The organism is Pseudomonas sp. PSE14, from assembly GCF_029203285.1.
Classification (GTDB): domain Bacteria; phylum Pseudomonadota; class Gammaproteobacteria; order Pseudomonadales; family Pseudomonadaceae; genus Pseudomonas.
Genome location: NZ_CP115669.1, coordinates 4,475,761 through 4,532,269, shown reverse-complemented (window position 1 = coordinate 4,532,269; position 56,509 = coordinate 4,475,761). Strand labels below are relative to the sequence as shown.

Genomic DNA, 56,509 nt, shown 5'->3' with positions numbered 1-56,509 from the left:
ACGACAGCCGTCACCTCGGCCCGTTCAAGGATGGCGAGAGCGTCTATTTCGGCCTGATCAACCGCGGCAAGCGCAGCGTCGAGCTGGACTTCAAGGCACCGGAAGACCTGCAGCGTTTCTACCAACTGGTGGCCGACGCGGATGTGGTGGTGGAGAACTTCCGCCCCGGCGTCACCCAGCGCCTGGGCATCGACTTCGACAGCCTGCGTCGGCACAACCCGAAGCTGATCTACGCGAGCATTTCCGGCTTCGGCCAGAACGGCCCGCTGTCGCGCCGCCCGGCCTACGACATCGTCGCCCAGGCGATGTCCGGGCTGATGAGCGTCAGCGGCTTCCCCGAGACCGGCCCGACCCGCAGCGGCGAGGCGCTCGGCGACCTGTGTGCCGGCGTCTATGCGGCCTGGGCAATCAGCAGCGCGCTGTTCGCCCGCGAGCATCAGGGCAGCAGCGCGCAGTACATCGACGTGGCGATGTTCGATGTGCTGGTCAGCCTGCAGATGACCGGCCTGTCCAATCTGTTCGCCCACGGCAAGGCTCCGGGCCTGGTGGGTAACCGCCACCCGGTATCGACGCCCTTCGACACCTACCGCGCCGCCGACGGCCTGGTGGTGATCGCGGTGGCCAGCGACAAGCTGTTCCGACGCTTCTGCGAAAGCATCGGCCGCGCCGAACTGGCGGACGATCCGCGCTTCGCCGACGACCCTTCGCGTACCCGCAACGAGCAGGCGCTGCGTGCCGAGATCGAAGCCTGGACCACTCAACGCAGTGTCGAGCAGGCCTGCGACCTGCTGCTGGATGCCGGCGTACCGGCCTCCCCGGTGTGGAACCTCGCCGAGGCCACCGGCAGCGAGCAGGCGCAGGTGCGCCAACTGCTGGTGCAGCCGGCCGACGACCAGCCGCCGCTGGTGCCACAACCCGTCTACTTCAACGGGCGCAAGCCCCATGCCGCAACGCGCGCCCCCCAATTGGGCGAAGCCAACGCCGCGTTCGGCCTCACGAAAAAAGCAGGGGCTGTGCAATGAACTTCGACATCGACGCCACCGAACTGACCATCGTCGACTCCGCCGAGCGGGTCTGCCGCGACGTGCTGGCCGCCAACGCCCAGCGCTATGACGAAGAGGAAAGCTTCTGCGCCGAAAGCCTGCAGGCCCTCGGCGAGCTGGGCTTCATGGGCATCAACCTGCCGGAAACCTATGGCGGCTTCGGTATCGGCAGCCTGGCCATGAGCCGGGTGGTCGAGGCGGTTTCAGCTGCCTGCGCCTCCACGGCCTCGGCGCTGACCGCGCACTTCCTCGCCACCGACTCGATCCTCATCGGCGGCAGCGAGGCGCAGCGCCAGGAATGGTTGCCGCGCTGTGCTTCCGGCGAACTGCTCGGGGCCTTCGGCCTCACCGAACCGGCGGCGGGCTCCAACCCGGCGGACATGCGCACCCGCGCCGTGCGCGAGGAGGGCGGCTGGCGCATCCGTGGCAGCAAGCATTACATCACCAACGCCCGCGAAGCCGACTTCATCGTGCTCTATGCCAAGACCGACCCGGACGCCGGCGCCCGTGGTATCAGCGCCTTCATGATTCCGAAGGGCACCACGGGCCTCACCTTCGCCAACCCGGAAAAGACCATGGGGCTGCGCGGCAGCACCATCTACGAGCTGGCGCTGGACTGCTGGCTTCCCGCCGAAGCCTTGCTGGGCCAGGAAAACCAGGGCTTCCGCACGGCAATGGAAGTGCTGGACCGCGGTCGCGTGGAAGTCGCCGCCATGTCCCTGGGGATTGCCCGCGCGGCCATGGAATATGCGCTGAAGTGGGTGGACGAGCGGCAGATCGGCCCCAAGCCGCTGTCGGCCTACCAGGGCACCCAGTGGCGCATCGCCGACATGCACGCGCAGTTCCAGGCAGCGCGCCTGCTGACCATGCAGGCGGCCGCGCGACGTGACAGCGGCGAGCGCTTCAGCCTCGAATCGGCGACCGCCAAGCTGTTCGCCGCCGAAGCCTGCGGCTTCATCACCGACGCCGCGCTGCAGCTGCACGGCGGCTACGGCTACATCCGCGACCTGCCGCTGGAGCGCTTCGTGCGCGATGCGCGGATCCTGCGGATCTTCGAGGGAACCTCCGAGGTGCAGAAGATCATCATCTCCCGCGCCGTGCTGGATGCCGCCCGCCATTGACGGCAGGTACGGGGCGGCCGTCCTGGCCGCCCCGGCGAATCAGGAAACGCTGTGCATAACAACAGCGCGGCCGGGTGCATCTCCGGCCGCGAGGAGAACGCTTCATGGCTGGTAAGTCCCTGATCGAAACCCGTTCCATCGATTACATCCCCGAATCCGAGCGGCATGGCCGGCTGTTCAGTCAGTTTACCCTGTGGTTCGGCTGCAACCTGCAGATCACCGCGATCGTCACCGGCGCCCTGGCTGTGGTGCTGGGCGGCGATGTGTTCTGGTCGCTGATCGGCCTGCTCATAGGCCAGCTCTTCGGCGGCGTGGTCATGGCCCTGCATGGTGCCCAGGGGCCCAAGCTGGGCCTGCCGCAGATGATCTCCAGTCGCGTGCAGTTCGGCGTGTTCGGCGCGGTCATCCCACTGGTGCTGGTGTGCGTGATGTACGTCGGCTTCAATGCCACCGGGACCGTACTGGCGGGGCAGGCCGTCGGCCAGCTGGCGCATGTCAGCGATACCGTCGGCATCCTGGTCTTCGCGGCGGTGATCGTGGTGGTGACGGTATGCGGCTACCGCGTGATCCATTGGCTGGGCAAGGCCGCCAGCGTGCTCGGCATCGTCGCCTTCGCCTACCTGTTCGTGCGGCTGCTGTCGGTCAACGACATCGGCGTGCTGCTGGAAAACCGCCACTTCGCCTGGAACACCTTCCTGTTGGCCGTCTCCCTGGCGGCGTCCTGGCAGATCGCCTTCGGCCCTTATGTCGCCGACTACTCGCGCTACCTTCCCAGCCAGACCTCGTCGCCCAAGACCTTCCTCGCCGTGGGGCTGGGCTCGGTGATCGGCTCGCAGACCTCGATGGTGCTTGGTGTATTCGCCGCGGCGCTGGCCGGCAAGGCCTTCTCCGGCCAACCGGTGGCCTACGTGGTCGGCCTGGGCGCCAGCGGGATGGCCGCCGCACTGTTCTTCAGCGTCGCCTTCGGCAAGGTCACCATCGCCACGCTCAACGCCTACGGCAGCTTCATGTGCATCGCCACCATCATCAGTGGCTTCCGTGGCCACCTGGAGGTGACGCGGCTGCAGCGCCTGCTGTTCGTGCTGCTGATCGTCGGCCTGTCCACCGGGCTGGCGCTGGCGGGGCAACACTCTTTCCTTGCCGCGTTCAAGTCGTTCCTGCTGTTCCTGCTGGCGTTCTTCACCCCCTGGAGTGCGATCAACCTGGTGGACTACTACTGCATCACCCGCGAGCGCTACGACATCCCGGCGCTGTCCGACCCGGACGGGCGCTATGGCCGCTGGAACTGGACCGGCATCGGCGTCTACTGCTTCGGCGTGCTGGTGCAGATGCCCTTCATCGACAGCGGCTTCTACTCCGGCCCGATGGTGGAGACGCTGGGCGGCGTGGACATTTCCTGGCTGGTCGGCCTGGTGTTGCCGGCGCTGGCCTACTACCTGCTGGCGCGCAACAGCCAGGGACATGTGCCGGCTCGGCTGATCTCGCCGGAAGCGGGCGACCCGGCAAGCTGAGCCGGCAAGGGAAACATGCCGATGTGAAATCCCTTTGCAGGTTTTGCCCCGCTCATTCGTCCTGTTAGTCAGGAGCGTGCGCTTCGCTGCGGCGAGGCGCCACGCAGACGATAAGAACGGAGGCCCGAATGCCTGTTTCCCCTCGCTACGAACCCGTGCGTGCCGTCCCGATGGGCGCGCGCCCATGACCGTCGTCGCAGAGTTCTCTGCCCACCGTAGCCAGCGCCGCTCCCGCCAGTTGCTGGAGCTGGCCGGGCTGCGTTGCAGCCTGCCGCGCCTGAAGCTGCTCGACGCGCTGTCGGTGCTGGGCAGCAGCACCGCCGCCGAGCTGCATGCGCACCTGCAGGGCTCCGGTCCGTCGATCGGCTTCGATTCTGTCAGCCAGAGCCTGCGCCGCTTGCACCAGAGCGGCATGCTGGTACGCGATATGCGCAAGCGCTACAGCCTTGCCCCCGCCTTCGATGGCGCACTGCCGGCCAGGGCGGCGGCTGAGGCGCGCTAGCGGGCGACGATTGCCTGCATCGTCCGGCGAACCCGGTCTACAGTTGTAGTACAAGAACTGAAGACCACAGGGAGTTTCGCCATGAGCCAGTTGTTCGAGCCCTTGACCCTACGCCAGCTGACCCTGTCCAACCGCATCGCCGTTTCCCCCATGTGCCAGTACTCCGCCCAGGACGGACTGGCCAACGATTGGCACCTGGTCCACCTGGGGAGCCGCGCCGTGGGGGGCGCCGGGCTGGTAATCGTCGAAGCCACGGCCGTCGCCCCGGAAGGGCGGATCAGCGCTGAAGACCTGGGCATTTGGAACGACGAGCAGATCGAGCCGTTGCGCCGCATTACCCGCTTCCTGGAATCCCAGGGCGCGGTGGCCGGCGTGCAACTGGCCCACGCCGGGCGCAAGGCCAGCACCTGGGCGCCGTGGCTGGGCAAGCACGGCTCGGTGCCGATCAGCGAGGGCGGCTGGACTCCGGTGGCGCCGTCCGCCATCGCCTTCGACCCGCAGCACACCGCGCCCATCGCCCTGAGCGAAGAGCAGATGGAAACCATCAAGCAGCAGTTCGTGCGCGGCGCCGAGCGCGCCCTGGCCGCCGGCTTCAAGATCGTCGAGGTGCACGCCGCCCACGGCTACCTGTTGCATCAGTTCCTCTCGCCGCTCTCCAACCAGCGCCGCGACCAGTACGGCACCTGTTTCGAGAACCGTATCCGTTTCCTCCTGGAGGTCACCGAGGCCGTGCGCGCGGTATGGCCGCAGGAATTGCCGCTGTTCGTCCGCCTGTCGGCCACCGACTGGGTGGAGGACGGCTGGAACCCCGACGAGACGGTGGAGCTGGCGCGCCGCCTGAAGGACCTGGGCGTGGACCTGATCGACGTGTCCTCCGGCGGCACGGCGGTGAACGCCGAGATTCCGGTAGGGCCGGGCTACCAGACGCAGTTCTCCGAGCGCGTGCGCAAGGAGGCCGGGGTCGCCAGCGGCACCGTTGGCATGATCACTGAGCCGGTCCAGGCCGAACACATCCTGCGTACCGGCCAGGCCGACCTGATCCTGCTGGCCCGCGAGCTGCTGCGCGATCCTTACTGGCCCTTGCACGCCGCCGACGAGCTGGGCGGCCAGCCGGTCCCGTGGCCGCCGCAGTATCTACGTGCCGCCCAGCGGGGTACGCCGCAGCGCAAGGCGTTCGGGCAGGTCTGATGCCTCACCGGGTCACGCGGGGGCGGCCCCGCGTGACCTGGTCATGCAAAAAAATGAAATGTGATGTATGTCACAACTTGTTATTCCGGTGCTAGGCTTGCACTGCTCGCGCAAGGACCGCGCAATCACCCACCGGAGCACGCATGGACGCACCTGCCAAGCCCGTCGCCATCCCGCAATCCGAGATCGCCTTGTTGGCGAACATCCTTGCGCTCGCCACCCGCAACATGACCAACCTCAGCACCCTGATCACCCAGCTGTCGGTGGAGCTCGGCCACAGTCCGGACCCGCACCTGCAGCGCGTGGGGCAGCGGGTGCTGGCGGATGTGGACGTGTTGTCGAAATCGCTGGATACCCAGTGGGAGCTGATCGGTGCCCTGGCGCGCTATTGCCCACTGCTGGCGCGTACGCCGCTGGTGAAGCCGACACTGGTGACGGAAATCCACATCACCGAGTTGCCGGACAGGGCGTAGGGCGTACAACCGTTCGCGGTTGTACGCCGGTACACCGAACGTATCGGCGGCTCCGGAGCCAGGTTCGGAGTGCCCGGGGACCGCTGTCAGTCGGCGTATAACGTCGAACGTTATACGCCCTACGTGTCCCGGCGCCCGAAGGACGCCCCTGCCGACGGTCACTCCCCCGCCTGGGCCAGCTCGAATCTCATCATCAGGGCCCAGGGCGCATCGCTGTCGCCCACGCGGATGGGTTGCAGCAGCTCCACGCAGCGGCCCTTCACCTGTTCCCAGGGCTTGCCCTGGGCGATGGCGGTGCGCGCTTCGGCGGGCAGTTCGCCGGCCTTGTCGCCCAGGCGGCGGGCGTCGGGATGGGCGACGTAGACGCCAGCATTCGAGATCAGCGTGTAGTGGCCGTTGCCCATGGGCGTGAGCTTGCCGAGGCTTTCCTGCAACTGGTGCAGGGTGTAGTCGGCGCCGAGGATGCCGAGGAAGCGGCCGTTGGCGAACATGGGCGACATGAACGAGGTCATCAGCACGGTGCTGCCGCCGACGCTGTATTCGTAGGGCTCCATGAATACGTCGCGGCCCTTGTCGCGGGGGATCTGGTACCAGTCGCCGCTGCCATCGGCCTTGTCGTAGCCGACCAGGCATTCGCGCTGGGCCACGCCGCTGCCGCGGTGCCAGTAGGCCATGAGGCGACCGCTGGGGTCGTGCCCCGGTGCGTTGGCGAACTCGGCGTCGCGGCCGTCGAAGGCGTTGGGTTCGCAGCCGCAGGCGAAGGCCAGCAGGTCGGGGTTGCGGGTCAGGTATTCGTGCATCACCGCGTCGATCTGCTCGCGTTGCGGGCCGAGGTTGCGGGTCTTCATGCCGATCAGGAAGTTCTTCAGGCCGTAGAGCGCGGTGGCCATCACGGCAAAGCGCGCTTCCAGGCGCTGGGTCTCGCTGGCCAGCACCACGCGGGCAGTGTCCAGCAGGCTTGAATGTTCAGCCTGTTCGACGTCGGCCAGGGCCTTGGCGCTTTCGCTCTTGATCGAGGCGACGACGTTGCCGATGTCGGCGGTGGCGTTGGCCGACTGGGTGGCCAGGCGGCGCACCTCGTCGGCGACCACCGCGAAGCCGCGCCCGCTTTCCCCGGCGCGGGCGGCTTCGATGGCGGCGTTGAGCGCCACCAGGTTGGTGTTCTTGGCGATCTGCTTGATGACTTCGGAGACCTTGCTGATCTCGGTCCAACGTACGTTGAGGTCAGCGATCAGTTGCTTGACCTGTTCGATGGTGGAGCGGGTGCTGGAGTTGTCCTCGGCCTTGGCGGGCCGTTTTTCGAGTGTGGTTGGCATGGCTTGCGACTGCTGTGACGGGTGAGGGCAGATGGGAAGGTGGGGGCTGCTTTCTTCTAATGTCGGCCGCGCCCGGAGGCGCGGCTGTGCGAGGGGCTGGTGGTCGCTACGCAGGGCGAACAGCGCGCAGCGTTATCCGCCCTGCTTTTCTGTGGCGGCCTTACCAGCCGAGCTGCTTGTGCAGGCCCAGGGCGTCGTAGTAGTCGCCCTGGTAGACGATCTTGCCGTTCTTCACTTTCACGTAGCTCACGCCGTCGAACGACAGCGGCTTGTTGGTGGCCGGGGTCTGGGCATCCCAGGCACCGGTGTTGGTGCCGCTGAAGGTCCACTGGAAGGCGATGCCGTCCTTGTCGACGATCGGCTTGCCATTCATCTTCCATTTCAGGTCCGGCACGGCCCCCACGAACACCTTGATCACATTGTCGCGCGCGGCTTCGCGGCCCTTCTGCGGGGTGCCGACGGTGACGTCGAAGTACTCCGCGTCCTTGGCCAGGTAGCCGGCGGCCTTCTCGGCATCGTGGGCGTTCCACGCGGCCATGTAGGCGTCGACGATCTGCTTGGGTGACTCTGCTGCCTGTACAAGACCGGCAAAGGTGAACAGCGACAGCAGGTAAAACGCTCTGACGAGGTGACGCATGCTTGCCTCCGTTGCGGGCGTGCCCGCGGGTTGTCGGCCGGGCGGCCGATGAGTGCGGCGCCACGCATGGCGTGGCGCCGGGTTCTACTGATGGTAGTCAGGATCAGTGCTTGATCATCACGTGACGGATCGCGGTGTAGTCCTCCAGACCGTACATCGACATGTCCTTGCCGTAGCCCGACAGCTTCATGCCGCCGTGGGGCATCTCGGTGGTCAGCATGAAGTGCGTGTTGACCCAGGTGCAGCCGTACTGCAGGCGCGCGGACAGGCGATGGGCGCGACCGATGTCACTGGTCCACACCGAGGAGGCCAGGCCGTAGTCGGAGTCGTTGGCCCAGGCCAGTGCCTGTGCTTCGTCCTCGAACTCGGTGACCGAGACCACCGGGCCGAAGATTTCGCGGCGGACCACTTCGTCGTCCTGGCGGGCGCCGGCCAGTACGGTCGGCTCGAAGAAGAAGCCCGCACGGTCGGCACGCTTGCCGCCGGTGACCACTTCGATGTGCGGCACTTGCCTGGCGCGCTCGACGAAGCCGATCACGCGCTCCAGGTGCTGTTCGGTGATGACCGGGCCCAGCTCGGTGTTCGGGTCGTCCTGCTCGCCGTACTGGATGCTGGACACGGCTTCGCCGAGCTTCTGCACGAACTTGGCGTAGATGCCCTTCTGCGCGTAGATGCGGCAGGCGGCGGTGCAGTCTTGCCCTGCGTTGTAGAAGCCGAAGGTGCGGATGCCTTCCACCGCAGCGTCGATGTCGGCGTCGTCGAAGATGATCACCGGGGCCTTACCGCCCAGCTCCATGTGCATGCGCTTCACGGTGTCGGCGGTGCCGGCGATGATGCGGCTGCCGGTGGCGACCGAGCCGGTCAGGGACACCATGCGCACTTTCGGGTGGGTGGTCAGCGGCTCGCCGACGCTCGGGCCACGGCCGAAGACCAGGTTGACCACGCCGGCGGGGAAGATGCTGGCCATCAGTTCGGCCAGGCGCAGGGCGGTCAGCGGGGTCTGCTCGGACGGCTTGAGCACCACGGTATTGCCGGCGGCCAGGGCCGGGCCGAGTTTCCACGCGACCATCATCAGCGGGTAGTTCCATGGTGCGATGGAGGCGACCACGCCCACCGGGTCACGGCGGATCATCGAGGTGTGGCCCGGCAGGTATTCACCGGCGGCGGAGCCTTGCATCACGCGGCAGGCTCCGGCGAAGAAGCGGAACACGTCGGCCACGGCCGGCAGTTCGTCGTTCAGCGCGGCGGAGTAGGGCTTGCCGCAGTTGTTGGACTCCAGGCGGGCCAGTTCCTCGGCGTTGGCGTCGATGGCGTCGGCCAGTGCCAGCAGGAGCAGGGAGCGGTCCTTCGGCGCGGTCTGCGACCAGCTGTCGAAGGCGGCATCGGCGGCCAGCACGGCGGCGTCGACCTGGGCTGGGGTGGCCTCGGCGATCTCCACCAGGGTGGTGCCCAGGGACGGGTTCAGGACGGCGAGCTTCTCGCCTTCGCCAGCGACCAGTTGGCCGTTGATCAGCAGGTTGGTTTGCATGGTTGAGTCCTCTTGTTCAGGAGCGTGGTGCAAATTCGGTTGGGGTGTTTCTTTTTAGGGGCCTGCCGGTTTTGGGGCGGCGGGCCTGAGGGGTTCTGTTAGTTGGGAGCGGGGGCTTTCCCTCTCCCTAACCCTCTCCCTGAAGGGAGAGGGGACCGTTCGGTGCAGGATGAAACCAGGGTGTCAGCCGGCACGGATAACTCCCTCTCCCTTCAGGGAGAGGGCGGGGGAGAGGGCGCATGGCACCCATGTCATTTCCCGCTCCCCGCCACGCCTTCGCCACCCTTGGTCAGGTAGTAGGCGCCGAGGATCGGCAGCATGGTCACGATCATCACCAGCATCGCCACCACGTTGGTCACCGGCACGTCACGCGGGCGGCCCAGCTGGTTGAGCAGCCAGATCGGCAGGGTGCGCTCATGGCCGGCGGTGAAGGTGGTGACGATGATCTCGTCGAAGGACAGCGCGAACGCCAGCATGCCGCCCGCCAGCAGCGCCGAGCCGAGGTTGGGCAGGATCACGTAGCGGAACGTCTGCCAGCCGTCGGCGCCCAGGTCCATCGAGGCTTCGATGAGGCTGTGGGAGGTGCGGCGGAAGCGTGCGATGACGTTGTTGTAGACGATCACCACGCAGAAGGTGGCGTGGCCGATGACGATGGTCAGGAAGCCCGGCTCGATGCCGAGGGTCTTGAACGCCGACAGCAGCGCGATGCCGGTGATGATGCCGGGCAGGGCGATCGGCAGGATCAGCATCAGCGAGATGCCTTCCTTGCCGAAGAAGTCGCGGCGATACAGCGCGGCGGCCGCGAGCGTGCCCAGGAGCATGGCGATCAGCGTGGCGACGCTGGCGATCTTCACCGACAGCTCGATGGCTTCGAGCACGTCCTGGCGCGCGAAGGCGACGCTGAACCAGTGCAGGGTGAAGCCCTTGGGCGGGAAGCTGAAGGCCGCGTCCTCGGTGTTGAAGGCATACATGAAGATGATCAGGATCGGGAAGTGCAGGAACACCAGCCCGCCCCAGGCGGCCGCTTTGAGCCCCCAGGATGCTTTCTCAGAGTGCATCGAAGGCCCCCAGACGTTTGACGATGGACAGGTACACGGCGATCAGCACGATCGGCACCAGGGTGAAGGCGGCGGCCATCGGCATGTTGCCGATCGCGCCCTGCTGGGCGTAGACCATGCTGCCGATGAAGTAGCCCGGCGGGCCCACCAGTTGCGGCACGATGAAGTCGCCCAGGGTCAGGCTGAAGGTGAAGATCGAGCCGGCGGCGATACCGGGGATCGACAGCGGCAGGATGACCTGGAAGAAGGTCTGCCGCGGGTGCGCGCCGAGATCCGCCGAGGCTTGCAGCAGGGACGGCGGCAGGCGCTCCAGGGAGGCCTGGATCGGCAGGATCATGAACGGCAGCCAGATGTACACGAACACCAGGAAGCGGCCGAAGCTGGAGGTGGACAGGGTGTTGCCACCGATCCCCGGAATGCCCAGCAGCAGGTTTAGTACAGGCTCCAGGCCCAGGTGCTGGACGAACCACATCGCCACGCCGCCCTTGGCCAGCAGCAGGGTCCAGGCGTAGGCCTTGACGATGTAGCTGGCCCACATCGGCATCATCACGGCGATGTAGAAGAACGCCTTGGTCTTGCCGGTGGTGTAGCGCGCCATGTAGTAGGCGATGGGGAAGGCCACCGCGCCGCTGGCGATGGACACCGCGACCGCCATCAGCACCGTGCGCTGGATGATGTCGAAGTTGGAACCGCTGAACAGCGAGCCGAAGTTGGCCCAGGTCAGGTCCGGCGTCACCGTCATGGTGAAGTCGTCGAAGGTGTAGAAACCCTGCCACAGCAGCGTCAGCAGCGAGCCCAGGTAGATCGCGCCGAACCACAGCAGCGGCGGGATCAGCAGCAGCGAGAGGTACAGCGTCGGCTTGCGGTAGAGCAGGTTGGACAGGCGGCGCAGCGGACCATTGCTGGCCGCCGGCAGCGCTGCATTCATCGTCAGTTCCATCTCACGCGCCCTCGTTCAGCACCACCATCGCCTCGCGCGCCCAGCGAGCGGTCACGCGCTGGCCCGGCTGGTGGGCGAGGTCGATGTCGGCCCACTGGCTGTTGGCCTGGCTGAGGCAGAGGTTCTGGCCGTTGTCGAGACGGATCTCGTAGCGGGTCGCCGCGCCCTGGTACTGGATGTCGTGCAGCAGGCCGCTGATCTCGATGTCCGAAGCGCTGCGTTCGCCGTTGGCGAAGCGGATGTGCTCGGGGCGGATGGAGAAGGGCTGGGCGTTGCCGGTGAGGTTCTGGGCGATGTCGCCGCGCAGTACGTTGGAGGTGCCAACGAACTCGGCCACAAACGGGGTGGCCGGCTTCATGTAGAGATTGCGCGGGGTGTCGACCTGCTCGATGCGGCCCTTGTTGAACACCGCGACGCGGTCGGACATGGACAGCGCTTCGCTCTGGTCGTGGGTGACGAAGATGAAGGTGATGCCCAGCTGGCGCTGCAGCTTCTTCAGCTCGCTCTGCATCTGCTCGCGCAGCTTGAGGTCCAGCGCGCCGAGGGGTTCGTCCAGCAGCAGCACGCGAGGGCGGTTCACCAGGGCGCGGGCCAGGGCGACGCGCTGGCGCTGGCCACCGGAGAGCTGCACTGGCTTGCGTACGCCGTAGCCGCCCAGGGCAACCATGGCCAGGGCTTCTTCAGCGCGCTTGAGGCGCTCGGCCTTGCCGATGCCTTTCACTTTCAGGCCGTAGGCGACGTTCTCCAGCACGCTCATGTGCGGGAACAGTGCGTAGTCCTGGAACACGGTGTTGACGTCGCGCTGGTAGGGCGGCAGGCCGGCGGCCTCCTCGCCATGGATGCGGATGGAGCCTGCGGTGGGTTGCTCGAAGCCGGCGATCAGGCGCAGGCAGGTGGTCTTGCCCGAACCCGACGGGCCGAGCATGGAGAAGAACTCGCCGTCCTTGATGTCGATGGACACCCGGTCAACGGCTTTCACCTCGCCGAACTGGCGGGAGACCTGGGTGAATTGAACAGCGGGAGTGGTCATGGTGCACGCTCCAAGGGGCAGGAATCCGGCGCGGCCGGGCCCTGCCCGTGAATCTGAGATACGGGTGAATCGGTACGGATGTGGTTCGTGGGTGGGCGTTGCGCGGGACTGGCTCCCCTCTCCCTTCAGGGAGAGGGGCAGGGGGAGAGGGCTGGCCTCAGGCACGGGGCCTGGATTCCCTCTCCCCAACCCTCTCCCTGAAGGGAGAGGGAGCTGTCAGGCGCTTGGGAAAAATCCCTGCCTCAACGGCCGCCCATGATCCCGATGTAGTCCTGGGTCCAGCGGCTGTAGGGAACGAACTTGCCGCCCTCGGCCACCGGGGTCTTCCAGAACGCGATCTTGTCGAACTGGTTGTAGCCGTTGGTGGCACAGCCTTCGCCGCCCAGCAGGGTGCTGGCCTTGCAGCCTTCCGGCACCGCCGGCACGGAGCCGAACCAGGCCGCCACGTCGCCCTGCACCTTGGGTTCCAGCGACCAGTTCAGCCACTTGTAGGCGCAGCTCGGGTGCTGGGCTTCGGCATGCAGCATGGTGGTGTCGGCCCAGCCGGTGACGCCTTCCTTCGGGAACACGGTGCCGATCGGTTGACCTTCGGCCTTCAGGGCGTTGGCCTGGTACGGCCAGGCGCCGGAAGCGGCGACGCCTTCGTTCTTGAAGTCGCTCATCTGCACGGTGGTGTCGTGCCAGTAGCGGTGGATCAGGTCATGCTGCTTGCGCAGCAGTTCGACCACGGCCGCGTATTGCTTCTCGTCGAGCTGGTACGGATCGGTGATGCCCAGCTCCGGCTGAGTCGCCTTCAGGTACAGCGCGGCGTCGGCGACGTAGATCGGGCCGTCGTAGGCCTGCACGCGGCCCTTGTTCGACTTGCCGTCGGGCAGGTTCTGGGCTTCGAAGACGACCTTCCAGCTGTCCGGCGCGGTGGGGAAGACCTTGGTGTTGTACATCAGCAGGTTTGGGCCCCACTGGTACGGCGCGCCGTAGGTTTTGCCGTTCACCACGTACCAGGCGGCGTCCTTCAGGCGCGGGTCGATGTTCTTCCAGTTAGGAATCAGCGAGGGATCGATCGGCTGCACACGCTTGCCGTAGATCAGGCGCAGGGAGGCGTCGCCGGAGGCGGTGACCAGGTCGTAGCCGCCCTTGGCCATCAGGCTGACCATCTCGTCGGAAGTGGCGGCGGTCTTCACGTTGACCTGGCAGCCGGTGTCCTTCTCGAACTGGGTCACCCAGTCGTAGTTCTTGTCGGACTGGCCGCGCTCGATGTAGCCGGGCCAGGCGATGATGTCCAGGCGGCCTTCGCCTTTGCCGACTTCCTTCAGGGCCTCGGCGGCCTGGACGCCGGCGCTGGCCAGCAGGGCGGTGGTGATGGCACTGAGCAGTGCGGTCTTGCGCATCGGGTGTCTCCCTCTCGTTGTTGTCTCTATTGGTGGGGCAGTTCAATCGAGCAACAGCCCTCGCGCGGCGTACCGCCGGGGCGTTTCTTATGTGCCGGCGGGTGTCCCGCCGGATGGTTCAATCCAGTTGCTGGCCGTGGCGCGCCATGATGTGGCGCACCACGCTGTAGTCCTGCAGCGAGTCACTGGACAGGTCCTTGCCGTAGCCCGAGCGCTTGAGCCCGCCGTGGGGCATTTCGCTGGCGAGCATGAAATGGGTGTTGATCCAGGTGCAGCCGTACTGCAGGCGGTTGGCGATCTGGAAGGCCTTGTCCAGGTTCTGCGTCCACACCGAGGAGGCCAGGCCGTATTCGGAGTCGTTCGCCCAGTCCACCGCCTGCTCCAGTTGGTCGAAGCGGGTCACGGTGACGACCGGGCCGAATACTTCGCGCTGGACGATTTCGTCCTGCTGCTTGCAGCCGGCCAGCAGGGTCGGCTGGTAGTAGAAGCCGGGGCCCGAATGCACGGCGGCACCGGTGACGCGCTCGATGTGCGGCTGGCCGAGGGCGCGTTCGACGAAGCTGGCCACGCGGTCGCGCTGGCGGGCGCTGATCAGCGGGCTGATCTCGTTGTCGGCGTCGCGCTTGCGGGCGAAGCGGATGCTTGCCACGGCGTCGCCCAGCTCGGCGACGAGGCGGTCATGGATGCCGGCCTGGGCATAGATGCGGCAGGCGGCGGTGCAGTCCTGCCCGGCGTTGTAGTAACCATGGGTACGCACGCCCTGGACCACGGCTTCGAGGTCGGCGTCGTTGCAGACGATCACCGGTGCCTTGCCGCCCAGTTCCAGGTGGGTGCGTTTGAGTGTGCGCGAGGCGGCCTGGAGAATCTTCTGCCCGGTGACGATGTCGCCGGTGAGCGACACCATGCGCACCTTCGGGTGGCTGACCAGATGGCTGCCGACGCCTTCGCCGCCGCCGCAGACGATGTTGATCACACCGGCGGGGAGGATTTCCGCCAGGGCCGGGGCCAGCGCCAGGATACTCAGCGGAGTGTGCTCGGACGGCTTGAACACCAGCGTGTTGCCGGCGGCCAGCGCGGGGGCGATTTTCCACGCGGCCATCATCAGCGGGTAGTTCCACGGCGCGATGGAGGCGACCACGCCCACCGGGTCGCGACGCACCATGCTGGTATGGCCGGGTACGTATTCGCCGGCCAACTGGCCCTGCTGGCAGCGCACGGCGCCGGCGAAGAAGCGGAACACGTCGGCGGTGGCCGGGATGTCGTCCTGGCGCGCGAGGTGCAGCGGCTTGCCGCAGTTCAGCGATTCCAGCTGGGCGAGATCATTGGCGCGCTTGTCGATGGCATCGGCGATGGCGAGCAGGGCGGTGGCGCGCTGCGCGGGCGTGGTACGGGCCCAGGCGGGGAAGGCGCGATGCGCAGCAGCGATGGCCTGCTCGACCTGATCGATGGAGCCGTCGGCGATGCTGGCGATGGTTTCGCCCGTGGTTGGGTTGATGATCGGCTCGGCCATGCCTTCGCCGGCGACCAGTTGGCCGTCGATCAGCAAGGCGGTATGCAGGGTTGCGCCGGTCATCTTGGAAACTCGTCTTTTATCTGTCTTGTTTTCGGGGGCCATGTGCGTGCTCCGGCGGGGCGGTGCCCGGAACTGGCCCTTTGCATGGAGGCAGAGACTAGAGTCCGGGCGTGGGGTCTACAAATTCTAATTACTGAAAGTGGCATTCGATTAAATCGAATGGCTGGCTCTGCTGCGCCGAACCCGTAGGGCGCATAACGCCACAAGCGTTATCCGCCGTCAGCGCAGATCCGAACCTTCTTGGCGGATAACCGCAAGCGGTTATGCGCCCTACATCTAAATGGACAGCTTCTTCGCGTTGGGCTGCTCGCGGGCGACGGTGAGGAACGGGTCCACCAGCGGTGGCCGCGCTGTGCCGCGCCGCCAGGCCAGGCCCACGTCCAGTGGTTCGGACAGGTCCACCAGCGGCCGCGCCTCGATGATGTCGCCCTCCAGCGACCAGGGGCGGTAGGTCATGTCCGGCTGGATCGACAGGCCCAGGCCTGCCGCCACCAGGCTTCGTACCGCTTCCACCGAGGCGGTGCGCAGCGTTACCTGCGGCACGAGCCCGGCACGCGACCAGATGCGCTGGGTGTGCAGGCCCATCTCGTCGGCGTTCAGCTGGATCAATGGCTCGCCGGCCACATCGGCCAGGGCGATGCTGTCGCGCTCCAGCAGCGGGTGCTGCGCCGGCAGCCACAGGCGGTGCGGCGAGTGGGTCAGCACCTCGGTTTGCAGGGCGTGGCGGTCTTCCAGGTTGGAGAGGATCAGCACGCCGACGTCGATCTCGCCGCTTACCAGCAGGTGCTCGATGTACGGGCGCTCGTCCTCCACCACGCGGGTCTGCACGTTGGGGTAGGCGCGCTGGAAGCGGTTGATCAGGTCCGCCAGGTAATAGCCCGCCACCAGGCTGGTCACCCCGATGGTCAGGCTGCCGGCCACCTGATCGGTGCTCTGCTGCAGGCTGCGCTTGGCGTTCTCCACCGTGGCCAGGATCAGGTGCGCCTGGCGCAGGAACTGGTGGCCCTGGTGGGTCAGGGTCATGCCCTTGGCGTGGCGATCGAACAGGCGTACGCCGATCTCTTCTTCCAGTTGCTGGATGGCCAGGGTCAGAGTCGACTGGGAAATGAACACCGCCTGGGCGGCGGCGGAGATCGAGCCAGTCTCGGCGACGGCGATGAAATGGCGGATCTGGCGGAGCGTCATCATGGGCGGTGGGCCGCTTGCGAGTCGGTGATGGCAGAGTGCGGGCCTCTAGGACGGCACTCCAGCGCTTTTCATTGTTGATTATCGAAAATCTATAGGAGCATTCTTTTTTATCGAAGGAAAGCCGCTTATCGCACTGCGGGTCCGCAGGGAAAAGGCCCGCAATATCCGGAAGCACACTGTCACTCCGTCTGAATCGCCCGTCGGGCTAGAGTCGGAATCCACATTTTCCGATTCCAAGAGACAGTGGAGATCGCCATGAACACACGCGGCCTGCTCGACCAGTTGCTCAAATCCGGCCAGGACCTCCTGCAGAACAAGGGCGTTGCCCGGCAGGACAGTGGCCAGCCCTCTTCATCCGGCAAGGGCGGCCTGGACCTCGGCAGTCTGCTCTCCGGCGCCGGTGGTGGCGCTCTGGCGGCGGGCGCGTTGGGCCTGCTGATGGGCAGCAAGAAGGCGCGCAAGATCGGCGGCAAGGTCGTCACCTACGGCGGTCTCGCGGCGCTCGGCGTGCTCGCCTATAAGGCCTACGGTGACTGGCAGCAGAAGCAGGCCAGCGCCCCGCGCGGCGAACCGCAGACCGTCGATCGCCTGCCGCCGGCCCAGGCCGAACAGCACAGCCACGCGATCCTGCGGGCCATCGTTGCCGCCGCCAAGGCCGACGGACATATCGATGATCGCGAACGCCAGCTGATCGATGGCGAAATCGCCAAGCTCACCGGCGACGTTGAGCTGCAGGGCTGGCTCGACCGCGAACTGGCCAAGCCGCTCGACCCGGCCGAGGTCGCTCGCGCCGCTACCAGCGAGGAAATGGCCGCCGAGATGTATCTCGCGAGCCTGCTGATGGTCGACGAGACCAATTTCATGGAGCGTGCCTACCTCGACGAACTGGCCCGCCAACTGAGCCTCGACGCCGGCCTCAAGGTCGAGCTGGAAGCCCAGGCGAGCAAAGCCCTGCAAGCCGTGCCGGCATGAAAGGCGTGATCCCCCTCGCAATCGCCCGCAATGGCTCGCGCCGGGACGCCTGGCTCCGGTATTGAGCGCGTCGGCCCGATAGGCTCCGTCGCCGGGCGTCCCGACCACAGCGGGCCGGCCGGCGGAGAGCGCTGGCGCATCGGTGTGGCAGGACTATCGTTGCCCAACGCACACCGCGCGAAGGCGAGGGACTTGTCATGAACACAACCGATCTACTGGAACAACTGCTGCGGGCCGGACAGGGCTCGGCGGCGCAACAGCAACAGGGCGGCGCGGACCCGCTGGGTGGTCTGGGCGGTCTGCTCGGCGGGCTGCTGGGTGGCGGCGCCAGCGGTGGCCTGGGTTCGATCCTCGGCAGCGGTAGCAGCGGTGGCGCGGGTGGTCTTGGCGGCCTGGGTAGCGTACTGGGCAGCATGCTCGGCGGCGGCAGCGGTGGCGGTGGTATGCCGCAAGGCCGCTCCAGCGCTGGTGGCGTCAACTACGCCATGCTCGCCTCGCTGGGCATGATGGCCTTCCAGGCCTACCAGAACTGGCAACGCCAGCAGAGCGCCAACGCCGCGCAGCAGTCGTCGCTGACCACCGTCGACCAGCTCGAAGGTCCGGAGGCCGAAGCCCACAGCCACGCCATCCTGCAGGCCATGCTGGCGGCGGCCAAGGCGGACGGCCGCATCGACGAACGCGAACAGGCCGCCATCCAGGCCGAGTTGCAGCGCCATGCCGGCGAGCCGCAACTGCAGGCGTGGATCGACGCCGAGATGCGCAAGCCGCTGGATGCCGCCGAAGTCGCCCAGGCCGCCCAGGGTGATCCCGCCGTGGCCGCGGAGATGTACCTGGTCAGCGTGATGTTGGTGGACGACCAGCAGGACGCCGAACGTACCTACCTCGACGAACTCGCCTACAACCTCAACCTCGATCCCGAGCTGCAGGCGCATCTGGAGCAGCAGGCGAAGGCTGGTGGCGAAGTAGCTTGATACAACTCAGGGCAAAGCTGTAGGAGCATTCGTACAGTTTGAGGGTCAGAGCGCTTCGACGAACGCACCCGTGCGGTGCGTTCGTTCTTCAATTCTGCAAGGAGGCTTCATGCCGTTCATTCGATTCACCCTCCCCACTGCGCTGCTGCTCAGCGCCACCGCCACCCTGGCTCATGCGGCCAAGCTCGACGACGTCGCGCCCTATCCCAAGGCCGAGGACGGTTTCGTCCGCCAGGTCATCCACCTGCCCAAGCAGACCCACGAAGAAGACTTCAAGGTCGAGATCCTGGCCGGCAAGACGCTGACTGTCGACTGCAACCGCCAGCGCCTGGGCGGCACCCTGGAAGAGAAGACCCTGGAAGGCTGGGGCTACTCCTACTACCGCCTGGACAAGGTCAGCGGCCCCGCCAGCACGATGATGGCCTGCCCGGACGGCAAGACCCGCAAGGACTTCGTGCCGGTGGTCGGCGACGGCTTCGTGCTGCGCTACAACAGCAAGCTGCCGATCGTGGTCTATGCGCCGAAGGATGTGGAAGTGCGCTATCGCATCTGGTCGGCGTCCGAGAAGGTCCAGCACGCCCGCGCCGAGTAACCCGTCTCCTGTAGGAGCGAGCTTGCTCGCGAACAAACGCCTCGTCGGCCCCAAAGCCTGACACGTTCGCGAGCAAGCACCCGGCGCCGCCCCGTCTCCTGAGAAGGCGCCGAACGAGCATTGCCGCTACGCTGAGCCGACCCCTCGAAGGACTGGCTGCTCGAATGGAGACCCCGATGAACGCCAAACAACGCACCGACCTGGTGAGCCTGCTGCAAGCACGCTTCGAAAAACACGCAAACCGCCACCCAGGCATCGACTGGGCCCAGGTGCAGACCCGCCTGGAGTCCAGCCCGGAGAAACTGCGTTCGCTGCAGGAAATGGAGAACACCGGCGGCGAACCGGACGTGGTCGGCCAGGACGAGTCCACCGGCGAATACCTCTTCTTCGACTGCTCCCCGGAGAGCCCCGCCGGCCGCCGCAGCCTCTGCTTCGATCGCGAGGCGCTGGACGCCAGGAAAGAGAACAAGCCCACCGGTAGCGCTGTGGAACAGGCCGAGGCCATGGGCATCTCGCTGCTCAGCGAAGCGCAGTATCGCGAACTGCAGAAGCTCGGCGAGTTCGACCTCAAGACCTCCAGCTGGGTGCAGACCCCGCCGGCCATTCGCAAGCTCGGTGGCTCGCTGTTCTGCGACCGCCGCTACGACACCGTGTTCGTCTACCACAACGGCGCGCAGTCCTATTACGCCGCGCGTGGGTTCCGTGGTGTGTTGCGGGTCTGACGTCGTTTGCTCTTTGTCAGGGCGGGCCCGCAAACCGCGACAGCAATCTCCGCACGGGATGCACCTACGAGATCAAGAGCACCTCGCCCAGCTGACGTTATCCGCCGATTGACCTTGGTTGCAGAGCGCTCCGGACTCGATCTTGAAGCTGTCGTTCAGCAGCGGTGTATCGGCGTACAACCGCGAACGGTTGTACGCCCTACGTTGGCGATGCGCTTTGGCCGCCGACCAGTACCTGTTGTTCGCGTTCGCACAGTTCGAGCAGAAAATCCCACACCAATCTCAGCCGCACCGACCGGTGCAGCTCCCGCCGCGTGCACATCCAGTATTCCCGTTCGATGAATTCCTCCGGCAGCACCGGCACCAGCAGCGGGTCGTGCAGGCCCATGTACTGGGGAAGGATGGCGATACCGATGCCGGCCTGGGCGGCCTGTTGCTGGGCGACAACGCTGGTGCTGCGGAACACCACCTGCGGGTGGCGGCAGAAGCTGTGGTGGAACAGCAGTTCCTGGCTGAACAGCAGGTCGTCGACGTAGCCGATCCAGGGATGCCGGCTCAGGTCCTCGCGGTCGCGCAGGGGTGGGGCGGAGGCGAGGTAGGCGGGGCTGGCGAACAGGCTCAGGCGGTAGCGGGTGAGACGGCGGCTGATGACCAGGTCGGCGCTGGGGCGCTCCAGGGTGATGGCGATGTCCGCCTCGCGGTTGGTGATGCTGACGAAGCGCGGCACCGAGACCAGTTCCACTTCCAGCCCCGGGTAGCGGCGCATCAGTTCGCCCATGCGCGGGGCCAGGAACATGGTGCCCAGGCCTTCGGTGACGCCGATGCGGATCTGCCCCAGCGGCGAGATGGCCTGGCTCATCTCCTCCTGGGCGAGCAGGGCGGTGTTCTCCATGGCCTCGGCGTGCTTGAGCAGCGCCTGCCCGGCGGGGGTGAGCTGGTAGCCGCCGGTGTGCTGGGCGAAGAGCTGGGTGCCGAGGTCGCGCTCGATGTTCTCGATATGCCGCGCCACGGTGGCGTGGGTGGTGCCCAAGCGCTTGGCGGTGGTCAGCAGGCGACCGCTGCGGTGCAGCTCCAGGAAGTAGCGCAGGTCATTCCAGTCGAACATGGGTGGCTCTCGTTGTTAGAAAACAAACAATAGCTGACTCAAAACGATTGTTCTTTTATCAGGAACGAACGACTAGGCTCGGTCCTCATACAAAAAGAACAAGCACGACGAGGGACTTTCCATGCCTCAGGCACTGGATGCGTATGACTACCTGATCGTCGGTGCGGGCCCCTCCGGTTGCCTGCTGGCCAATCGTCTGTCCGCCGACCCTGCCAACCGCGTGCTGCTGCTCGAAGCCGGCGGCCCGGACAACTATCCCTGGATTCATATACCCGTCGGTTACCTCTACTGCATCGGCAACCCTCGCACCGACTGGTGTTTCGACACCGAGCAGGTGCCGGGCCTGAACGGCCGCGCCATCAAGTACCCCCGTGGGCGCACGCTCGGCGGCTGCTCCTCGATCAACGGCATGATCTACATGCGCGGCCAGGCGCTGGATTACGACGGCTGGGCCGCCGAGGGCAATCCCGGCTGGGGCTGGAACGACCTGCTGCCGCTGTTCATGAAGATGGAGGACCACTTCGCAGGTACCAGCGAACTGCATGGCTCTGGCGGCGAATGGCGGGTGGAGAAGCAGCGGCTGTCCTGGGCGATCCTCGATGCCTTCCGCGAGGCGGCGGCGCAGTCGGGTATTCCGTCGGTGGAGGACTTCAACGGCGGCGACAACGAAGGCTGCGGCTACTTCCAGGTGAACCAGCGCAGCGGCGTACGCTGGAATGCGTCGAAAGCGTTCCTGCGACCTATCGCCAACCGTCCGAATCTCACCGTGCTGACCCACGTCGAGGCCCTCCGCGTGCTGCTGGAGAACGGCCGCGCCACCGGGCTGGAGGTGAACTGGCAGGGGGCGCGCCGCGAGCTGCGGGCCAGGCGCGAAGTGATCCTCTGCGCTGGTGCGATCAACTCGCCGGTACTGCTGCAACGCTCCGGCATCGGCCCGCGCGATCTGCTGGAGAAGCACGGCATCGGCGTGCGCCATGAGCTGTCCGGCGTCGGCGGCAACTTGCAGGACCACCTGCAACTGCGCCTGATCTACCGCATGAGCGGCGCGCCTTCGCTGAACCAGATCGCCTCGACGCTGTGGGGCAAGATGGGCATGGGCCTGGAGTACCTGTTCAAGCGCAGCGGCCCGCTGTCCATGGCACCCAGCCAGCTCGGCGCCTTCGCCAAGTCCGACCCGGGCCAGCGCTCGGCCAACCTCGAATACCACGTGCAGCCGCTCTCCCTGGAACGCTTCGGCGAGCCGCTGCACAGCTTCCCAGCGTTCACCGCGTCGGTCTGCGACCTGCGGCCGCTGAGCCGGGGCTCGGTGACGCTGCGCTCGCTCGACCCGCGCGACAAGCCGATCATCCAGCCCAATTACCTGAGCCACCCGGAAGACCTGCGGGTGGCCGCCGACGCCATCCGCCTGACCCGGCGCATCGCCGCGGCGCCCGCGCTGGCGCGCTTCAACCCGGTGGAGTTCAAGCCCGGCCCGGATTACCAGAGCGAGGAAGACCTGCATCGCGCCGCCGCCGAGATCGGCACCACCATCTTCCACCCCGCCGGCACCTGCCGCATGGGACAGGGTGCGGGGGCGGTGGTGGACAGCCAGCTGCGGGTGCACGGCATTCCCGGCCTGCGCATCGCCGACGCCTCGGTCATGCCCAGCCTGACCTCCGGCAACAGCTGTTCGCCGGTGCTGGTGATCGCCGAGAAGGCGGCGCAGATGATTTTGAGCGAACCCGCGCGCAACCCGGAGGTCATCCCCTCTAGTGCGCAAGCGCAGCAACAAGCTCCCGTGGCGTGACGGCGATCCCGTCGCCCACTGCTGTGACGTGAAACTCCGCTCCCTGCCGCTGAGGTGTCAGGCGGTTCGCGAGCAAGCGCTCCTACAAGGAGCAACACCGAAACGCTATCGCGCGGTGTGAAAACCGCGGCAGTCGTGGCCGAAACAACAATAAGAGCCCCTGAAGGGGCAGGAGAGCCCGCAATGACCGATGTAGCGCAATCCAGTTCCTACGAGCGGCATGTGTCGTCCCGCCGCGAAGAGCGCAAGGTGATCTTCGCCTCGTCGCTCGGCACGGTGTTCGAGTGGTACGACTTCTTCCTCTACGGCGCGCTGGCGGCGGTCATCAGCAAGCAGTTCTTCGCCGGGGTGAACGACACCACCGCCTTCATCTTCGCCCTGCTGGCCTTCGCCGCCGGCTTCCTGGTCCGGCCCTTCGGGGCGCTGGTGTTCGGTCGCCTGGGCGACATGATCGGGCGCAAGTACACCTTCCTCGCCACCATCCTGCTGATGGGCCTGTCGACCTTCGCCGTCGGCCTTCTGCCGTCCTACGCCACCATCGGCGTGGCCGCGCCGATCATCCTCATCGCGCTGCGCATGCTCCAGGGCCTGGCGCTGGGCGGCGAATACGGCGGCGCGGCGATCTACGTGGCCGAGCACGCCCCGGCCAACAAGCGCGGCAGCTACACCAGCTGGATCCAGTCCACCGCCACCGGCGGCCTGCTGTTGTCGCTGCTGGTGATCCTCACCTGCCGCCAACTGACCGGCGATGAGTTCGAAACCTGGGGCTGGCGCCTGCCGTTCCTGCTGTCGATCGTGCTGCTGGGCATTTCCACCTGGATTCGCCTGTCGATGCAGGAGTCTCCGGCGTTCCTGAAGATGAAGGCCGAGGGCAAGACCAGCAAATCGCCGCTCAAGGAGTCCTTCACCAACTGGAAGAATCTGCGCATCGTCCTTACCGCGCTGTTCAGCATCAACGCCGGGCAGGCGGTGACCTTCTACACCGCGCAGTTCTATGTGCTGTTCTTCCTAACCCAGGTGCTGAAGGTGGACGGCGCCCTGGCCAACGAACTGCTGATCGTCGCCCTGGTGATCGGCGCGCCGTTCTTCGTGGTGGCCGGCTGGCTGTCCGACAAGATCGGCCGCAAGCCGGTGCTGCTGGCGGGCCTGGCGCTGGCGGCGGTGGGCTACTTCCCGCTGTTCCAGGCGCTGACCCATTACGCCAACCCGCAGATCGACCAGGCCTCGCGCACGGCGCCGATCACCGTGATGGCAGACCCGTCGACCTGTACCTTCCAGTTCGACCCGGTGGGCAAGGCCAAATTCGACAGCCCCTGCGACCAGGTGAAGACGCTGCTGGTGAAGAGCGGTGTGCCCTACAGCAGCGAGGCCGCGCCGGCCGGTAGCGGCGTGGTGGTGACGGTGGGCGAGAAACGCATCGAAGGCTTCGACGCCGCCGCCCTGAGTGCTGCGGTGAAGGAGGCTGGCTACCCGGCCAAGGCGGATTCGTCGATGGTCAACAAGGGCATGGTGATCACCATCCTGGTGGCGCTGGTGCTGATCTCCTGCCTCTGCTACGGCCCGCTGGCGGCGCTGATGGTGGAGCTGTTCCCGACCCGCATCCGCTACACCTCGCTGTCGCTGCCTTACCACATCGGCAATGGCTGGTTCGGCGGCCTGCTGCCGACCCTGTCGTTCGCGCTGGTGGTGTACACCGGGGATATCTTCTACGGCCTGTGGTACCCGGTGCTGATTGCTGCCGTGAGCCTGGTCTGCGCACTGCTGTTCCTGCGCGAGACGCGCCACAACGACATCCATGCCGATTGATCGGTGAGCTTTTCACGAAGGGCGCCTGCGGGCGCCCTTCGTGTTCATTCGGCGCGATCCGGGCTCGCCTGGGCGGCGCCGCTGGAATACCCTTGCCGCATTGCCCGGTGCGCGTTGCGCCGGGGACCTTTGCGGAGATCCAGCGAACATGAGCCAGGCATTACTCACCGTTACCGTCAGCGCCGAGCACTGGGGGCGTGAAACCGAGGCGGTGGACAACGCGCGTGTGCCGGCCAGCCTGAGCGCGCCGGAGCCGGGCATCATCAAGCTGAGCTTCGACGGCCAGCTGGATGCGCCGGAGGAGCCCACCCATGTCTGCGTGACGCTGGACAACGGGTTGTCCTACTACGGCGAAATCCGCGATGGCGCGGCGAACGAACAGGGCGGTTGGCTGACGTTCGAGGGAGAGTTGATCGATCTGGAAGGGTTCTGAGTCCTCAACGGGGGCCTTGGGGGGCATACCGGTCAGGCCCGGCACGGCTCCCGTAGGAGCGGACTCTGTCCGCGATGCTCTTCTGAGTTGGGTGTTTCTGCGCCGCTTCGGCGTGGGCTGAGAGATTTTGTTTCGCCCCCTCGGGCGACCCACTTTGGCAAACGACCCAAAGTGGGCAAAAGTCTCTGCCCCATCATCCGGGTCCCGCTTCGCGGGACTGATTCGCTTCGCTCACCCTTCGGGCCAGCCTTCGGCTGTTACTTCGCTGCGCTTCGTTTCCCTCGCTCCATCGAAGTTTCAGGGGCCCGCGTCGACGGGCCATCCATGGCCCAACGACGCTCTCGCGGCATCCATGCCGCTCAACCCCTGAAACTCCGATTCCACTCGGCCTCCTGAAGGGGCGCTCCGGAGTGCGCGGATACTTCGCTGGAAATCCTCAATAGCCAGAGCCAGAGCCAGAGCCAGAGCCAGAGCCAGAGCCAGAGCCAGAGCCAGAGCCAGAGCCAGAGCCAGAGCCAGAGCCAGAGCCAGAGCCAGAGCCAGAGCCAGAGCGGGAGTGCTATTCGTAGGAGCGGACCTTGTCCGCGAAATCCATCGCGGATGACTCGGTATCCCCTGGCGAACACCGGCGTCGTGCGCTCGCGCAATTGCGGGCTCTGTCCTCGACGCATCGACAAAACGCGCCCAATAAAAAAACCGGCCACATGGGCCGGTTTTTCACTATCTGTGGATAACCCTCACTGCCGCGGGATCATGCCCTCGATACGCTTGGCGAAGGCATTGGCCAGATCGCCATCGGCCAACAGCAGCAGGTAGTCGTGATCCGACTTGGCCGCCGGGGCGATGCGGTATTTCAGGGTGCCGGACGCTACCTGCCCAACCACCGGCACCGACAGCGTGCCGACGCATTCCAGCACGCCGCTGTCCGGGTCCTTCTCGATGATCGCCACGTCCTTCAGCTCGGCCTTGGTCAGGGCGTCGGCCTGACTGGACAGCGAACCACTGAGGAAGATCTTCACCAACTGGTTCTTCACATCGTCCGAACCGCAGACCTTGGCCTGGTTACTGCCACCGCAGGCGCTCAACAGCGCAGCGGCAGCCAGTACGGCCGACAATTTCAATACCTTCATCTATCCACCCCGTGGCGTTCCATGATGGCCATTGGATACGTCAGCGTAGGAAAAATTCCCTGGTTAGACGACAAATCGCGCCACCCCGTCGTTCAGCCCAGCGTCAGCCACGCCAGCACGGCGTAGCGGCCCACCTTGGCCAGGGTCACCAGCAGCAGGAAACGCCAGAGCGGTTCGCGCATCACCCCGGCGATCAGGGTCAGCGGATCACCGATCAGCGGCGCCCAGCTCAGCAGCAACGACCAGCAACCAAAGCGCTGGTAGCGCACCTGGGCCTTTTCCAGCGCCTGCCGGCTGACCGGGAACCAGCGCTTGTCGTGCCAGCGCTCGATGCCGCGCCCCAGCAACCAGTTGACCAGCGAGCCGAGTACGTTGCCGAGGCTTGCGGCCAGCAGCAGCGACCAGAGCGGGTACTGCCCGCCAAGCAGCAGGCCCACCAGCACGGCTTCCGATTGCAGGGGCAGCAGGGTGGCGGCGCCGAAGGCCGAGAGGAACAGGCCGGCATGGGCGGCCAGGGCGAGGGACAGCATGGGGGAAGTGGGGCGACCTTGCAGGGCGGAAAAATGTGCTGAAAATTTGGAATAAGGAGGTGAGCTTTATGCGTCTCCAGATACTATATGTCTTATCTTGCTGAGGAATTAGTAGGAATTTGCATTTGCGGGCCTAAGCTCTTTCGAGTGCACTTCCATCGGCATGTCTCGACCATTTCTGGGGAACGCTGTGAAGAACTGGACTCTACGCCAACGCATCCTGGCCAGCTTTGCTGTCGTCATCGCGATCATGCTGCTGATGGTGGTGATCTCCTATATCCGCCTGCTGGACGTCGAAGACAGTACGAAGCGGGTCAGCGAGGACGCCATGCCGGGCACCTACGCCCTTACCACCGTGCGTTCGGCCTGGACCGACAGCATCCTGATGGTGCACATGCTGGTCGGCCTGAACGATGACAAGCCGCTCGACGCAACGGACCGCCAGGCGTTCTCCTCCAACCATGATGTGCTGTTCGAGCGCATCGCCAGGTACGAAGTGACCATCCATGAGGATGACGACCGCCAGATGCTGGGACGCTTCAAGCAGGAGGCACAGAGCTATGAAACGCTTCTGACCGAGGTGCTGAATACGTACGGCGATGACCGCGCCGCGGCACGCAAGATGATTCTGGAGAAGCTGGACCCGGCCTGGGATGCGGGACGCAAGACGCTCAACGAACTGATCGACCTGAACAAGCGGATCGCCGATGCGGCGGCTGATAAAATCGTCGTCGAAGTGCAGCGGGCCAAGCTCATCATGCTGGTGTCGTTGCTGCTGGCCATCGTCGTGGCTGGTATCTGCGGCCTCCTGCTGATGCGCGCCATCACCGAACCGGTGCGTCAGGTCGTACGCGGGCTGGGTTCGATGGGGGGCGGTGACCTGACCACTCGCCTGGCGCTGGAGCGCAACGACGAGTTCGGCGTGATCGAAACCGGCTTCAACGGCATGGCCGAGGAACTCAAGTCGCTGGTGGCGCAGGCCCAGCGCTCGGCCATCCAGGTCACCACCTCGGTGACCGAGATCGCCGCCACCTCCAAGCAGCAACAGGCCACCGCTACCGAGACGGCCGCCACCACCACCGAGATCGGCGCCACCTCGCGGGAAATCGCCGCCACCTCGCGCGACCTGGTGCGCACCATGACCGAGGTGTCCTCGGCTGCCGAACAGACTTCCACCCTGGCCGGCTCCGGCCAGTTGGGCCTGGCGCGCATGGAAGAGACCATGCACCACGTGATGGGCGCCGCCGAGCTGGTCAACGCCAAGCTTGCGATCCTCAACGAGCGCGCCGGCAACATCAACCAGGTGGTCACCACCATCGTCAAGGTGGCCGACCAGACCAACCTGCTCTCGCTCAACGCCGCCATCGAGGCGGAGAAGGCCGGCGAGTACGGCCGTGGTTTCGCCGTGGTGGCCACCGAAGTGCGCCGCCTGGCCGACCAGACCGCCGTAGCCACCTACGACATCGAGCAGATGGTGCGTGAAATCCAGTCCGCCGTGTCCGCCGGCGTGATGGGCATGGACAAGTTCTCCGAGGAAGTGCGCCGCGGCATCGCCGAAGTCGGCCAGGTCGGCGAGCAACTGTCGCAGATCATCCAGCAGGTGCAGGCGCTGGCGCCGCGCGTGCAGATGGTCAACGAAGGCATGCAGGCCCAGGCCACTGGTGCCGAGCAGATCAACCAGGCGCTGGTGCAATTGGGCGAGGCCACCGGACAGACCGTGGAATCGCTGCGTCAGGCCAGCTTCGCCATTGATGAGTTGAACCTGGTAGCCAACGGACTGCGCAATGGCGTCTCCCGCTTCAAAGTCTGACGCGTCGGTGGCGGGCAGGCTCTACCTGCAGTTCCGCCTCGGCGCGGACCGTTATGCGCTGGACGTGCACGACGTCCTCGAAGTGCTGCCCTTGCCGGCACTCAAGCGCCTGCCCGAGGCGCCGGCCTGGGTCGCCGGGCTGTACGCCCATCGCGGCGAACTCCTGCCGGTGCTCGACCTCAGCCAGCTCGCCTTCGGCCACAGCGCGCCCCGGCGCACCAGCACGCGTCTGGTGCTGGTGCGCTATCGCGTGGAGGCGCAGGCCATCGTGCAGCACCTGGGGCTGATCCTGGAGCAGGCTACTCACACCCTGCGTCGCGATCCGGCGGCGTTTCGCGACTATCAACTGGAAAACGGCAGCGCCCGTTACCTCGGTCCGGTGCTGGAGGACGAACAGGGGCTGTTGCAGTGCGTACGAGTCGACCAGTTGCTGACCGATGAGGCGCGCGAGCGTCTGTTGCGTGACGCCGGGAGTGCGGCATGAACGACCCGCGCATCGCCCAGCTGCTCAAGGAGCGCATCGGCCTGGATGCGGAGTCCGTCGGCGAGGCGGTGATCGGCCGCGCCATACGCCAGCGCAGCACCAAGGTTGCCGGGGGCGATGTCGGGCTTTACTGGGAACGCCTGCAGGCGTCCGCCGAAGAGGTGCAGGCGCTGATCGAAGCGGTGATCGTTCCGGAGACCTGGTTCTTCCGCTACCCGGAGTCGTTCGCCGCGCTGGCCAAACTGGCCGGTCGCCGCGTCTGCGAGCTGGCCGGGGCGCGCCCCTTGCGCCTGCTTAGTCTGCCGTGTTCGTCGGGCGAGGAGCCCTATTCGATGGTCATGGCGCTGCTCGATGCGGGGCTGGCGCCTTCGGCCTTCCAGGTCGACGCGTTGGATGTCAGCCGCTCGGTGCTCGAGCGCGCCGAGGAGGGCCGCTACGGCCGCAATTCCTTCCGTGGCGACAACCTGAGCTTCCGTGACCGCTACTTCACCGGCGAGAACGGCGACTTCCAGATCAGCGAGGCGGTGCGGTCGAAAGTGCAGTTCCGCGTGGGCAACCTGCTGGCGCCTGCGCTTTTGGCCGACGAGGCGCCCTATGACTATGTGTTCTGCCGCAACCTGCTGATCTATTTCGACCGCGTCACCCAGGAGCGGGTGGTGGACGTGCTGCGCCGCCTGGCCCGCGAGGACGGGGTGCTGTTCATTGGCCCCGCCGAGGCCAGCCTGTTGTCTCGCCAGGGGCTGCGACCGCTGGGCGTGGCGCAGTCCTTCGCCTTTCCGCTGGACAACCCGGCGCCGTCGGCGCGCCCGGCCTTCGTGCCGCCCTCGCCCAAACACATCCCGGCGCCACCCAGACCCAGCGCCGTGTCGACTCGCCCGCGCCACCCCAGGCCAAACGCCTCGCCACCCGCTGCCACCTCGCCCCAGCGCACCGTGCCGGCCAGCAGCGGTCTGGCGGACATCGCCCGGCTGGCCAATTCCGGGCAGACCGCCGAGGCCTGCCAGCGTTGCGAGGCGTTGCTCGCGGAGCAGGGGCCCAGCGCCGAAGCCTTCTACTGGCTGGGGCTGCTCAGCGACGCTCAGGGACAGGGTGCGCAAGCGCAGGGCTACTACCGCAAGGCGCTGTACCTGCAACCCGATCATCAGGAAAGCCTCCTGCATCTGGCCGCGCTGCTCGCCGCCCAGGGCGACGCGGAGGGAGCCCGGCGCCTGCAGGAGCGCGCCGCGCGAGGAGTGAAGCGCGATGCCTGAGCACGACTACGAATTACAACTGGATGCCCGCGCCGAACCGGTGGACGACTGCTGGAACCGTATTGGCGTGCGCGGCGACAAGTCCTGCGCGCGCCTGCCCGAGCACATCCACTGCCGCAACTGCCCGGTCTACGCGGCAGCCGCCATTCGCCTGCTGGACCGCTATTCGCTGGGCGACGAGTCCGCCGCGCGGGCGCCGCAGGCCGATGAAGCGGCGCCGGTGGAGGGGCGTGCCTACCTGATCTTCCGTCTCGGCGATGAATGGCTGGGGCTGCCGATCCGCGCCCTGGCGGAGGTCGCCTCCGAATCGGCGGTGCACTCCCTGCCGCATCAGCGCTCCCCGGCACTGCTGGGCGTGGCGAACGTGCGCGGCACCCTGGTGGCCTGCATCTCCCTGGGCGAACTGCTCGGCCTCGACCGCCGCACAGCCGCTACAGAGGGCCGGCGAGCGGTGCCACGCATGCTGATCCTGGCGGCCTCCAGCGGCCCGGTGCTGTCGCCGGTGGACGAGGTGGACGGCATTCACACCCTGGACAGCGACGCCGTAGTCGCCGCTTCCGGGCAGTCGCTGGCCGCCAATGATCGCTTCACCCACGGTGTGTTGCAGTGGAGTGGACGCAGTGTCCGCCTGCTCGACCCCGAGGCGTTGCTCGAAGCCGCCACCCGGAGCCTCGCATGACGCCGGACCAGATGAAGGATGCCTCGATGCTGGAGCTGTTCCGCCTGGAGGCGGAGGCCCAGACGCAGGTGCTCAATCAGGGCCTGCTGGCGCTGGAGCGTAACCCGACCCAGGCCGACCAGCTGGAAGCCTGCATGCGCGCCGCCCATTCGCTCAAGGGCGCGGCGCGGATCGTCGGGCTGGATGCCGGCGTGCAGGTCGCCCATGTGATGGAAGACTGCCTGGTCGGCGCCCAGGAGGGTCGCCTGTTGCTGGCGCCGGAACACATCGATGCGCTGCTGGCCGGCACCGATATCCTGCTGCACATCGCCGACGCCCAGGCCGACCGCGCCGAGCGGGCTCAGCAGCAGGTCCCAGCCATGGTGGAGCGCCTGCAGGCGCTGGTGAGCGGGGAGGTCCCGGTACGCGCCACAGCTCCCGTTCCGCCTCCAGAGCCTGCGCCCGTGGAAGCGGCGGCGTCGGTGCCGCCGGCCGAGCCCGAAGTTGCTGTCGAGCCGGCGCCGCGTCGCCGCTCCAGTGACAGTGATGAGGTCGGCGACCGCGTCCTGCGGGTCACCGCTGAACGTCTCAACCAACTGCTCGACTATTCCAGCAAGGCGCTGGTGGAATCCCAGCGGCTGAAGCCGCTGCTCGACTCGCTGCAGCGCCTGAAGCGCGTGCAGGCCAGCGCCAGTCGCGTGCTCGACGGCGCCCGCGATGCCGTCGGCGGCGCCAATCTCGATCCCGAGGCCCAGGCTTACCTGGCCGACGCGCGGAGGTTGGTCGGCGAGTGCCAGCAACTGCTCAGCGAACAGATCGCCGAGCTCGACGAATTCAGCTTCAAGGCAGGCCAGCGCGCCCAGTCGCTCTACGACACCGCGCTGGCCTGCCGCATGCGGCCCTTCTCCGATGTGCTCAGCGGGCAGACCCGGATGGTCCGCGACCTCGGCCGCTCGCTGGGCAAGAGCGTGCGCCTGGAGGTGCAGGGCGTTTCCACCCAGGTCGACCGCGAGGTGCTGGAGAAGCTCGAAGCGCCGCTTACTCACCTGCTGCGCAATGCCGTCGATCACGGCATCGAATCCCCCGAGGCGCGCCGCCAGGCCGGCAAGCCGGAGGAGGGGACCATCCAGCTGCTGGCCCGGCACCACGCCGGAATGCTGGTCCTGGAGCTGCACGACGACGGCGCGGGCGTGGATCTCGATCGCCTGCGCACGGCCATCATCCGCCGCCAGCTGTCCACCGAGGAGACCGTGGCGCGGCTGACCGAGGACGAGCTGCTGACCTTCCTGTTCCTGCCCGGCTTCAGCATGCGCGAGCAGGTCACCGAGGTCTCCGGCCGTGGCGTCGGCCTGGACGCCGTTCAGCACATGGTGCGCCAGCTGCGCGGCGGCATCCGCATGGAGCAGGTGAGCGGGCAGGGCGCGCGCTTCCACCTGGAAGTGCCGCTGACGCTGTCCGTGGTGCGCAGCCTGGTGGTGACCATCGGCGGCGAGGCCTATGCCTTCCCGCTGGCGCACATCGAGCGCATGCGCCGCTTGGCGCCGGACGAGATCGTCCAGCTCGAAGGCCGCCAGCAGTTCTGGCACGAGGGCCGGCACCTGGGCCTGGTCGCGGCCAGTCAGTTGCTCCAGCGTCCCGAGGGGACCGCCAGCGACGACGAGATCGCCGTGGTGGTGATTCGCGAGCGCGACATGGCCTACGGCGTGGCGGTGGAGCGTTTCATCGGCGAGCGGACCCTGGTGGTGGTGCCGCTCGACCCGCGCCTGGGCAAGGTGCAGGATGTTTCCGCCGGCGCCCTGCTGGACGACGGCACGCCGGTGCTGATCCTCGATGTCGAGGACATGCTGCGTTCGGTGGAGAAGCTGCTGGCCACCGGTCGCCTGGAACGCATCGATTCCAGCAGCCGCCTGAGCGGCGCGGCGCGCAAGCGTGTGCTGGTGGTGGACGACTCGCTCACCGTGCGTGAGCTGGAGCGCAAGCTGCTGCTCGGTCGCGGCTACGATGTAGCGGTGGCGGTGGATGGCATGGACGGCTGGAACGCGCTGCGTTCGGAGCATTTCGACCTGGTCATCACCGACATCGACATGCCGCGCATGGACGGTATCGAGCTGGTGACCCTGATTCGCCGCGACAATCGCCTGCAGTCGCTGCCGGTGATGGTGGTCTCCTACAAGGACCGCGAAGAAGACCGGCGGCGCGGGCTCGACGCCGGCGCCGACTATTATCTGGCCAAGGCCAGCTTCCACGACGAGGCCCTGCTGGATGCGGTGGTCGACCTGATCGGAGGTGCATAGTGCGGATAGGGATCGTCAACGATATGCCCCTGGCGGTGGAGGCGATGCGCCGCGCGCTGGCGTTCGAGCCGGCGCACCGGGTGATCTGGGTCGCCTCCAATGGCGCGGAAGCCATCGAGATGTGCGCCGCGCAGAAGCCCGATGTGGTGCTGATGGACCTGCTGATGCCGGTGATGGACGGCGTCGAGGCCACCCGCCGGATCATGGCCCAGAGCCCCTGCGCGATCATCGTGGTCACCGTCGACCTGGAACAGAACATGACCCGGGTGTTCGACGCCATGGGCCATGGCGCGGTGGACGCGGTGAACACCCCGGCCATCGGCACCGGCGATGCCCAGGAGGCGGCCCGTCCGCTGCTGCGCAAGCTGCAGAACCTTGTCTGGCTGAATGCGCCGCGCGATACCCGTCCGACCACCGCCATCGAGCCGCTGCGCAAGGGTGGCGGCGCGCGCAAGCTGGTAGCCATCGGCTCCTCTGCCGGCGGGCCGGCGGCGCTGGCCGAACTGTTCAGCCAGTTGCCGGCGAGCTTTCCCGCCGCCGTGGTCGTGGTGCAGCACGTCGATGAAGTGTTCGCCGCCGGCATGGCCGAGTGGCTTTCGACCCAGTCACGCATCCCGGTGCGCCTGGCCCGCCAGGGCGAGCCGCCGCAGCCCGGCTGCGTGCTGCTGGCCGGCACCAATCACCATATCCGTCTGCTGGGCAACGGCGAGCTGGCCTACACCGCCGAACCGAGCAGCCATATCTACCGTCCGTCCATCGACGTGTTCTTCGACAGCGTGGTGGAGAACTGGGGTGGCGACGCCGTTGGCGTGCTGCTCACCGGCATGGGCCGCGACGGTGCCGAAGGACTCAAGCACATGCGCGAGCGTGGCTTCTTCACCCTGGCCCAGGATCAGGGCAGCAGTGCCGTCTACGGCATGCCAAAGGCCGCAGCGGCGATCGGCGCCGCCGTGGAGATACGTGCGCTGGGCGATATCGCTCGCCGTCTCGCCGACGTCTGCGGCTAGGAGCTTTCATGAACCCGACACAGAGTAACTACCCCGTGACCACTCCAGGCGATTCCGCCGTGATGGTGTTGCTGGTCGACGACCAGCCGATGATCGGTGAGGCCGTGCGCCGCGCCCTGGCGGACGATCCCAGCATCGATTTCCACTTCTGCGCCGATCCGCAGCAGGCGATTGCCCTGGCGATCCAGATCAAGCCGACGGTGATTCTCCAGGACCTGGTGATGCCCGGTGCCGACGGCCTGGCGCTGGTGCGCGACTACCGGGCCAACGTGGCGACCCGCGACATCCCGATCATCGTCCTGTCGACCAAGGAGGAGCCGTCGGTGAAGAGCGCGGCCTTCTCCGCCGGGGCCAATGACTACCTGGTCAAGCTGCCGGACGCCATCGAGCTGGTGGCGCGCATCCGCTACCACTCGCGCTCCTACCTGGCGCTGCTGCAGCGCGACGAGGCCTACCGTGCGTTGCGCGAAAGCCAGCAGCAGTTGCTGGAAACCAACCTGGTGCTGCAGCGGCTGATGAATTCCGACGGCCTCACCGGGCTGTCCAACCGCCGCCATTTCGACGAGTACCTGGAAATGGAGTGGCGCCGCGCCCAGCGCGAGCAGAGCCAGCTGTCGATCCTGTTGATCGACGTGGACCACTTCAAGCCCTACAACGATACCTTCGGCCACGTGCAGGGCGACGAGGCGCTGCGCCAGGTGGCGGCAGCGATCCGCGCCAGCTGCAGCCGCCCGTCGGACCTGCCGGCACGCTACGGCGGCGAGGAGTTCGTCCTGGTGCTGCCGGGCACCTCGCCAGGCGGCGCGCGCCTGCTGGCGGAAAAGCTGCGGCGCTCGGTGGAGGACCTGGGGATCGCCCACGAACTGCCGCATCCCGGCGCGCCGCTGACCATCAGCATCGGCGTGGCCACCATGACGCCGCAGGCCGGCCAGCCTTACCGCCAGTTGATCGAGATGGCCGACGAGGCGCTCTACAACGCCAAGCACGGCGGCCGCAACCAGGTGGGAATCGCGGGCTGAGCGACGGAGGAGGGCGGTGAAAACGACGGCGGTGCTTTGTCGTAAAGCCTGAAAGGCTTGCGAAAAATCACGTATACTTGCCGGCTTTTCTACGCCCTTTACCCGTGAGAGATGCCCGTCATGGAAATTCAACCGATCCTCAACAGCATCAAGGACCTCTCCGACCGTACCCAGTCCATTCGGGGGTATCTTTGACTACGATCTGAAACATGATCGTCTGATCGAAGTAAACCGCGAGCTGGAAGACCCAGCGGTCTGGAACAAGCCCGAATACGCCCAGAACCTGGGCCGCGAGCGCGCCATGCTGGCGCAGATCGTCGAAACCCTCGACGAGCTCACCGGCGGTCTGGCCGACTCCCGCGACCTGCTGGACATGGCGGTCGAGGAGAACGACGAAGGCGCCGTCGGCGACGTCGAGACCGAAGTCCAGCGCCTGCGCGAGATCCTCGAGAAGCTGGAGTTCCGCCGCATGTTCAGCGGCGAGATGGACCCGAACAACGCCTACCTGGACATCCAGGCGGGCTCCGGCGGCACCGAGGCCCAGGACTGGGCCAACATGTTGCTGCGCATGTACCTGCGCTGGGCCGACAAGCACGGCTTCAGCGCCGAGATCGTCGAGCTGTCCGAAGGCGAAGTCGCCGGCATCAAGGGCGCCACCGTGCACATCAAGGGCGAATACGCCTTCGGCTGGCTGCGCACCGAGATCGGCGTGCACCGCCTGGTGCGCAAGAGCCCGTTCGACTCCGGCAACCGTCGCCACACCTCGTTCACCGCGGTGTTCGTCTCGCCGGAAATCGATGACAACATCGAGATCGAGATCAATCCGGCCGACCTGCGCATCGACACCTACCGCTCCTCCGGCGCGGGCGGTCAGCACGTGAACACCACCGACTCGGCGGTGCGTATCACCCACGTACCGACCAACACCGTGGTGGCGTGCCAGAACGAACGCTCCCAGCACGCCAACAAGGACACCGCCATGAAGATGCTGCGGGCCCGGTTGTACGAGCAGGAGATGCAGAAGCGCAACGCCGCCTCGCAGGCGCTGGAAGACTCCAAGTCCGATATTGGCTGGGGCCACCAGATCCGTTCCTACGTGCTCGACCAGTCGCGCATCAAGGACCTGCGTACCGGCGTGGAACGCAGCGATTGCGACAAGGTGCTGGACGGCGACCTGGATGAATACCTGGAAGCCAGCCTGAAACAGGGCCTCTGATCCGCACCCGCAGGGGCGGGCCGGGCGGCCCGCTTCTGCCAGTAACCTCATTTGATTAAGACGCCAGGCAGATAGAACGACCATGAGCGACCAACAACTCGACGCTACCGAACTGCAACAGGAAGAAAACAAGCTGATCGCCCAGCGCAAGGAAAAGCTTGCCGCCGTGCGTGAAGCCAAGGCCATCGCCTTCCCCAACGACTTCCGCCGCGCCGACTACTTCGCGGACCTGCAGAAACAGTACGAAACCGCGACCAAGGAAGAGCTGGAAGCCGCAGCCATCCCGGTCAAGGTCGCCGGTCGCATCATGCTCAACCGCGGTTCCTTCCTCGTCCTGCAGGACAGCAGCGGCCGCCTGCAGGCGTACGTCAACCGCAAGACCCTGCCGGAAGAAACCCTGGCCGAGATCAAGACCTGGGACTTGGGCGACATCATCGGCGCCGAAGGCACCCTGGCCCGTTCCGGCAAGGGCGACCTGTACGTCGAGATGACCAGCGTGCGCCTGCTGACCAAGTCCCTGCGCCCGCTGCCGGACAAGCACCACGGCCTGACCGACACCGAGCAGCGCTACCGCCAGCGCTACGTCGACCTGATGGTCAACGAGGAAACTCGTCACACCTTCCGCGTGCGTTCCCAGGTCATCGCCCACATCCGTCGCTTCCTGTCCGATCGCGGCTTCCTCGAAGTGGAAACCCCGATGCTGCAGACCATCCCCGGCGGCGCGGCGGCCAAGCCCTTCCAGACCCACCACAACGCGCTGGACATGGCCATGTTCCTGCGTATCGCCCCGGAGCTGTACCTCAAGCGCCTGGTGGTCGGTGGCTTCGAGAAGGTCTTCGAGATCAACCGCAACTTCCGTAACGAAGGCGTTTCGACCCGGCACAACCCCGAGTTCACCATGCTCGAGTTCTACCAGGCCTACGCCGACTACGAAGACAACATGGACCTGACCGAGGAACTGTTCCGCGAGCTGGCCCAGGCCGTGCTCGGCAGCACCGACGTGCCCTACGGTGACAAGGTCTTCCACTTCGGCGAGCCGTTCGCCCGCCTGTCCGTGTTCGACGCCATCCTCAAGTACAACCCGGAGCTCACCGCGGCTGACCTGAACGACGTCGAGAAGGCCCGCGCCATCGCCAAGAAGGCCGGCGCCAAGGTCCTCGGCCACGAAGGCCTGGGCAAGCTGCAGGTGATGATTTTCGAGGAACTGGTCGAGCACAAGCTGGAGCAGCCGCACTTCATCACCCAGTACCCGTTCGAAGTGTCCCCGCTGGCCCGCCGCAACGACAACGACCCGAGCGTCACCGACCGCTTCGAGCTGTTCATCGGTGGCCGCGAGATCGCCAACGCCTACTCCGAGCTCAACGACGCCGAAGACCAGGCCGAGCGCTTCATGCTGCAGGTCAAGGAGAAGGACGCCGGTGACGACGAGGCGATGCACTACGACGCCGACTTCGTCAACGCACTGGAATACGGCATGCCGCCCACCGCCGGCGAAGGCATCGGCATCGACCGCCTGGTGATGCTGCTGACCAACTCGCCGTCGATCCGCGATGTGATCCTGTTCCCGCACATGCGCCCGCAGGCGTAAGCGCTGGAATCAGGAAAGAGGCCGCCTTCGGGCGGCCTTTTTCGTTTGCGCCTGGGGCCAGCCCTGCACGCGGCGGGACAACGCTTTTCGTAGGAGCGAACTTGCTCGCGAACCCGCCCAGCTCCGATGCCACCGGGAAATCCGTTCGCGAGCAAGCTCGCTCCTACAAGGGCTCCCGACGAACCGTGCACTCGCACAAGTGGCTCGGACGTCATGTAGCACGTCATACACCCCAGGCTGGACTTCACGCCGCCCGCACTGCCATGCCAGCCCCGTGCTGTTGCAATGAAACAAGCGCAAGGCGGCGATTGATTCCCCATCGAAAAGCCCGAACAATGCGCCATCAGGCCGCGCCGCCGGAGGTAATGCCAGTGACCCCAGTGTCCCCGCGAGACAGCGCCGCGCAAGTCGCCAGCGCCATCGCCGAAAGTGTCAAATACCAGGGCCGCAAGGCCAGCCGCCAGGGCAGCGAGCAGCGCCGCCAGGCGATCCTCGACGCCGCGCTGCGGATCATCGTCCGCGACGGCGTGCGCGCCGTGCGCCATCGTGCCGTCGCCGCCGAGGCCGGTGTGCCGCTGTCGGCCACCACCTACTACTTCAAGGACATCCAGGACCTCATCACCGACACCTTCGCGCTCTTCGTCGAACGCAGCGCCGAGGCGCTCTCGGCCTTCTGGGCCAGCGTCGAGGACGACCTGCAGGCGATGGCCGCAAGCCTCAGCCAGGACGACCCCCGCGCACGCCGCGCGCTGACCGACAATATCGTCGAGCTGGCGATCAAGTACGTGCAGGCGCAACTCACCTCGCGCCGCGAGCACCTGCTGGCCGAACAGGCGTTCCGCCAGGAGGCGCTGCTCAACCCGAGCCTGGTGGAGCTGGCGCAGCGGCACCGGCGCATCCTTTCCCTGGGCGTCGTGCATTTCTTCGAAGTGCTTGGCTCGAAGCAGCCGGAACAGGACGCCAAGGTGTTGACGGCCATCATCCTGCAGATGGAGTATCAGGGCCTGCTGGACGGGGCCGAGCACCTGCAGGTCGACGAAATGCGTGCCATCCTTAGCCGCTACCTCGACCTGGTGATGGGCCTGTAAGCATCGCAGCATTGCAACCCCGCCATCCGGCGGGGTTTTCGTGTCGGAACTCCCGACGCCATTTTCCCTCCCATATGAGGGGCGACGGGACCTAAGGAGGGCGTGATGAAAGTCTGGCGTGCACTGCTGCTGTTGAGCATTTGCCTGCTCAGTGGCTGCCTGGTGACGTTCAAGGACCCGATTCCGGCCAACGAGGCTGCGCCGGCCCATCTGCTGGGCCAGTGGTCGCGGGTGAACGAGTACGGCGAGGAGCAGTTCCTCGAGGTCACCCGTTCCGGCTCCAACGTCTATCGCGCGATCAGTTACCTCGACAGCAAGGACAACACCGACAGCGTCGAGGACTTCGGCTTCACCGTCGCCCACCACGGCAAGCGCTGGTATCTCTCGGCCGGATTGCCCAAGAGCATGGGCGGCAACTTCGCCCTGGCCGGCTTCGAGATCACCGACAAGGACGAACTGGTGATCTATAACCTGGATGTCGAGCACATCCTGCAGGACATGGGCGAAGGCGCCCTGAAAGGGCAGAAGGTGGACACCGAGCAGGGCGAGGGCGCCCTGGTGACCAGCCCGCTGGCCCAGGTGATCGCCTACCTGAACGACCCGGCCAACTCGGACGTGTTCGTCGAAGCCCTGCGCTATTCGCGCGTGACTCCGGGAGAACGGCAATGACGCCGCGCCGCAAGCAGACCTCGCCCACCGAATACCAGCAGATCATCCGCGGCCTGTCCGACCGCATCGTCGAGGCGCAGACGCCGATCCGTGTGCTCGACGCCATCAAGTGGGACGACGGCATCCGTGACGACTTCCTCAAGGGCCGCGGCAAGCACGCGCCCAAGGTCGACCGCAGCTACTACGACGGGCGCCCGCTGGCCTTCGACGCCAGTGCCAAGAAGCAGGAATTCCAGAACATCGAGCGTGACATCACCCGCCACCTGGGGCAGTTCAACCCGGTCGGGCAGATCATGCGGCGCATGTGCAAGGAATACCGCATGGTGATCCGCATGCTCGAAGCGCGCGGCACCCAGGACTTCGGGCTGATCTCCCAGGAGCTCTATGGCTCGGCCTCCGACGCCTTCCACGCCGGCGACCCGACCCTGGCCGACCTCGGCCTGATGCTCTCGGACTACCTGAACAACATCGCCGACCGTGGCGACCTCAAGGACGAGCCCAAGACACTCACCGCCACGCAGGTGGTGGGGATGCTGCAAGAGCGCCTGAACAAGGTGTTCGACGACAAGGAAGACACCATTCGCGTCTTCGAGTCCGACGGCATCGTCGCGGACGCCGCGGCCGGCGCCGACTACATCAAGGTGCGCGCCGACGCGCTGTTCAACGAGCGCGACGTGCGCGCGCTGGAGGTCCACGAGGGCCTGGTGCACGTGGGCACCACCCTGAACGGGCTCAACCAGCCGATCTGCACCTTCCTCGCCAAGGGCCCGCCGTCCTCCACCGTGACCCAGGAGGGCCTGGCGATCCTGATGGAAGTGATCGCCTTCGCCTCCTATCCGACGCGTCTGCGCAAGCTCACCAACCGTACCCGCGCCATCCACATGGCGGAGGAGGGGGCGGACTTCCTCGAGGTGTTCCACTTCTACCGCGAGCAGGGCTACAGCATGGAGAGCAGCTACCAGAACTCCAGCCGGGTGTTCCGGGGCTCGACGCCGGACGGCCTGCCGTTCACCAAGGACCTGTCGTATCTCAAGGGCTTCATCCTGATCTACAACTACATCCAGCTCGCCGTCCGCAAGGGCAAGCTGGAGCAGATCCCGCTGTTGTTCTGCGGCAAGGCCACCCTGGAGGACATGCGCACCCTGCGCCAGCTGGTGGACGAAGGCCTGGTGGTGCCGCCCAAGTACCTGCCGCCGCAGTTCCGCGACCTCAACGCGCTGTCGGCCTGGATGTGCTTCTCCAACTTCCTTAACCACCTCAGCCTCGACCGCATCGAGGCGGATTACGCCAACATCCTCTGAACGGCGCGCCCGCACGGATTCGCACGGGCGGCCAGGAGTGCCCGCTATGCCCAGCCATGACCTCGACTACCGCATCCTTGGCGAATCCATGCAGACCGTGGAGATTGAACTGGACCCCGGAGAGACGGTGATCGCCGAAGCCGGCGCCATGAACTACATGACCGGCGGCATCCACTTCGCCGCACGCATGGGCGACGGCTCGGACTCCAGCCTGCTGGGCAAGTTGTGGAGCGCCGGCAAGCGCAAGTTCAGCGGCGAATCGGTCTTCATGACCCACTTCACCAACGAGAGCCAGGACAAGCAGCATGTTGCCTTCGCCGCACCCTATCCCGGCAGCGTGGTGCCGGTGCGCTTGGGCGAAGTCGGCGGCAAGCTGATCTGCCAGAAGGACTCGTTCCTCTGCGCGGCCTATGGCACCAAAGTCGGCATCGCCTTCGCCAAGCGCCTGGGCGCGGGCTTCTTCGGTGGCGAAGGCTTCATCCTGCAGAAGCTGGAGGGTGACGGCCTGGTCTTCGTCCATGCGGGCGGCACGGTGATCCGCCGTGAGCTGAAGGACGAGACGCTGAGGGTGGACACCGGCTGCCTGGTGGCCTTCACCGATGACATCGACTACGACGTGCAGCTGGCCGGCGGCCTGCGCAGCATGCTGTTCGGCGGCGAGGGCCTGTTGCTGACCACCCTCAAGGGCACCGGTACCGTCTGGCTGCAGAGCCTGCCGTTCTCGCGCCTGGCCGAGCGCATCTACGACGCCACCTACCGTGCCCGTGAAGAGGTAAGGACCAACTCCGAATGACCGCCCTGCGTCTCGCTCTCGTCACCTGCCTGGCCCTGCTGGCCGGCTGCAGCTCGCTGCTGTTCTATCCCAGCCCCGATGTCGCCATCACCCCCACGCGCGCCAAGCTGGAGTATCGCGACGTCACGCTGACCACCGCCGATGGCGTGAAACTCTCCGCCTGGTGGCTGCCGGCCAAGACCGGTGTGCCGGTGAAGGGCACCGTGCTGCAGTTGCACGGCAACGGCGGCAACATGGCCTGGCACCTGGGCGGCACGTACTGGCTGCCTGAGCAGGGCTACCAGGTGCTGATGGTCGACTACCGCGGCTACGGCCATTCCGAAGGCGAGCCGAGCCTGCCGGCGATCTACCAGGACATCGACGCCGCCTTCGCCTGGCTGGACAAGGCACCGGAAGTACAGGGCAAGCCGTTGGTCCTGCTCGGCCAGAGCCTGGGCGGTGCCATGGCGGTGCACTATTTGGGCATGCACCCACAGCGGCAGAAGCAGTTGCACGCCGTGGTGCTCGACGGCGTTCCGGCCAGCTACCGGCAGGTGGCGCGCTACACCCTGGGTAATGCCTGGCTGACCTGGCCGCTGCAGGTGCCGCTGTCCTGGGTGGTGCCGGATGGCGACAGTGCGATTCGTTCGATCCCGCGACTTTCTGGCGCACCCGTGCTGTTCTTTCACAGCATCGACGATACCATCGTGCCCCTGGACAACGGCCTGAGCCTCTACAAGGCCGCGCCGCCGCCGAAAGTCCTCCAGCTGACCCGCGGCAACCACGTGGAAACCTTCGGCGAACCGGTCTGGCGCGAAGTGATGTTGCGCTTCCTCGACGATCCGCAGCACTTCACCGGATTGCGCCGGCTGGCCGAAGTCCCGAACTCGTCAACGCCGGAACCCGCCCCAGCGGGTTCCACAGAACAAGGCAAGCCATGAACGACCGCAATCCGATCTCGTACATTCTCACCGTCATCGCCACCATCTTCGTGTCGGTTGGCACGCTCTGGTACTACGGTTACCTGCACTTCGCCAAACCCGAGGATGCGCTGGAGCTGAGCCAGTTCACCATGCTGAAGAGCATTCCCGGCCAGGACACCAAGCTGGCGCTGGACCCGGCCGACCAGCAGGCGCAGTGCATCGACGGCGTGCTGGTGATGTTCGACATGACCCAGAAGGGCCTGACCGGCGTGCTGGTCGACGGCCGCAAGCGTGCCGTACGCTGCATGGGTCAGGAGACTCCCCAGCAAGTGAAGTGATGGGAGAACCCTGGCGCCGCTGACAAGGGAGGAAGCAGCATGAGCCACCCTGAAATCCGCGTCTGGCAGGGCGACATCACCCGTCTCGACCTCGACGCCATCGTCAATGCCGCCAACAGCTCGCTGCTGGGTGGCGGTGGTGTCGATGGCGCCATCCACCGCGCCGCCGGCCCCGAACTGGTCGCCGCCTGCCGCCCGCTGGGTGGCTGCCGGACCGGCGAGGCGAAGATCACCCCCGGCTTCCGCCTGCCGGCGCGTTTCGTCATCCACACCGTCGGGCCGGTCTGGCGCGGCGGCGGCCACGGCGAGCCGGAACTGCTCGCCCAGTGCTATCGCAACAGCCTGCAGCTGGCCGAGGACAAAGACCTGGCCAGTATCGCCTTTCCGGCCATCAGCACCGGCATCTATGGCTATCCCGCCGAAGCGGCGGCGCAGATCGCCGTCGATGAGCTGCGCCGTGCGCGTCCGGCGGGAAGCTCGCTGAAGGAGCTGGTGCTGGTGGCGTTCTCGGCCGAGATGGCGGAGTTGTACCGGCGACTGCTGGGCTGAGGACTTTTCCACAGGCTCATTTCTGACGGGACTCTGCGCGCGCCGGTGACTGTGGGTGTTCTTCGTAGGATGGCGTAGAGCGAAGCGAAACCCATCAAGGCGGATAACGCTGCGCGTTATTCGCCCTACAGGCCTTCATGAGCAGCGCCGGGAGCGTAGGGCGTATAGCGTTCGACGTTATACGTCGTTTGCCTTGGCTTCCGGGCGTACCGATTCCAACCCGAGCCCCAGCCATAGGGCGCTCCGAGTTCGACCCAGGCACCCGCTGATGATCGCGGTGTATCGGCGTACAACCGCGAACGGTTGTACGCCCTACAGCGGTTTTCCTCAGCCCTGATAACGCAACAACCGCAACCCGTTGAACACCACCAGCAGGCTGGCGCCCATGTCGGCGAACACCGCCATCCACAGGGTGCCCTCGCCGGCCAGGGTCAGGGCCAGGAACACCGCCTTGATACCCAGCGCCAGGCTGATGTTCTGGATCAGCACGCGATGGGTCTGGCGCGACAGGCGGATGAAGGACGGCAGCTTGCGCAGGTCGTCGTCCATCAGCGCCACGCCGGCGGTTTCGATGGCGGTGTCGGTACCCGCTGCGCCCATGGCGAAGCCGATGTCGGCGCGGGCCAGGGCGGGAGCGTCGTTGATGCCGTCGCCGACCATGCCGACGCGGCGGCCGCCTTCCTGATGCTGTTTCACTTCATTGAGCTTGTCCTCCGGCAGCAGGTTGCCCTGCGCCGCATCGATGCCCACCTGGGCGCCGATGGCAGCGGCGGTGTGCGGGTTGTCGCCGGTGAGCATCAGGGTTTTCACGCCCAGCTCATGCAACTGTGCAACCGCCTCGCGGCTGGTTTCCTTCACCGCATCGGCCACCGCGAACAGGGCCAGCGGACCTTCGGCATCGAGCAGCACAATCACCGTCTTGCCCTGCTGTTCGAGGGCGTCGAGGCGGGCTTCCAGCGCTTTCGAGCAGAGACCGAGTTCCTCCACCAGACGGTGGTTGCCCAGGTGATAGAGACGGCCATCGATCTCGCCCTTCACGCCACGGCCGGGCAGGGCGGTCAGCTCGCCGACGCCGTAGAGCGCGAGATTGTCCGCTTCGGCGGCGCGGGCCACGGCCTGTGAGACCGGGTGATCGGAGCGCGCAGCCAGGCTGGCGGCGAGGACGCGCACATCGGCTCCGGCCAGTTCACGCAGCGTCGTGTAGTCGGTCTGGCGCGGGCGGCCTTCGGTCAGGGTGCCGGTCTTGTCCAGGGCGATCCAGTCCAGCGAGCGGCCCAGTTCGAGGAATACCCCGCCCTTGATCAGGATGCCCAGACGCGCAGCCGCCGAAAGGCCGCTGACGATGGTCACCGGGGTGGAGATCACCAGGGCGCAGGGGCAGGCGATCACCAGCAGTACCAGGGCGCGGTACACCCAGTCCAGCCAGGCTCCGCCGAAGAACAGCGGCGGCAGCAGGGCGGTGGCGATGGCGATGAGGAACACCACCGGCGTGTAGATGCGCGAGAACTGGTCGACGAAGCGCTGGGTCGGCGCCCGCGAGCCCTGGGCCTCTTCCACGGCGTGGATGATACGCGCCAGGGTGCTGTCGTCGGCGACGCGAGTGACGCGGTATTCCAGTGCGCTCTCACCGTTGATGGTGCCGGCGAACAGCGTATCGCCCGCCTGTTTCTCCACCGGCAGGCTCTCGCCGGTGATGGGCGCCTGGTTGACGCTGGAGCGGCCGTCGAGCACCTCGCCATCCAGCGCGATGCGTTCGCCGGGGCGCACGCGTACCCGCGCACCGAGGGTGACGGACTTGGCGGGCAGTTCCTTCCATTCACCGTCCACCTGCACCGTGGCCTGTTCCGGCGCCAGTTGCAGCAGGCCACGAATGGCGTTGCGCGCACGCTCCAGGGACTTGGCTTCGATCAGTTCGGCGATGGCGAACAGCACGGCGACCATCGCCGCTTCCGGCCACTGGCCGATCAGCATGGCGCCGGTCACGGCGATGCTCATCAGCGCGTTGATGTTCAGGTTGCGGTTCTTCAGCGCGATCCAGCCCTTGCGGTAGGTCGGCAGGCCGGCGCCGAGGATGGCCGCCACCGCCAGCGCCGCCACCAGCCACTGCGGGCCGATGGCGAACCATTCGAAGAACTCCGATGCCGCCGCGGCCACGCCGGCCAGCGCCAGTGGCCACCAGGGTTTCTGCTTGGCGGCGGGGGCTGCGACTGGGGCGTCGTCGTCCAGCGGCTCGGCCTGCATGCCCAGCGAAGCCACCAGTTTCTGCAGCGGTTCGATGCTGTCGAAACGGTGCTGCACGCGCAGCAGGCGCTGCATCAGGTTGAAGTCGAGGTTTTCCACCGCCGACACGCGTCCGAGGGCGTCACGCAGCAGGCGTTCCTCGGTGGGGCAGTCCATGGCTTCGATGCGCAGGCTGGTCCAGCGCAGCTCGCCGCTGGCGGCGCCGCTCACCGCGGTTGCAGCGTCACGGGCCAGCGCGCTGTGATCCTCGCCGTGGTCGTGGTCGTGGTCATGCGCATGATGGGCAGGTGCAACTGCCGGCGCGCGCAGCAGCGCGCCCTTGTCGCAGCCGCAGCAACTCGCGGCGTCGCTGTGTTGCTGATCCTGGACGGGGCCGTGGATGATCGGCCCCTGGCGATTGGCAGTCATGTCGTCCGTTCCTGTTTGACGAGTTGCCACTGATTGCACACCCTGTAGTAACTACAGAGTCAAGACTGTCTTTAACCAGGAGGTCGAAGATGAAGATCGGTGAACTGGCGAAACTGACCGGTTGCCCGGTGGAGACCATCCGCTACTACGAGCGCGAAGGCCTGCTGCCGGAGCCGTCGCGTAGCGAGGGCAACTACCGGCAGTACGATGCGATCCATGTGGAGCGGCTGTCGTTCATCCGCCATTGCCGTTCGCTGGACATGACCCAGGACGAAATCCGCATCCTGCTCGGCCTGCGCGACCGCCCCGAATCCGACTGCGGCACCGCCAACCGGCTGATCGACGAGCACCTGCACCATGTCGAGGTTCGGATTGCCGAACTGCAATCGCTCAGCCAGCAATTGCGCGACCTGCGCGCCCGTTGCAGCGGCGATGGCAGCAGCGAGGACTGCGGCATCCTGCGCGAGCTGGAGCAGCCGGCGGAGCCGTCGGTGATTCCGGAGGCTTGCTCGGAGGCGGGGCATCTGCACGTGCCGGGCGTCCACGGCCGGCATTGAACGTAGGGCGTATAACGCTTCGCGTTATACGCCGTTTCACGGGACTTCGAGTACAACTGCGGAGCCAGGGCTGGTCGAGGTGTATCGGCGTACAACCGTGAACGGTTGTACGCCCTACGCACTTCCAGGTAGCTCCTGGGCTGGGCGGGTTCGCGAGCAAGCTCGCTCCTACGGGTAAAGCAAAACGCCCCGGCGATTGCCGGGGCGCTTTCTTTCAGGAGTGGTTCGACTCCTTGGCCTCCGTCAATTCATGCAGGTACTTGCGCGACAGCTGCAGGAAGCGCGGCGTCGGGCCGATGTCCTCGTAGATCGGGTCACCCTGTTCGTCCTGCGCCACCACCTTCTGCCCCTTCACGTAGGGGAAGCTCGCTTCCAGCTCTTCCAGCGCCGAGCCGACCAGCTCCCCCAGGATCTCCTCAACGCTGCGCTTGGGATACATGTCATGCAGGGCGGCCAGCCGCGCGGCGGTTTCCACGTCCAGCGGGATGCTGTAGTGATGCTTGGTCATGCGCCCCCTGGCGTTCTGTTCCCAATGGCGTACCAGATCGCGGATTTTCATGTTCACCTCTGTAGCCCGTTCGTGGCGGGCGTGTGGGACGGGCCTCGTGGGTCCGCCGGCAGGTTTTCCCGATGGCCTCGGGATCACTTTGAGCCTAGTCGCTGTCCGAGCTGGATGGCTGGCGTTCGTCGCACGCTTGTCAGCCGGTGTCGCCAGCGGCACTGTAAAACTCTCAGCACAAGGAGACCCGTCATGCCGGATATCGATGCGCGCCTGCGCGAGGACGTTCACCTGTTGGGCGAGTTGCTGGGGCAGACCATCCGCGCCCAGTACGGACAAGGCTTCCTCGACAAGATCGAACTCATCCGCACCGGCGCCAAGGCCGCGCGGCGCGGCTCGGCGGAAGGCGCCCGGCAACTGACGGCGACCCTCGACGCGCTGGGAGAGGACGAGCTGCTGCCGGTGGCGCGGGCCTTCAACCAGTTCCTCAACCTGGCCAACATCGCCGAGCAATACCACCGCATCCGGCGGCGCACGCCCAAGGAGCCGGAGCCCTTCGAGAACCGCGTGCTGGGCGAGCTGCTCGGCCGCCTGCGCAAGTCCGGCCTGGGTGCCGAAGGCTTGGCGCGGCAGGTGGCGGCGCTGGAGATCGAGCTGGTGCTGACCGCGCACCCCACGGAAGTGGCACGGCGCACCCTGATCCAGAAATACGACGCGATGTCCGCGCAACTGGCGGCCGACGATCACACCGACCTGCTGCCGGAGGAGCGCGAAGCGGTGCGCGGGCGCCTGCAACGGCTGGTCGCCGAGGCCTGGCACACCGAGGAAATCCGCCGCACCCGGCCGACCCCGGTGGATGAGGCCAAATGGGGCTTCGCGGTCATCGAACATTCCCTGTGGCAGGCGCTGCCGGCCTTCCTCCGGCATGTCGACGCCACCCTGCAACAGACGCTGGGCGAGCGTTTGCCACTCTCCGCCGCGCCGATCCGCTTCGCCTCCTGGATGGGCGGGGACCGCGACGGCAACCCCAATGTCACCGCCGCCATCACCCGCGAAGTCCTGCTGCTGGCGCGCTGGATGGCCGCCGACCTGTACCTGCGCGATGTCGATAGCCTGGCCTCGGACCTGTCCATGCAGCAGGCCAGCGACGAACTGCGCGCTGAGGTGGGGGAGGTTGCCGAACCCTATCGCGCGCTGCTCAAGCAACTGCGCGAACGCCTGCGCGCTACCCGCGCCTGGGCCGAGCGGGCCATTCACAGTGGCGAGGCGCCGGGCGCGGAGGTGCTGCAGGACAACCGCGAGCTGCTCGAACCGCTGCAGCTCTGCTACCGCTCGCTGCAGGACTGCGGCATGGGCGTGATCGCCGACGGCGCGCTGCTCGACTCCCTGCGCCGCGCGGCCACCTTCGGCCTGTTCCTGGTGCGCCTGGACGTGCGCCAGGACTCCACGCGCCACGCCAGGGCAATGAGCGAAATCACCGAATACCTCGGCCTGGGCAACTACGCCGAGTGGGACGAAGCCGTGCGCCAGGAATTCCTCCTGGAAGAACTCGCCAGTCGTCGCCCCCTGCTGCCGGCGAACTACGCGGCATCGCCGGAAACCGCCGAAGTCCTGGCGACCTGCCGGGTGGTGGCCGAGGCGCCGGCGGCGTCGCTGGGTTCCTACGTGATCTCGATGGCCGGGCAGCCCTCCGACGTGCTCGCCGTGCAGTTGCTGCTCAAGGAGTGCGGGCTGCAGCGGCCGATGCGCGTGGTACCGCTGTTCGAGACCCTGGATGACCTGGACAACGCCGGCCCCTGCATCGATCGCCTGCTTAGCCTGGACAGCTACCGCACGGGCCTCGCCGGCCCGCAGGAAGTGATGATCGGCTACTCCGATTCGGCCAAGGACGCCGGCACCCTGGCCGCGGCCTGGGCGCAGTACCGGGCGCAGGAGGCGCTGGTGGATATCTGCCGCAGCCACGGCGTCGAGCTGCTGCTGTTCCATGGCCGCGGCGGCACCGTCGGCCGTGGCGGCGGCCCGGCCCACGCGGCGATCCTCTCGCAGCCGCCGGGCTCGGTGGCCGGGCGTTTCCGCACCACCGAGCAGGGCGAGATGATCCGCTTCAAGTTCGGCCTGCCGGGTATCGCCGAGCAGAATCTCAACCTCTATCTCGCCGCGGTGCTGGAAGCCACGCTGCAGCCGCCGCCGGTGCCGGAGCCCGCCTGGCGCGAGGAGATGGACCGGCTGGCCGCCGATGGCCTCGCCGCCTACCGTGCGGTGGTGCGGGAGAACCCGCAGTTCGTCGACTACTTCCGCGAGGCCACGCCGGAGCAGGAGCTGGGCCGCCTGCCACTGGGCAGCCGTCCGGCCAAGCGCCGCGAGGGCGGGGTGGAAAGCCTGCGGGCGATTCCGTGGATCTTCGCCTGGACCCAGACGCGCCTGATGCTGCCGGCCTGGCTCGGCTGGGAGGAGGCGCTGCTGAACGCCATCGAACGGGGCGAAGGCGCGCTGCTGGGGCGCATGCGCAAGGAGTGGCCGTTCTTCACCACCCGCATCGACATGCTGGAGATGGTGCTGGCCAAGGCCGACCGGGAAATCGCCCAACTCTACGACGAGCGTCTGGTGCAATCGGAACTGCGACCATTAGGTGCACATTTACGCGACCTATTGTCGCAGTCGGTGCGCGTGGTACTGGGGCTGACTGGGCAATCCCAGTTGCTCGGCAACGCCGCCGAGACCCGCGAGTCGATCGGCGTGCGTAACACCTACCTGGACCCTTTGCACCTGCTCCAGGCTGAGCTCCTTGCCCGTTCCCGACGTTGCGCGGGCGACGCCTGCGGCGGTCTGGAGCAGGCGCTGCTGGTCACGGTGGCAGGCATCGCCGCCGGTCTGCGCAACACCGGCTGAGGCTGTGCGACCCCCCACCAATGGTGGATTGCGCAAGGGCGAAATGGCGGTAATTTGATGGCTGATCGAGGGTGATTCGCCGGCCCTCGACTGGCTTTCAGGGTCGCCAGGGGCGGCTTGTGTGGTGGGGGGCCGCTGTGTATCGTGAGCAACCTTTCGGCGCGCCTTTGCGCCATTTAAAGCATGATGAGATTGGCCCCATGAGGCGGATCCGTGATTTCGCTTAACAAGTATTAAGGAGCATATCGATGCGTGTGATTCTGCTCGGGGCGCCCGGTGCCGGCAAAGGTACCCAGGCTCGCTTCATCACTGAGAAGTTCGGCATTCCGCAGATCTCCACCGGCGACATGCTGCGTGCGGCGGTCAAGGCGGGCACCGAGCTGGGCCTGAAGGCCAAGAGCGTGATGGACGCCGGCGGTCTGGTCTCCGATGACCTGATCATCAACCTGGTGAAAGAGCGCATCGCTCAACCCGACTGCGCCAAGGGTTTCCTGTTCGACGGTTTCCCGCGCACCATTCCCCAGGCTGAAGCCATGAAGGAAGCCGGTGTCACCATCGACAACGTGATCGAGATCGCCGTGGACGACGAGGAAATCGTCGGCCGCATGGCCGGTCGCCGCGTTCACCCGGCCTCGGGCCGCGTCTACCACATCCAGCACAACCCGCCGAAGGTGGAAGGCAAGGATGACGTGACCGGCGAAGACCTGATCCAGCGCGAAGACGACAAGGAAGAAACCGTGCGTCACCGCCTGTCGGTCTACCACTCGCAGACCAAGCCGCTGGTCGATTTCTACCAGAAGCTGGCCGCCGTCGAAGGCACCCCGAAGTACACCTGCGTCGAAGGTGTCGGCTCGGTGGAGCAGATCACCGCCAAGGTGTTCGCCGCCCTCAGCTGATTGCCCCGCGCAATGCCAAAGGCCCGCACAATGCGGGCCTTTGGCGTTTATAATGCCCGCCCTTTTTCATCGCCTGTTGGATAAAACCATGCCCACGCTGCTGGCCCTGGATACCTCGACCGAAGCCTGTTCCGTCGCGCTGCTGCATGACGGCCGCCGGTATGTTCGCCACGAGGTGATCCCGCGCCTGCACGCCCAGCGGCTGCTGCCGATGGTGCAGGACATCCTCGGCGAGGCCGGTATCGAACTGTCCGCCGTGGAGGCCATCGCCTTCGGCCGTGGCCCCGGCGCCTTCACCGGCGTGCGCATCGCCATCGGCGTGGTCCAGGGCCTGGCCTTCGCATTGCAGAAGCCGGTGCTGCCGATCTCCGACCTGGCCGTGCTGGCCCAGCGCGCCTACCGTGAGCACGGCGCGACCCAGGTGGCCTCGGCCATCGACGCGCGCATGGACGAGGTGTACTGGGGTTGCTATCGCCTGGAGCAGGGCGAGATGCGCCCGGCCGGCGCCGAGGCGGTACTGCCGCCCGAAGGCGTGGCGCTGCCGCGTGATGCCCAGGGTGAATGGTTCGGCTCCGGCACCGGCTGGGGTTTCGAAGCGCGCCTGGCGGTGAAAGTCGCGGCCCACGACGCCAGCCTGCTGCCCCACGCCGAGGACCTGCTGACCCTGGCCGAGTTCGCCTGGGCGCGCGGCGAGGCGGTTGACGCGGAGCAGGCCCAGCCGGTTTATCTGCGCGACAACGTGGCGACACCCAAGAAGGCCTGATCCAAGCCAATTGACCCGGATTGCACCCGCTCGCTAGAGTGAATGTATTCCCACCGAGTTTTTCGCCATGCGTATCGACGGTCTCGTTTCCACTTCCCAGGCGCCTGAGCGCACTGCCCGCACGGGCACTGCAGTCACGCCCTATCGGGACGTGCAGCGTGATGTCGAGTCTCGCCGCGAGCAGCCCGCGCCGACATCGGCCAGCCAGGGCTTCGAGCAGCAGCCACAGGTCCGCCGCGTCGAAGCCGGCAACGCCAGCAGCTACAGCGTGCCGGCCACCCTGCGCGACAACCTCGATTACCAGCGTCCGTTGAGCTCCCGCGCGGCCCAGGCGCTCGCCAGCTACACCAGCACCGCCAGCATGGGCGGCCAGTACGAGGGCCAGGAAGTCCTGGGTCTCGACCTCTACGCCTGATTTCATGAGTCTGCCGTACTACCTGGGCTGTCCCTCGTGGAACGAGCCGGCCTGGCGCGGCACCTTCTACCCCGCCGACCTGCGCGCCGCCGAGACGCTGGGCTTCTATTCCCAGGTCTTCAACGCGGTGGAAGGCAACACCACCTTCTATGCCCGGCCCAATGCCGAGACCCTGAAGCGCTGGGCGCAGACCATGCCGGCGAACTTCCGCTTCTGCGCCAAGCTGCCCCGCGATATCAGCCACGAAGGCGACCTGCGCGGCCAACTGGAAAACACCCAGGACTTCCTCGACCTGCTGGCGCCGCTGGGCGAGCGGGTCGCACCGTTGTGGCTGCAGGTCTCCGCGAGCTTCGGCCCGGATCGTCTCGGCGAACTGGCAGCCTGGCTGGATGCCTTCGCCGAACGCCGGCTGGCGGTGGAAGTGCGGCACCCGGCGTTCTTCGCCAAGAGCGAGGAGGAGCGGGCGCTGAACCGGCTGCTGCTGGATCGCGGCGTCGAGCGCATCTGCCTGGATTCCCGTGCGCTGTTCGCCTGCCGCTCCGACGATCCAGCAGTGCTGCATGCGCAATCGAAGAAGCCGAAGGTGCCGGTGCGCCCGGCGGCCTTCAGCGACAGCCCGCAGGTGCGCTTCATCGGCGGGCCGGATCTGGAGGCCAACACCGCCTTCCTCACGCCGTGGATCGCCAAGGTAGCGGAGTGGATCGAGCAGGGCCTGACGCCCCACGTTTTCCTGCACACCCCGGACAACCACCGCGCCGCCGAACAGGCGCAGCGCTTCCACGCGCTGCTGCGCGAGCGCCTGCCGGGCTTGCCGGCGCTTACCGAGCCGAAGCCTGAAGTGGAACAGCTCGGCCTGCTCTGAGCGGCCAACTGTGCATGGCACGCCGCCGGCGACAGGACTAACCTGCTCCTTCCCCTATTCGGCAAGGAGGTCGCCATGACCACTCAACAACAGCGCGGCGAAGCGTTCCGGGCGCTGCACCAGCGCGATGGTCTGTTCGTTCTGCCCAATCCCTGGGACGCGGGCTCGGCGAAAATGCTCGCCCACCTGGGCTTCGAAGCGCTTGCCAGCACCAGCGCAGGGTTGGCGTTCTCCCTTGGCCGGCCCGATGCCGAGGGTGCGGTCAGTCGTGAGGAGGCATTGGCCAATGCTCGGGCGATCATCGAGGCAACGCCGCTGCCGGTGGCCGCCGACCTGGAAAACGGGTACGGCGACGAACCGGAAGACTGTGCCGAAACCATCCGTCTCGCCGCCGCCTACGGGTTGGTCGGCGGCTCCATCGAGGATGCCACCGGCCGTCCGGATGCGCCGATCTACCCGCTGGAGCTGGCCGTAGAGCGGGTCAGCGCCGCGGTGCAGGCCGCTCGTGCGCTGCCGTTCCCCTTTACCCTGGCGGCGCGGGCGGAGAACCTGCTGCATGGCCGCAACGACCTGGACGACACCATCCGTCGCCTGGTGGCCTTCGCCGAAGCGGGCGCCGATGTGCTCTACGCGCCGGGCCTGAAGACCAGGGAGGAAATCGCTGCAGTGGTCAGCGCCGTGAAGCCGCGGCCGGTCAACGTACTGGTGGGGTCGCCGGCGCTGCAGGTGAACCTGGAGGAGCTGGCCGAACTGGGCGTGAAGCGCGTCAGCGTCGGTTCCAACTTGGCACGCGTGGCCTTCGGCGCCTTCTTCAGCGCGGCCGAGGCGTTGGCCAAGGGGGATCTGAAACCGATGAACGGGGCGATGCCGTTCGATCGCATCAACCAGCTGTTTCGCGGTTGAGCCGCTGTTGAGCCCGTTGCAAGGCGCGCTGCGCTAGAATCGCGGTTTTTTCCAGGATCGCCCCGCCATGACCGAGACCCTCACTCCGCCGCGCATCGTCGTCCAGGCGCTGGAGCCTGCCTGGCGGACTGCCGCCGAGCAGTGGGCGCAACGCCTCGGGCTGCCGCTAGGCGAGGGTGATGATGCGGACTTCGCCCTGCAACTGGGCGAGCAGGGCTTGCATCTGCTGCAACTGGGGCCGGACTCGCCCGGTCCGGTGCGCGTGGATTTCCTCGAAGGCGCTACCGCTCACCGCCGCCAGTTCGGCGGCGGCGCTGGGCAGATGATCGCCAAGGCCGTCGGCATCCAGCCGGGCGTGCGCCCCCATGTGCTGGACGCCACCGCCGGGCTGGGGCGCGACGCCTTCGTGCTGGCGACCCTGGGCTGCGAAATGCACCTGACCGAGCGCCAGCCGATCATCGCCGCGCTGCTGGAAGACGGCCTGGCCCGTGCGGCGGGAGATTTCGAGGTGGGCGCCATCGTCGCCCGCATGCGCCTGTTGCAGGGCAACGCCATCGAGCGCATGGCCGCCTGGGAAGGGGAGGCGCCGCAGGTGATCTACCTCGACCCCATGTTCCCGCACCGCGACAAGAGCGCGCTGGTGAAGAAGGAAATGCGCCTGTTCCGCCCGCTGGTGGGCGATGACCTCGACGCCCCGGCGCTGCTGGAAGCGGCCCTGAAGCTGGCCAGCCACCGCGTGGTGGTCAAGCGCCCGCGCAAGGCGCCAATCATCGAAGGGCAGAAGCCGAGCTACAGCCTCGAGGGCAAGTCCAGCCGCTACGACATCTATCCGCTGAAGAGCCTCAAGAGTTGATGTCGTAGGGCGTACAACCGTTCGCGGTTGTACGCCGATTCACCTTGGCACGTCGTGGGTGCCAGGGCTGATCTCGGAGTGCGCTGAGACCAAGGTCAAACGGCGTATAACGTCGAACGTTATACGCCCTACGCCTGCCCGCGAGTCGTACTTGTAGGAGCGAGCTTGCTCGCGAACCCGCCCAGCATCGGAGTGGTCGGGGAAACCCGTTCGCGAGCAAGCTCGCTCCTACAGGGATAGTGCACCGTTCGCTTTCAGGGCCGGAACGCCTTGAGGAACAGCGCCACCACTTCCTGCACATGCGCCTCGGCTTCTTCTTCCGTGGGCGGTGTTTCGCAACCGATCAGCAGGCGGAAGTGCACGCATCCCTGCACCAGCATCAGGAAGTGCTCGGCGGCCCGGCGCGGGCTGTCCATCTGCAATTTGCCCTGTTGGCGGGCCTGCTCCAGCAGGCGCTCCATCTGGTCCAGCACGCGCTGCGGGCCGGCCTCGAAGAAGAGTTGCGACAGGTGCGGATTCCCCGCGCCCTGGGCCACCATCAGCCGGCTCAGGGAGATGGCCTCCGGGCTGTTGATCAACTGGTTGAAACCGCGCGCCAGGGCCAGCAGCAGGCTTTCGAAGGGCGCGTCGGCCGGTGGCTCGGCGAACAGCTCGGGCATGCGCTCGGCGCACTTGGCCTGTACCGCCTCGACGAACAGCGTCTCTTTGTCGGTGAAGTGGCTGTAGACGGTCAGTTTCGACACGCCGGCCTCGGCTGCGATGGCTTCCATGCTGCTGCCGTCGTAGCCGTAGCGAATGAACAGTTCCTTCGCGGCTTCGAGGATGGCCTTGCGCTTGGCGGGGTCCTTGGGACGACCCGGCCCATTGGAGGGAGTCGTGAGTGACATGATTTTACATTTCTAATACTGGACTGGTGGGTTCTGTATTTTTACTATACCGGGGAGTATAAGAATTCAACCGCGCTTTGCGAAAGGTCACACATCATGTTCCGCCATGCTCTGTCTGTCGCGCTTCCTGCCGTCCTTTCCCTGTCCCTGACCGCCTGCGGTACCGGCGAGCCGCCCAAACCGGCGGTGCGCCCGGCGATGGTGGTGCAGCCGTTGCCGGCCCGGGATGTTACCGAAGCCTATCCCGGCGAGGTACATGCCCGACATGAGCCGGAGCTGGCGTTCCGTATCGGCGGCAAGGTCAGCCGACGACTGGTTGAGGTGGGCGAGCGCGTGAAGAAGGACCAGACCCTGGCGGAGCTGGACCCCGAGGACGTGCGCCTGCAACTGGAGGCGACCCGCGCCCAGGTGGCGGCCGCCGAGGCCAACCTGCAGACCGTCCGTTCCGAATACACCCGCTACAAGACGCTGCTCGAACGCCAGCTGGTCAGCCAGTCGCAGTTCGACAACATCGAGAACACCTACCGCGCCGGCGAGGCTCGGGTGAAACAGATTCGCGCCGAGTACGACGTGGCCCGCAACCAGGCGGACTACGCGGTGCTGCGCGCGCCCCAGGACGGCGTGATCGCCACCCGTCGGCTGGAAGTGGGGCAGGTGGTGGCTGCCGGGCAGACCGTTTTCACCCTCGCCGCCGATGGTGATCGCGAAGTGCTGATCAGCTTCCCCGAACATGCCATCGATCGCTTCCGCATCGGCGAGTCGGTGAGCGTCGAGCTCTGGTCGCAGCGCGACAAACGCTTCAGCGGCAAGATCCGCGAACTGTCGCC

Annotated in this window: 53 protein-coding genes (2 of these 53 running past the window's edge); 38 read left to right on the top strand and 15 right to left on the bottom strand. The window is 66.5% G+C overall.

Translation table 11 applies throughout. From position 1 onward, the window contains the following. From O6P39_RS20725 to O6P39_RS20700, 6 genes are all read left to right on the top strand, one after another. A protein-coding gene (locus O6P39_RS20725) for a CaiB/BaiF CoA-transferase family protein (protein ID WP_275608311.1) crosses the window boundary here: on the top strand, positions 1-1,022 show its 3' portion. 151 nt of this gene lie to the left of the window's left edge; 1,022 of the gene's 1,173 nt are visible here — the last part of the coding sequence; its start codon lies beyond the left edge, outside the window; it ends in the stop codon at positions 1,020-1,022. Next, complete coding sequence (locus tag O6P39_RS20720; RefSeq protein WP_275608310.1) at positions 1,019-2,164, top strand: acyl-CoA dehydrogenase family protein; 1,146 nt, start codon at positions 1,019-1,021, stop codon at positions 2,162-2,164. The genes O6P39_RS20725 and O6P39_RS20720 overlap by 4 nt, the downstream gene beginning before the upstream one ends. Positions 2,165-2,268: 104 nt before the next feature. After that, entirely contained in the window at positions 2,269-3,675 is a 1,407-nt protein-coding gene (locus O6P39_RS20715) for a cytosine permease (protein ID WP_275608309.1), read from the top strand. Between the two features lie 184 nt (positions 3,676-3,859). After that, positions 3,860-4,177, top strand: coding sequence for a transcriptional repressor (locus tag O6P39_RS20710; RefSeq protein WP_275608308.1), 318 nt, complete (start codon positions 3,860-3,862; stop codon positions 4,175-4,177). Between the two features lie 81 nt (positions 4,178-4,258). Continuing rightward, complete coding sequence (locus O6P39_RS20705; protein ID WP_275608307.1) at positions 4,259-5,365, top strand: NADH:flavin oxidoreductase/NADH oxidase; 1,107 nt, start codon at positions 4,259-4,261, stop codon at positions 5,363-5,365. A gap of 143 nt (positions 5,366-5,508) precedes the next feature. After that, positions 5,509-5,838, top strand: coding sequence for a hypothetical protein (locus tag O6P39_RS20700; RefSeq protein ID WP_275608306.1), 330 nt, complete (start codon positions 5,509-5,511; stop codon positions 5,836-5,838). Between the two features lie 158 nt (positions 5,839-5,996). Here O6P39_RS20700 and O6P39_RS20695 read toward each other — a convergent pair whose 3' ends face one another. From O6P39_RS20695 to O6P39_RS20655, 9 genes are all read right to left on the bottom strand, one after another. Next, positions 5,997-7,154: a methyl-accepting chemotaxis protein gene (locus O6P39_RS20695; protein ID WP_275608305.1), complete on the bottom strand. Its 1,158-nt coding sequence runs from the start codon at positions 7,152-7,154 to the stop codon at positions 5,997-5,999. 160 nt (positions 7,155-7,314) lie between these two features. Beyond that, the gene (locus O6P39_RS20690; RefSeq protein WP_275608304.1) at positions 7,315-7,791 is read right to left on the bottom strand and encodes an ester cyclase; all 477 of its coding nucleotides are present in this window, start codon (positions 7,789-7,791) and stop codon (positions 7,315-7,317) included. 103 nt (positions 7,792-7,894) lie between these two features. Further along, positions 7,895-9,319, bottom strand: a complete 1,425-nt coding sequence (locus tag O6P39_RS20685) for a gamma-aminobutyraldehyde dehydrogenase (protein WP_275608303.1) — start codon at positions 9,317-9,319, stop codon at positions 7,895-7,897. A 251-nt stretch (positions 9,320-9,570) separates the two neighbouring features. After that, entirely contained in the window at positions 9,571-10,377 is an 807-nt protein-coding gene (locus tag O6P39_RS20680; protein ID WP_138212584.1) for an ABC transporter permease, read from the bottom strand. Beyond that, complete coding sequence (locus tag O6P39_RS20675) at positions 10,367-11,305, bottom strand: ABC transporter permease (protein WP_089285880.1); 939 nt, start codon at positions 11,303-11,305, stop codon at positions 10,367-10,369. Before O6P39_RS20675 ends, O6P39_RS20680 begins: the two co-directional genes overlap by 11 nt. A gap of 13 nt (positions 11,306-11,318) precedes the next feature. Continuing rightward, entirely contained in the window at positions 11,319-12,347 is a 1,029-nt protein-coding gene (locus O6P39_RS20670) for an ABC transporter ATP-binding protein (RefSeq protein ID WP_275608302.1), read from the bottom strand. A gap of 242 nt (positions 12,348-12,589) precedes the next feature. Next, a complete protein-coding gene (ydcS, locus tag O6P39_RS20665) occupies positions 12,590-13,735 on the bottom strand; it encodes a putative ABC transporter substrate-binding protein YdcS (protein WP_275608301.1) in 1,146 nt (381 codons plus the stop codon). Positions 13,736-13,853: 118 nt separating this feature from the next. Next, positions 13,854-15,350, bottom strand: a complete 1,497-nt coding sequence (locus O6P39_RS20660; RefSeq protein WP_275608300.1) for a gamma-aminobutyraldehyde dehydrogenase — start codon at positions 15,348-15,350, stop codon at positions 13,854-13,856. A 234-nt stretch (positions 15,351-15,584) separates the two neighbouring features. Then, on the bottom strand, positions 15,585-16,496 hold the full coding sequence (locus O6P39_RS20655) for a LysR family transcriptional regulator (protein ID WP_259756729.1): 912 nt from the start codon (positions 16,494-16,496) through the stop codon (positions 15,585-15,587). A 255-nt stretch (positions 16,497-16,751) separates the two neighbouring features. On the opposite strand from O6P39_RS20655, the gene O6P39_RS20650 reads away from it, so the two are divergent. The 4 genes from O6P39_RS20650 (at position 16,752) to O6P39_RS20635 (ending at position 19,753) form a co-directional block, all read left to right on the top strand. Continuing rightward, a complete protein-coding gene (locus O6P39_RS20650) occupies positions 16,752-17,468 on the top strand; it encodes a tellurite resistance TerB family protein (protein ID WP_275608299.1) in 717 nt (238 codons plus the stop codon). A 197-nt stretch (positions 17,469-17,665) separates the two neighbouring features. Continuing rightward, on the top strand, positions 17,666-18,439 hold the full coding sequence (locus O6P39_RS20645) for a tellurite resistance TerB family protein (RefSeq protein WP_275608298.1): 774 nt from the start codon (positions 17,666-17,668) through the stop codon (positions 18,437-18,439). Between the two features lie 109 nt (positions 18,440-18,548). Then, a complete protein-coding gene (gene eco / locus O6P39_RS20640; protein ID WP_275608297.1) occupies positions 18,549-19,031 on the top strand; it encodes a serine protease inhibitor ecotin in 483 nt (160 codons plus the stop codon). A 176-nt stretch (positions 19,032-19,207) separates the two neighbouring features. Next, positions 19,208-19,753 carry a DUF4256 domain-containing protein gene (locus tag O6P39_RS20635; RefSeq protein WP_275608296.1) on the top strand — a complete coding sequence of 182 codons (546 nt, stop codon included), beginning with the start codon at positions 19,208-19,210 and terminating at the stop codon, positions 19,751-19,753. Between the two features lie 199 nt (positions 19,754-19,952). Here O6P39_RS20635 and O6P39_RS20630 read toward each other — a convergent pair whose 3' ends face one another. Continuing rightward, positions 19,953-20,858, bottom strand: a complete 906-nt coding sequence (locus tag O6P39_RS20630; RefSeq protein WP_275608295.1) for a LysR family transcriptional regulator — start codon at positions 20,856-20,858, stop codon at positions 19,953-19,955. 121 nt (positions 20,859-20,979) lie between these two features. On the opposite strand from O6P39_RS20630, the gene O6P39_RS20625 reads away from it, so the two are divergent. The 3 genes from O6P39_RS20625 (at position 20,980) to O6P39_RS20615 (ending at position 24,883) form a co-directional block, all read left to right on the top strand. Further along, entirely contained in the window at positions 20,980-22,644 is a 1,665-nt protein-coding gene (locus O6P39_RS20625; RefSeq protein ID WP_275608294.1) for a GMC family oxidoreductase N-terminal domain-containing protein, read from the top strand. Between the two features lie 183 nt (positions 22,645-22,827). After that, positions 22,828-24,450 (top strand): MFS transporter, encoded by a 1,623-nt coding sequence (locus O6P39_RS20620; RefSeq protein WP_275608293.1) that lies wholly within the window; start codon positions 22,828-22,830, stop codon positions 24,448-24,450. Positions 24,451-24,598: 148 nt separating this feature from the next. Then, positions 24,599-24,883, top strand: coding sequence for a hypothetical protein (locus O6P39_RS20615; protein WP_275608292.1), 285 nt, complete (start codon positions 24,599-24,601; stop codon positions 24,881-24,883). A gap of 737 nt (positions 24,884-25,620) precedes the next feature. On the opposite strand, the gene O6P39_RS20610 is transcribed toward O6P39_RS20615, so the two are convergent. Both O6P39_RS20610 and O6P39_RS20605 read right to left on the bottom strand, forming a co-directional pair. Further along, entirely contained in the window at positions 25,621-26,013 is a 393-nt protein-coding gene (locus O6P39_RS20610; protein WP_275608291.1) for a hypothetical protein, read from the bottom strand. Between the two features lie 92 nt (positions 26,014-26,105). Then, entirely contained in the window at positions 26,106-26,543 is a 438-nt protein-coding gene (locus tag O6P39_RS20605) for a YqaA family protein (protein WP_275608290.1), read from the bottom strand. Positions 26,544-26,733: 190 nt separating this feature from the next. On the opposite strand from O6P39_RS20605, the gene O6P39_RS20600 reads away from it, so the two are divergent. The 16 genes from O6P39_RS20600 (at position 26,734) to O6P39_RS20525 (ending at position 43,509) form a co-directional block, all read left to right on the top strand. Then, positions 26,734-28,353 (top strand): methyl-accepting chemotaxis protein, encoded by a 1,620-nt coding sequence (locus O6P39_RS20600; protein WP_275608289.1) that lies wholly within the window; start codon positions 26,734-26,736, stop codon positions 28,351-28,353. Next, positions 28,328-28,837, top strand: coding sequence for a chemotaxis protein CheW (locus tag O6P39_RS20595; RefSeq protein WP_275608288.1), 510 nt, complete (start codon positions 28,328-28,330; stop codon positions 28,835-28,837). Before O6P39_RS20600 ends, O6P39_RS20595 begins: the two co-directional genes overlap by 26 nt. Beyond that, positions 28,834-30,087, top strand: a complete 1,254-nt coding sequence (locus tag O6P39_RS20590; protein ID WP_275608287.1) for a CheR family methyltransferase — start codon at positions 28,834-28,836, stop codon at positions 30,085-30,087. The genes O6P39_RS20595 and O6P39_RS20590 overlap by 4 nt, the downstream gene beginning before the upstream one ends. After that, the gene (locus tag O6P39_RS20585) at positions 30,080-30,766 is read left to right on the top strand and encodes a chemotaxis protein CheW (RefSeq protein ID WP_275608286.1); all 687 of its coding nucleotides are present in this window, start codon (positions 30,080-30,082) and stop codon (positions 30,764-30,766) included. The genes O6P39_RS20590 and O6P39_RS20585 overlap by 8 nt, the downstream gene beginning before the upstream one ends. After that, positions 30,763-33,039, top strand: a complete 2,277-nt coding sequence (locus O6P39_RS20580; protein ID WP_275608285.1) for a hybrid sensor histidine kinase/response regulator — start codon at positions 30,763-30,765, stop codon at positions 33,037-33,039. The genes O6P39_RS20585 and O6P39_RS20580 overlap by 4 nt, the downstream gene beginning before the upstream one ends. Next, positions 33,039-34,046: a chemotaxis response regulator protein-glutamate methylesterase gene (locus tag O6P39_RS20575; protein ID WP_275608284.1), complete on the top strand. Its 1,008-nt coding sequence runs from the start codon at positions 33,039-33,041 to the stop codon at positions 34,044-34,046. Before O6P39_RS20580 ends, O6P39_RS20575 begins: the two co-directional genes overlap by 1 nt. A gap of 8 nt (positions 34,047-34,054) precedes the next feature. Then, on the top strand, positions 34,055-35,065 hold the full coding sequence (locus tag O6P39_RS20570) for a PleD family two-component system response regulator (RefSeq protein WP_275608283.1): 1,011 nt from the start codon (positions 34,055-34,057) through the stop codon (positions 35,063-35,065). A gap of 120 nt (positions 35,066-35,185) precedes the next feature. Then, positions 35,186-36,281, top strand: a protein-coding gene (gene prfB / locus O6P39_RS20565) for a peptide chain release factor 2 (RefSeq protein ID WP_275608282.1) whose coding sequence is annotated in 2 segments (ribosomal slippage) — positions 35,186-35,257 and positions 35,259-36,281 — 1,095 coding nt in all. Because the reading frame shifts where the segments join, the coding sequence is not laid out codon by codon here. A gap of 82 nt (positions 36,282-36,363) precedes the next feature. Further along, positions 36,364-37,869 carry a lysine--tRNA ligase gene (lysS, locus tag O6P39_RS20560; RefSeq protein ID WP_275608281.1) on the top strand — a complete coding sequence of 502 codons (1,506 nt, stop codon included), beginning with the start codon at positions 36,364-36,366 and terminating at the stop codon, positions 37,867-37,869. A gap of 371 nt (positions 37,870-38,240) precedes the next feature. Beyond that, positions 38,241-38,957: a TetR family transcriptional regulator gene (locus O6P39_RS20555; protein ID WP_275608280.1), complete on the top strand. Its 717-nt coding sequence runs from the start codon at positions 38,241-38,243 to the stop codon at positions 38,955-38,957. 105 nt (positions 38,958-39,062) lie between these two features. Beyond that, positions 39,063-39,626: a hypothetical protein gene (locus tag O6P39_RS20550; RefSeq protein ID WP_275608279.1), complete on the top strand. Its 564-nt coding sequence runs from the start codon at positions 39,063-39,065 to the stop codon at positions 39,624-39,626. Then, positions 39,623-40,927: a flavohemoglobin expression-modulating QEGLA motif protein gene (locus tag O6P39_RS20545; RefSeq protein ID WP_275608278.1), complete on the top strand. Its 1,305-nt coding sequence runs from the start codon at positions 39,623-39,625 to the stop codon at positions 40,925-40,927. Before O6P39_RS20550 ends, O6P39_RS20545 begins: the two co-directional genes overlap by 4 nt. 46 nt (positions 40,928-40,973) lie before the next feature. After that, on the top strand, positions 40,974-41,720 hold the full coding sequence (locus O6P39_RS20540) for a TIGR00266 family protein (protein ID WP_275608277.1): 747 nt from the start codon (positions 40,974-40,976) through the stop codon (positions 41,718-41,720). Further along, positions 41,717-42,640, top strand: coding sequence for an alpha/beta hydrolase (locus tag O6P39_RS20535; RefSeq protein ID WP_275608276.1), 924 nt, complete (start codon positions 41,717-41,719; stop codon positions 42,638-42,640). The genes O6P39_RS20540 and O6P39_RS20535 overlap by 4 nt, the downstream gene beginning before the upstream one ends. Then, positions 42,637-42,960, top strand: a complete 324-nt coding sequence (locus O6P39_RS20530) for a hypothetical protein (protein WP_275608275.1) — start codon at positions 42,637-42,639, stop codon at positions 42,958-42,960. The genes O6P39_RS20535 and O6P39_RS20530 overlap by 4 nt, the downstream gene beginning before the upstream one ends. Before the next feature lie 39 nt (positions 42,961-42,999). Beyond that, on the top strand, positions 43,000-43,509 hold the full coding sequence (locus O6P39_RS20525; protein WP_275608274.1) for an O-acetyl-ADP-ribose deacetylase: 510 nt from the start codon (positions 43,000-43,002) through the stop codon (positions 43,507-43,509). 327 nt (positions 43,510-43,836) lie between these two features. Here the strand turns inward: O6P39_RS20525 and O6P39_RS20520 are convergent, their stop codons facing one another. Beyond that, complete coding sequence (locus O6P39_RS20520; protein ID WP_275608273.1) at positions 43,837-46,158, bottom strand: heavy metal translocating P-type ATPase; 2,322 nt, start codon at positions 46,156-46,158, stop codon at positions 43,837-43,839. An 89-nt stretch (positions 46,159-46,247) separates the two neighbouring features. Between O6P39_RS20520 and cadR the strand changes: the two genes are divergently transcribed. Next, a complete protein-coding gene (cadR, locus tag O6P39_RS20515) occupies positions 46,248-46,715 on the top strand; it encodes a Cd(II)/Pb(II)-responsive transcriptional regulator (protein WP_275608272.1) in 468 nt (155 codons plus the stop codon). Positions 46,716-46,929: 214 nt separating this feature from the next. Here cadR and O6P39_RS20510 read toward each other — a convergent pair whose 3' ends face one another. Beyond that, positions 46,930-47,274: a pilin assembly protein gene (locus tag O6P39_RS20510; protein ID WP_275608271.1), complete on the bottom strand. Its 345-nt coding sequence runs from the start codon at positions 47,272-47,274 to the stop codon at positions 46,930-46,932. Between the two features lie 192 nt (positions 47,275-47,466). Between O6P39_RS20510 and ppc the strand changes: the two genes are divergently transcribed. The 7 genes from ppc to O6P39_RS20475 all read left to right on the top strand — a co-directional run bounded on the left by ppc (position 47,467) and on the right by O6P39_RS20475 (position 54,795). After that, positions 47,467-50,103: a phosphoenolpyruvate carboxylase gene (gene ppc, locus O6P39_RS20505; RefSeq protein WP_275608270.1), complete on the top strand. Its 2,637-nt coding sequence runs from the start codon at positions 47,467-47,469 to the stop codon at positions 50,101-50,103. 248 nt (positions 50,104-50,351) lie between these two features. Beyond that, entirely contained in the window at positions 50,352-50,999 is a 648-nt protein-coding gene (gene adk, locus O6P39_RS20500; protein WP_275608269.1) for an adenylate kinase, read from the top strand. Between the two features lie 88 nt (positions 51,000-51,087). Beyond that, positions 51,088-51,762 (top strand): tRNA (adenosine(37)-N6)-threonylcarbamoyltransferase complex dimerization subunit type 1 TsaB, encoded by a 675-nt coding sequence (gene tsaB, locus O6P39_RS20495; protein WP_275608268.1) that lies wholly within the window; start codon positions 51,088-51,090, stop codon positions 51,760-51,762. Positions 51,763-51,829: 67 nt separating this feature from the next. Further along, positions 51,830-52,177, top strand: a complete 348-nt coding sequence (locus tag O6P39_RS20490; protein ID WP_275608267.1) for a hypothetical protein — start codon at positions 51,830-51,832, stop codon at positions 52,175-52,177. Between the two features lie 4 nt (positions 52,178-52,181). Beyond that, on the top strand, positions 52,182-53,039 hold the full coding sequence (locus tag O6P39_RS20485) for a DUF72 domain-containing protein (RefSeq protein ID WP_275608266.1): 858 nt from the start codon (positions 52,182-52,184) through the stop codon (positions 53,037-53,039). Between the two features lie 75 nt (positions 53,040-53,114). After that, positions 53,115-53,942 (top strand): isocitrate lyase/phosphoenolpyruvate mutase family protein, encoded by an 828-nt coding sequence (locus O6P39_RS20480; protein WP_275608265.1) that lies wholly within the window; start codon positions 53,115-53,117, stop codon positions 53,940-53,942. Between the two features lie 67 nt (positions 53,943-54,009). Further along, complete coding sequence (locus O6P39_RS20475) at positions 54,010-54,795, top strand: class I SAM-dependent methyltransferase (protein WP_275608264.1); 786 nt, start codon at positions 54,010-54,012, stop codon at positions 54,793-54,795. 254 nt (positions 54,796-55,049) lie between these two features. Here the strand turns inward: O6P39_RS20475 and O6P39_RS20470 are convergent, their stop codons facing one another. Next, positions 55,050-55,682 (bottom strand): TetR/AcrR family transcriptional regulator, encoded by a 633-nt coding sequence (locus O6P39_RS20470; RefSeq protein WP_275608263.1) that lies wholly within the window; start codon positions 55,680-55,682, stop codon positions 55,050-55,052. A 96-nt stretch (positions 55,683-55,778) separates the two neighbouring features. Between O6P39_RS20470 and O6P39_RS20465 the strand changes: the two genes are divergently transcribed. After that, on the top strand, positions 55,779-56,509 hold the 5' portion of the coding sequence (locus O6P39_RS20465; RefSeq protein ID WP_275608262.1) for an efflux RND transporter periplasmic adaptor subunit. It continues 373 nt past the right edge of the window; only the first 731 of its 1,104 coding nucleotides appear in the window; the start codon lies at positions 55,779-55,781; its stop codon lies beyond the right edge, outside the window.

Coding starts and splice junctions, on each gene's coding strand:
- O6P39_RS20720 (WP_275608310.1), top strand. CDS start 1,019: ATGAACTTCGACATCGACGCCACCGAACTGACCATCGTCGACTCCGCC.
- O6P39_RS20715 (WP_275608309.1), top strand. CDS start 2,269: ATGGCTGGTAAGTCCCTGATCGAAACCCGTTCCATCGATTACATCCCC.
- O6P39_RS20710 (WP_275608308.1), top strand. CDS start 3,860: ATGACCGTCGTCGCAGAGTTCTCTGCCCACCGTAGCCAGCGCCGCTCC.
- O6P39_RS20705 (WP_275608307.1), top strand. CDS start 4,259: ATGAGCCAGTTGTTCGAGCCCTTGACCCTACGCCAGCTGACCCTGTCC.
- O6P39_RS20700 (WP_275608306.1), top strand. CDS start 5,509: ATGGACGCACCTGCCAAGCCCGTCGCCATCCCGCAATCCGAGATCGCC.
- O6P39_RS20695 (WP_275608305.1), bottom strand. CDS start 7,154: ATGCCAACCACACTCGAAAAACGGCCCGCCAAGGCCGAGGACAACTCC.
- O6P39_RS20690 (WP_275608304.1), bottom strand. CDS start 7,791: ATGCGTCACCTCGTCAGAGCGTTTTACCTGCTGTCGCTGTTCACCTTT.
- O6P39_RS20685 (WP_275608303.1), bottom strand. CDS start 9,319: ATGCAAACCAACCTGCTGATCAACGGCCAACTGGTCGCTGGCGAAGGC.
- O6P39_RS20680 (WP_138212584.1), bottom strand. CDS start 10,377: ATGCACTCTGAGAAAGCATCCTGGGGGCTCAAAGCGGCCGCCTGGGGC.
- O6P39_RS20675 (WP_089285880.1), bottom strand. CDS start 11,305: ATGAATGCAGCGCTGCCGGCGGCCAGCAATGGTCCGCTGCGCCGCCTG.
- O6P39_RS20670 (WP_275608302.1), bottom strand. CDS start 12,347: ATGACCACTCCCGCTGTTCAATTCACCCAGGTCTCCCGCCAGTTCGGC.
- ydcS (WP_275608301.1), bottom strand. CDS start 13,735: ATGCGCAAGACCGCACTGCTCAGTGCCATCACCACCGCCCTGCTGGCC.
- O6P39_RS20660 (WP_275608300.1), bottom strand. CDS start 15,350: ATGGCCCCCGAAAACAAGACAGATAAAAGACGAGTTTCCAAGATGACC.
- O6P39_RS20655 (WP_259756729.1), bottom strand. CDS start 16,496: ATGATGACGCTCCGCCAGATCCGCCATTTCATCGCCGTCGCCGAGACT.
- O6P39_RS20650 (WP_275608299.1), top strand. CDS start 16,752: ATGAACACACGCGGCCTGCTCGACCAGTTGCTCAAATCCGGCCAGGAC.
- O6P39_RS20645 (WP_275608298.1), top strand. CDS start 17,666: ATGAACACAACCGATCTACTGGAACAACTGCTGCGGGCCGGACAGGGC.
- eco (WP_275608297.1), top strand. CDS start 18,549: ATGCCGTTCATTCGATTCACCCTCCCCACTGCGCTGCTGCTCAGCGCC.
- O6P39_RS20635 (WP_275608296.1), top strand. CDS start 19,208: ATGAACGCCAAACAACGCACCGACCTGGTGAGCCTGCTGCAAGCACGC.
- O6P39_RS20630 (WP_275608295.1), bottom strand. CDS start 20,858: ATGTTCGACTGGAATGACCTGCGCTACTTCCTGGAGCTGCACCGCAGC.
- O6P39_RS20625 (WP_275608294.1), top strand. CDS start 20,980: ATGCCTCAGGCACTGGATGCGTATGACTACCTGATCGTCGGTGCGGGC.
- O6P39_RS20620 (WP_275608293.1), top strand. CDS start 22,828: ATGACCGATGTAGCGCAATCCAGTTCCTACGAGCGGCATGTGTCGTCC.
- O6P39_RS20615 (WP_275608292.1), top strand. CDS start 24,599: ATGAGCCAGGCATTACTCACCGTTACCGTCAGCGCCGAGCACTGGGGG.
- O6P39_RS20610 (WP_275608291.1), bottom strand. CDS start 26,013: ATGAAGGTATTGAAATTGTCGGCCGTACTGGCTGCCGCTGCGCTGTTG.
- O6P39_RS20605 (WP_275608290.1), bottom strand. CDS start 26,543: ATGCTGTCCCTCGCCCTGGCCGCCCATGCCGGCCTGTTCCTCTCGGCC.
- O6P39_RS20595 (WP_275608288.1), top strand. CDS start 28,328: ATGGCGTCTCCCGCTTCAAAGTCTGACGCGTCGGTGGCGGGCAGGCTC.
- O6P39_RS20590 (WP_275608287.1), top strand. CDS start 28,834: ATGAACGACCCGCGCATCGCCCAGCTGCTCAAGGAGCGCATCGGCCTG.
- O6P39_RS20585 (WP_275608286.1), top strand. CDS start 30,080: ATGCCTGAGCACGACTACGAATTACAACTGGATGCCCGCGCCGAACCG.
- O6P39_RS20580 (WP_275608285.1), top strand. CDS start 30,763: ATGACGCCGGACCAGATGAAGGATGCCTCGATGCTGGAGCTGTTCCGC.
- O6P39_RS20570 (WP_275608283.1), top strand. CDS start 34,055: ATGAACCCGACACAGAGTAACTACCCCGTGACCACTCCAGGCGATTCC.
- lysS (WP_275608281.1), top strand. CDS start 36,364: ATGAGCGACCAACAACTCGACGCTACCGAACTGCAACAGGAAGAAAAC.
- O6P39_RS20550 (WP_275608279.1), top strand. CDS start 39,063: ATGAAAGTCTGGCGTGCACTGCTGCTGTTGAGCATTTGCCTGCTCAGT.
- O6P39_RS20545 (WP_275608278.1), top strand. CDS start 39,623: ATGACGCCGCGCCGCAAGCAGACCTCGCCCACCGAATACCAGCAGATC.
- O6P39_RS20540 (WP_275608277.1), top strand. CDS start 40,974: ATGCCCAGCCATGACCTCGACTACCGCATCCTTGGCGAATCCATGCAG.
- O6P39_RS20535 (WP_275608276.1), top strand. CDS start 41,717: ATGACCGCCCTGCGTCTCGCTCTCGTCACCTGCCTGGCCCTGCTGGCC.
- O6P39_RS20530 (WP_275608275.1), top strand. CDS start 42,637: ATGAACGACCGCAATCCGATCTCGTACATTCTCACCGTCATCGCCACC.
- O6P39_RS20525 (WP_275608274.1), top strand. CDS start 43,000: ATGAGCCACCCTGAAATCCGCGTCTGGCAGGGCGACATCACCCGTCTC.
- O6P39_RS20520 (WP_275608273.1), bottom strand. CDS start 46,158: ATGACTGCCAATCGCCAGGGGCCGATCATCCACGGCCCCGTCCAGGAT.
- cadR (WP_275608272.1), top strand. CDS start 46,248: ATGAAGATCGGTGAACTGGCGAAACTGACCGGTTGCCCGGTGGAGACC.
- O6P39_RS20510 (WP_275608271.1), bottom strand. CDS start 47,274: ATGAAAATCCGCGATCTGGTACGCCATTGGGAACAGAACGCCAGGGGG.
- ppc (WP_275608270.1), top strand. CDS start 47,467: ATGCCGGATATCGATGCGCGCCTGCGCGAGGACGTTCACCTGTTGGGC.
- adk (WP_275608269.1), top strand. CDS start 50,352: ATGCGTGTGATTCTGCTCGGGGCGCCCGGTGCCGGCAAAGGTACCCAG.
- tsaB (WP_275608268.1), top strand. CDS start 51,088: ATGCCCACGCTGCTGGCCCTGGATACCTCGACCGAAGCCTGTTCCGTC.
- O6P39_RS20490 (WP_275608267.1), top strand. CDS start 51,830: ATGCGTATCGACGGTCTCGTTTCCACTTCCCAGGCGCCTGAGCGCACT.
- O6P39_RS20485 (WP_275608266.1), top strand. CDS start 52,182: ATGAGTCTGCCGTACTACCTGGGCTGTCCCTCGTGGAACGAGCCGGCC.
- O6P39_RS20480 (WP_275608265.1), top strand. CDS start 53,115: ATGACCACTCAACAACAGCGCGGCGAAGCGTTCCGGGCGCTGCACCAG.
- O6P39_RS20475 (WP_275608264.1), top strand. CDS start 54,010: ATGACCGAGACCCTCACTCCGCCGCGCATCGTCGTCCAGGCGCTGGAG.
- O6P39_RS20470 (WP_275608263.1), bottom strand. CDS start 55,682: ATGTCACTCACGACTCCCTCCAATGGGCCGGGTCGTCCCAAGGACCCC.